This is a genomic window from Neorhizobium sp. T25_27 (genome assembly GCF_002968565.1).
Lineage (GTDB): Bacteria > Pseudomonadota > Alphaproteobacteria > Rhizobiales > Rhizobiaceae > Neorhizobium > Neorhizobium tomejilense.
Genome location: NZ_PVBJ01000006.1, coordinates 224,356 through 282,026, shown reverse-complemented (window position 1 = coordinate 282,026; position 57,671 = coordinate 224,356). Strand labels below are relative to the sequence as shown.

General features: G+C 61.7%; 37 protein-coding genes (2 of these 37 only partly in view). 19 read left to right on the top strand and 18 right to left on the bottom strand.

The window, feature by feature from the left end:
• The 5 genes from C5J24_RS18895 to C5J24_RS18875 form a co-directional block, all read left to right on the top strand.
• Window positions 1-10,817: the 3' portion of a DUF5801 repeats-in-toxin domain-containing protein gene (locus C5J24_RS18895; protein WP_105419992.1), read on the top strand. It extends 2,824 nt beyond the left edge of the window; 10,817 of the gene's 13,641 nt are visible here — the last part of the coding sequence; its start codon lies off the left edge, out of view; its stop codon occupies window positions 10,815-10,817.
• 513 nt (window positions 10,818-11,330) lie between these two features.
• Window positions 11,331-12,689, top strand: a complete 1,359-nt coding sequence (locus tag C5J24_RS18890) for a TolC family outer membrane protein (protein WP_105419990.1) — start codon at window positions 11,331-11,333, stop codon at window positions 12,687-12,689.
• Between the two features lie 18 nt (window positions 12,690-12,707).
• The gene (locus tag C5J24_RS18885; protein WP_105419989.1) at window positions 12,708-14,864 is read left to right on the top strand and encodes a type I secretion system permease/ATPase; all 2,157 of its coding nucleotides are present in this window, start codon (window positions 12,708-12,710) and stop codon (window positions 14,862-14,864) included.
• Between the two features lie 38 nt (window positions 14,865-14,902).
• Entirely contained in the window at window positions 14,903-16,153 is a 1,251-nt protein-coding gene (locus tag C5J24_RS18880; protein WP_105420148.1) for an HlyD family type I secretion periplasmic adaptor subunit, read from the top strand.
• A 30-nt stretch (window positions 16,154-16,183) separates the two neighbouring features.
• Window positions 16,184-16,813 carry a ribbon-helix-helix domain-containing protein gene (locus C5J24_RS18875; protein WP_245446700.1) on the top strand — a complete coding sequence of 210 codons (630 nt, stop codon included), beginning with the start codon at window positions 16,184-16,186 and terminating at the stop codon, window positions 16,811-16,813.
• A gap of 40 nt (window positions 16,814-16,853) precedes the next feature.
• Here the strand turns inward: C5J24_RS18875 and C5J24_RS18870 are convergent, their stop codons facing one another.
• Complete coding sequence (locus C5J24_RS18870) at window positions 16,854-17,831, bottom strand: transglutaminase-like cysteine peptidase (RefSeq protein ID WP_245446698.1); 978 nt, start codon at window positions 17,829-17,831, stop codon at window positions 16,854-16,856.
• Window positions 17,832-18,093: 262 nt separating this feature from the next.
• Here C5J24_RS18870 and C5J24_RS18865 point away from each other — a divergent pair, with 262 nt between their 5' ends.
• The 3 genes from C5J24_RS18865 (at window position 18,094) to C5J24_RS18855 (ending at window position 22,272) form a co-directional block, all read left to right on the top strand.
• A complete protein-coding gene (locus tag C5J24_RS18865; protein ID WP_172724043.1) occupies window positions 18,094-19,248 on the top strand; it encodes an ABC transporter substrate-binding protein in 1,155 nt (384 codons plus the stop codon).
• Between the two features lie 187 nt (window positions 19,249-19,435).
• Entirely contained in the window at window positions 19,436-20,497 is a 1,062-nt protein-coding gene (locus C5J24_RS18860) for an aldo/keto reductase (RefSeq protein WP_105419983.1), read from the top strand.
• Window positions 20,498-20,661: 164 nt separating this feature from the next.
• Window positions 20,662-22,272: a GMC family oxidoreductase gene (locus C5J24_RS18855; protein WP_105420144.1), complete on the top strand. Its 1,611-nt coding sequence runs from the start codon at window positions 20,662-20,664 to the stop codon at window positions 22,270-22,272.
• Here C5J24_RS18855 and C5J24_RS18850 read toward each other — a convergent pair.
• From C5J24_RS18850 to C5J24_RS18840, 3 genes are all read right to left on the bottom strand, one after another.
• The gene (locus tag C5J24_RS18850) at window positions 22,262-23,521 is read right to left on the bottom strand and encodes an O-antigen ligase (RefSeq protein WP_105419981.1); all 1,260 of its coding nucleotides are present in this window, start codon (window positions 23,519-23,521) and stop codon (window positions 22,262-22,264) included. The two genes, C5J24_RS18855 and C5J24_RS18850, sit on opposite strands and share 11 nt — an antisense overlap.
• Before the next feature lie 7 nt (window positions 23,522-23,528).
• Window positions 23,529-24,785, bottom strand: a complete 1,257-nt coding sequence (locus C5J24_RS18845; protein WP_105419979.1) for a polysaccharide biosynthesis/export family protein — start codon at window positions 24,783-24,785, stop codon at window positions 23,529-23,531.
• Window positions 24,786-24,887: 102 nt separating this feature from the next.
• Window positions 24,888-25,568 carry a sugar transferase gene (locus tag C5J24_RS18840; RefSeq protein ID WP_046634162.1) on the bottom strand — a complete coding sequence of 227 codons (681 nt, stop codon included), beginning with the start codon at window positions 25,566-25,568 and terminating at the stop codon, window positions 24,888-24,890.
• Between the two features lie 729 nt (window positions 25,569-26,297).
• Here C5J24_RS18840 and C5J24_RS32630 point away from each other — a divergent pair.
• On the top strand, window positions 26,298-26,594 hold the full coding sequence (locus C5J24_RS32630) for an exopolysaccharide production repressor protein (protein WP_105419977.1): 297 nt from the start codon (window positions 26,298-26,300) through the stop codon (window positions 26,592-26,594).
• 87 nt (window positions 26,595-26,681) lie between these two features.
• Window positions 26,682-27,686, top strand: coding sequence for a glycosyltransferase family 2 protein (locus C5J24_RS18830; RefSeq protein ID WP_105419975.1), 1,005 nt, complete (start codon window positions 26,682-26,684; stop codon window positions 27,684-27,686).
• Here C5J24_RS18830 and C5J24_RS18825 read toward each other — a convergent pair.
• Both C5J24_RS18825 and C5J24_RS18820 read right to left on the bottom strand, forming a co-directional pair.
• Window positions 27,677-28,618 (bottom strand): polysaccharide pyruvyl transferase family protein, encoded by a 942-nt coding sequence (locus C5J24_RS18825; protein WP_105403100.1) that lies wholly within the window; start codon window positions 28,616-28,618, stop codon window positions 27,677-27,679. The two genes, C5J24_RS18830 and C5J24_RS18825, sit on opposite strands and share 10 nt — an antisense overlap.
• Before the next feature lie 44 nt (window positions 28,619-28,662).
• Window positions 28,663-29,631 (bottom strand): glycosyltransferase family 2 protein, encoded by a 969-nt coding sequence (locus C5J24_RS18820; RefSeq protein WP_105419973.1) that lies wholly within the window; start codon window positions 29,629-29,631, stop codon window positions 28,663-28,665.
• An 838-nt stretch (window positions 29,632-30,469) separates the two neighbouring features.
• On the opposite strand from C5J24_RS18820, the gene C5J24_RS18815 reads away from it, so the two are divergent.
• From C5J24_RS18815 to C5J24_RS18785, 8 genes are all read left to right on the top strand, one after another.
• The gene (locus C5J24_RS18815; RefSeq protein ID WP_172724042.1) at window positions 30,470-31,618 is read left to right on the top strand and encodes an acyltransferase; all 1,149 of its coding nucleotides are present in this window, start codon (window positions 30,470-30,472) and stop codon (window positions 31,616-31,618) included.
• Between the two features lie 3 nt (window positions 31,619-31,621).
• Complete coding sequence (locus tag C5J24_RS18810; protein WP_105419971.1) at window positions 31,622-32,419, top strand: glycoside hydrolase family 16 protein; 798 nt, start codon at window positions 31,622-31,624, stop codon at window positions 32,417-32,419.
• A 68-nt stretch (window positions 32,420-32,487) separates the two neighbouring features.
• Window positions 32,488-33,648, top strand: coding sequence for a glycosyltransferase (locus C5J24_RS31955; RefSeq protein ID WP_245446714.1), 1,161 nt, complete (start codon window positions 32,488-32,490; stop codon window positions 33,646-33,648).
• 8 nt (window positions 33,649-33,656) lie between these two features.
• Window positions 33,657-34,667, top strand: a complete 1,011-nt coding sequence (locus C5J24_RS31950; RefSeq protein WP_172724040.1) for a glycosyltransferase family 2 protein — start codon at window positions 33,657-33,659, stop codon at window positions 34,665-34,667.
• Window positions 34,667-35,596, top strand: coding sequence for a glycosyltransferase family 2 protein (locus tag C5J24_RS18800; protein ID WP_105419969.1), 930 nt, complete (start codon window positions 34,667-34,669; stop codon window positions 35,594-35,596). Before C5J24_RS31950 ends, C5J24_RS18800 begins: the two co-directional genes overlap by 1 nt.
• Window positions 35,593-36,618, top strand: coding sequence for a glycosyltransferase family 2 protein (locus tag C5J24_RS18795; RefSeq protein WP_105419967.1), 1,026 nt, complete (start codon window positions 35,593-35,595; stop codon window positions 36,616-36,618). The genes C5J24_RS18800 and C5J24_RS18795 overlap by 4 nt, the downstream gene beginning before the upstream one ends.
• The gene (locus C5J24_RS18790) at window positions 36,609-37,514 is read left to right on the top strand and encodes a UTP--glucose-1-phosphate uridylyltransferase (RefSeq protein ID WP_105403095.1); all 906 of its coding nucleotides are present in this window, start codon (window positions 36,609-36,611) and stop codon (window positions 37,512-37,514) included. Before C5J24_RS18795 ends, C5J24_RS18790 begins: the two co-directional genes overlap by 10 nt.
• A gap of 74 nt (window positions 37,515-37,588) precedes the next feature.
• Window positions 37,589-39,925, top strand: coding sequence for a polysaccharide biosynthesis tyrosine autokinase (locus tag C5J24_RS18785; protein WP_105403094.1), 2,337 nt, complete (start codon window positions 37,589-37,591; stop codon window positions 39,923-39,925).
• A gap of 58 nt (window positions 39,926-39,983) precedes the next feature.
• Here the strand turns inward: C5J24_RS18785 and cysG are convergent, their stop codons facing one another.
• The 10 genes from cysG to C5J24_RS18735 all read right to left on the bottom strand — a co-directional run bounded on the left by cysG (window position 39,984) and on the right by C5J24_RS18735 (window position 53,145).
• Window positions 39,984-41,465 carry a siroheme synthase CysG gene (gene cysG / locus C5J24_RS18780; RefSeq protein ID WP_105419965.1) on the bottom strand — a complete coding sequence of 494 codons (1,482 nt, stop codon included), beginning with the start codon at window positions 41,463-41,465 and terminating at the stop codon, window positions 39,984-39,986.
• Complete coding sequence (locus C5J24_RS18775; RefSeq protein WP_105420140.1) at window positions 41,437-44,109, bottom strand: nitrate reductase; 2,673 nt, start codon at window positions 44,107-44,109, stop codon at window positions 41,437-41,439. The genes cysG and C5J24_RS18775 overlap by 29 nt, the downstream gene beginning before the upstream one ends.
• A 31-nt stretch (window positions 44,110-44,140) precedes the next feature.
• Window positions 44,141-44,992 carry a formate/nitrite transporter family protein gene (locus C5J24_RS18770; RefSeq protein ID WP_105419963.1) on the bottom strand — a complete coding sequence of 284 codons (852 nt, stop codon included), beginning with the start codon at window positions 44,990-44,992 and terminating at the stop codon, window positions 44,141-44,143.
• A 46-nt stretch (window positions 44,993-45,038) separates the two neighbouring features.
• Entirely contained in the window at window positions 45,039-45,374 is a 336-nt protein-coding gene (nirD, locus tag C5J24_RS18765) for a nitrite reductase small subunit NirD (RefSeq protein WP_105403091.1), read from the bottom strand.
• Window positions 45,375-45,378: 4 nt separating this feature from the next.
• Window positions 45,379-47,829, bottom strand: coding sequence for a nitrite reductase large subunit NirB (gene nirB / locus C5J24_RS18760; protein WP_046634188.1), 2,451 nt, complete (start codon window positions 47,827-47,829; stop codon window positions 45,379-45,381).
• Window positions 47,830-47,834: 5 nt separating this feature from the next.
• Entirely contained in the window at window positions 47,835-48,632 is a 798-nt protein-coding gene (locus C5J24_RS18755; protein ID WP_105419961.1) for an ABC transporter ATP-binding protein, read from the bottom strand.
• A gap of 10 nt (window positions 48,633-48,642) precedes the next feature.
• Window positions 48,643-49,536, bottom strand: a complete 894-nt coding sequence (gene ntrB, locus C5J24_RS18750) for a nitrate ABC transporter permease (protein WP_105419959.1) — start codon at window positions 49,534-49,536, stop codon at window positions 48,643-48,645.
• Between the two features lie 62 nt (window positions 49,537-49,598).
• On the bottom strand, window positions 49,599-50,897 hold the full coding sequence (locus C5J24_RS18745; protein ID WP_105419957.1) for a CmpA/NrtA family ABC transporter substrate-binding protein: 1,299 nt from the start codon (window positions 50,895-50,897) through the stop codon (window positions 49,599-49,601).
• A 345-nt stretch (window positions 50,898-51,242) separates the two neighbouring features.
• Entirely contained in the window at window positions 51,243-52,520 is a 1,278-nt protein-coding gene (locus C5J24_RS18740; protein WP_205836958.1) for a CmpA/NrtA family ABC transporter substrate-binding protein, read from the bottom strand.
• Window positions 52,521-52,557: 37 nt separating this feature from the next.
• Entirely contained in the window at window positions 52,558-53,145 is a 588-nt protein-coding gene (locus C5J24_RS18735) for an ANTAR domain-containing response regulator (protein WP_038590280.1), read from the bottom strand.
• Between the two features lie 153 nt (window positions 53,146-53,298).
• Here C5J24_RS18735 and C5J24_RS18730 point away from each other — a divergent pair, with 153 nt between their 5' ends.
• Window positions 53,299-55,740 carry a DNA translocase FtsK gene (locus C5J24_RS18730; RefSeq protein ID WP_105419955.1) on the top strand — a complete coding sequence of 814 codons (2,442 nt, stop codon included), beginning with the start codon at window positions 53,299-53,301 and terminating at the stop codon, window positions 55,738-55,740.
• 558 nt (window positions 55,741-56,298) lie between these two features.
• Here C5J24_RS18730 and C5J24_RS18725 read toward each other — a convergent pair.
• On the bottom strand, window positions 56,299-57,468 hold the full coding sequence (locus tag C5J24_RS18725; RefSeq protein ID WP_105419953.1) for a pyridoxal phosphate-dependent aminotransferase: 1,170 nt from the start codon (window positions 57,466-57,468) through the stop codon (window positions 56,299-56,301).
• 93 nt (window positions 57,469-57,561) lie between these two features.
• Window positions 57,562-57,671: the final stretch of a flavin reductase family protein gene (locus C5J24_RS18720; protein WP_046666537.1), read on the bottom strand. 424 nt of this gene lie beyond the right edge of the window; the window shows 110 of its 534 coding nt (coding positions 425-534); its start codon lies off the right edge, out of view — the gene reads right to left on this strand; it ends in the stop codon at window positions 57,562-57,564.

The window sequence follows — 57,671 nt, the reverse complement described above, 5'->3', positions numbered from 1 at the left end:
CGATCATTGCGACGGGCGCCTCGACGACGATCGACGAGACGGTCAACAATCAATCAAACGATACCGGCAATCAGGCGGTAAGATCGCTGTTTGCGGCGGTTGCCAATGTTGGCCACGACGCCGACATGGGCAATGCGGCGATTTTTGCGCGTAACGGCGACGCTCTGGTCTCGACGTTCTTCTCCGCGCCAGGCGCCGACGAGACGACCACCAAGGTTCTTTCCCTGGAAATTGCCAGCGCCGGGCTTGATTCCGGCCTGGCGACGACCGGTGGCAAAGCGATCTTCCTGTTCCAAGAGGGCGGGTTGATCGTCGGCCGCTTCGACTCCGACGGCAACGGGACTCCGGACACCGCGGCGTTTGCGGTCGCTATCGACCAGTCCGGTCGCGTCAGCGTCGCACAATATGTATCACTGCACCAGGGCAACACGGCGACCTCCAACGAGACTGTCAATCTCGGCGGCAAGATCTCGGCGGTCGTCACCGCCACCGATTACGACGGCGACATCGTGCGGGACACGGTCTCGATCGGCAGCCATATCCGCTTTGCCGACGACGGGCCGCTGGCATCCGGCGCGAAGGTATCGTTCACGGCCGACGAGGACGACATCTCCAACCTGCTGTCGTCCGGCAATCATCCGAACGACGGAACCGCCGACGGTTCCACCTCGGACTTCTCGTGGACCGGTGTGGGCAATGCGGCGACCGTGTCCGGTTCGATCGCCTCGGTCGTCGCCTTCGGCGCGGACGGCGCGGCAGCCGGCGGCGGCTTCGGATTTGTCGCCGATGCAGCGGCCAAGATGCAGGCGCTGGCCCTGACCTCGAAGGGCGGCACGCTCTCCTATGCCATGGTCGGCGATGCCCTGGTGGCCTATGTGAATGTCGCCGGCGGTATCGACCGGCCGGTCTTCTCCCTGACCCTCGATCAGGCCACCGGCGCATTTATCTACCAGCAGTACGACCAGCTCGACCACGTCACGGGCAATGGCGAGAACACAGCCCTCAAGAGCGGATCGGGCTCGATCGCCGCCATCGACTTCGGCGCCGTGATCCAGGCGACCGACGGCGACGGCGACCATGTCGGCCTCGGCGGCAAGTTCTCGATCACCATCACCGACGACGTGCCGGAAATCGCGATCTTCACCGATGAGACGGTGACGATCGACGAAACGTCCGGCTTTCGGGACGATAACATCAACGCGGGCAGCATCGGCAGCCTGTTCGCTGGCGTTGGCAACCGCGGCGTGGACGCCGATCTCGGCGGGCCGATCTATGCCCGCGACGATGTAATCGATATCTCGGTCAAGGATGGTGCGGACGACAATGTCTCCACTGCATTGACCTTACGGATCGACGGTGGAAACGGCATCAATTCCGGCCTGGTGACCACCGACGGCGCTCCTATCTATCTGTACCTGGAGGGAGAAGTCGTGGTCGGCCGCGTTGGCGGTGCTAACGGGATGGCGGCCTTCGCGATCGCCATCGACGGTGACGGCCGCGTCAGCGTGGCGGAATATCTGTCGCTGAAGCATCCGAACAATGCCTCCTCGGACGAGGGCATCAATCTCTCCGGCAAGATCTCAGCCGTTCTGACCGCTACCGACTACGATGGCGACGTTGTCACCAAGTCGGTTTCGATCGGCGACAAGATCGCCTTCGAGGACGACGGTCCGAGTGTTGGCGGAAACGGTGCCGTATGGGTAGACGACGACAATGTCGTCGGTGCCCAGGGAAATAGCGGCGGCACGGGAGACCACGCCCTGGCAAACATCACCGGCGAACTTTCCCACGACTTCGGCGCCGACGGAGGGTCGATCGCCTGGAAGACGACGGGTGCGCCCACCGGTTTCACCTATGTGCGTGACGGCGATGCCCTGCTGGTCAAACAGGGTGCGACCACCGTCATGACGATCACGCTCGACACGGCGACCGGGGCTTATTCGGTTACCCAGAATGCGGCGATCGACCACCCAGCCGGAAACAACGAAAACGACGTGGCGTTCGACCTGACCTACACCGTGACCGACGGCGACGGCGATCGTGTCGATGGCACGTTGACGATCAATGCCGACGACGACACGCCGATCTCCAACGGTGTAATCGGCACCGGTGCAATTACCGAAAGCGCCGCAGGCGGTTCGATTGCGGGCGAGCTTTCCGCCCTGGTATCGCCGGGCGCCGATGGCATCGGTCGCTACTCGGTTGAAACCACCGGTCTGTCCTCCAGTCTGACTTCCCTGACTTCCGGCGGTGTCGCCCTTACCTATTCTGTGGTCGGCAACGCGCTTGTGGCGAAAGCCGGCGCGGTGACGATCTTCACCTTCACCGTTGATCCGGCCACCGGCCATTACGCCTTTGCGCAGACCGGTCCTCTCGACCACACCCAGACGGTGGTCATCGACGGCGCATCGATCCCGGCTGCCGCTCTCGGCGCTGTCGGCAGTCACGCCGCAGTGCCCGATGTCGGCGGCAACGATCTTGCCTTCGTGGGGCGCATGCCGGACGGCGACGCGATCATCCGCGTCAGCAATGACGGGAATAGCGCTGTCACATGGACACTGAATAATAACAACGGCGGCACAGATTATTCACTCGAAATCCCGGCCCACACCACCTGGTATGTGAATGTCGGCAATGTCACCAATCAGACGAAATTCGATCTTATCGGTGACGGCTCATCACAGAATACGACTGTCAACAACGGTCATCAGCCGATCGTCGTCATCGGCGGCGATAGCGCGCTGGCGCTCGACCTTTCCTCCGCGGTCACGGTGACTGACGGTGACGGTGACAGCGTGGCGCTCAACGGCCAGCTGATCGTGACGGTCACCGATAGCGTGCCGACGGCCGGCCCCAATGCCTCCGGAACGGTTGAGGAAGGCGGCACGGAAACCATCACCGCCGCCCTGACGGGCCTTGCCTGGGGTGCGGATGCGGGCAGCGCGCGCACGCTTTCCTTCACAGGAAGTGTCGCGACAACGGATCAAGACGGTGCTCCGGTGGCGGGGCTCAGCTCGAGCGGCCGACCGGTGACGATCGACGTCATCAATGGCGTGCTGACCGGGTTCGTCGGCTCTGCCAACCCGCCGGCGCCAGGCGATATCGTCTTTACGGCATCGCTCAATGTAGCCACTGGCGCCTACAGCTTCTCGCTGCTTCAGCCGCTCGACCATACGGCGCCGAATGCGACGAGCCAGTATCTCGACCTGGCGCTCAGCTTCACCGCAACCGACGCGGACGGCGACGCCGCCACTTCGACGGTCATTGTTCGCGTCGATGCCGCCGGAACGATCGGCTCGATCAACTATTCCAGCCTCTCCACCAGCGTCTTCGTCAACCTTGACGATGCCGCCCACATGATCGGCGGCCAGACGGTGGCTGCCGACACTGCCACCGACGGTGCCACCGTGATCGACAAGGTCGTCGGTATCGACAGCGTCTCGGGCATCGTCGATGCCCTGGGTGGTGCCGGCAACGATGTGTTGATCGGTGGCGACGAAGCCAACAAGCTCACCGGCAATGGTGGCAGTGACCATCTGGATGGCGGTCTCGGAGCCGATATTCTCGATGGCGGCGCCGGCAATGACACCTTCGTCCTCGGCGCGGATGTGACCGGTTCCGGTACCCGCAACATTCAGCGCGCCGACGGCAGCCTCATGGCAGTCAGTATCGCCGGTCTTGCCGGCACGGCAGACAAGGTCGTCGGTGGCGCAGGATACGACACGATCATCCTCGAGCGGAACGGCAAATCGGGCTTTGTGGCCGATTACAGCACGGCTCCGGATTATCTTTCCGGCATCGAAAAGATCGTCGGTACCGATGGCAACGACGTCATTCTACTGGCTGCAGGTTCCACCGCGGACGGCGGACCGATCACCATCGAAGGCGGTGCCGGCAACGACATCATCGGCGGCTCGAATTCTGCCGATGTCATCAATGGCGGTATGGGCAACGACCTGATCTTCGGCCTCGGCGGCAACGACACGATCAACGGCGGGACCGGTGGCGACACCTTCAACTATGCCATCGGCGAAGGCGTAGACACCATTGATGGCGGTGCGGATCCTGACGCTCTCCTCACTTCCGGAAACGCTACCGCGGAATCGGCAATTCTTACTGTCACCTCGACCGGTTTCACCCTGGATGTCGACGGTGATGGCATTGTCGACGTCAACGCCACCAACATCGAATCGGTGGTGCTCTATCAGGCCGAGGGTGCCGACAAGATCACGGTACGTGGCCAGGATGCAGCCGAGACGATCACGATCTCAGGCAACTCCAATCTCCTGCAGGTCTTCGGCAACGGCATACCGTCCATTTCCGGGATCAGCACATCCGAACTGACCATCGAAGGCAAGGGCGGCAATGATGCCATCAATGCCAGCAGCCTCAACACCGTTGCGCTGCCGCCGGTCGCCCTGACCCTGGATGGCGGTGCCGGCAACGACACCATCACCGGCTCGGCCGGCGCAGACACGATTCTCGGCGGCGAAGGTAACGATACGGTCCTCTACAAGGTCGGCGCCGGCGCCGACACCATCAATGGCGGCTCGGAAACCGGAGCAAGCAACCCGGACTACGACGTACTCAAGATCGCCGGTGACGCGGTTCAGCGCAGCTTCAACATCGCCAAGGCCACCAGCGGTACCGATATCGTCGCGGGCGTCAATGCCACCGACATCCTGGTCAGCTATACCGGTGCCAACGGTGCAACTGTCCGCGCCGATGAGATCGAGCGTATCGAAGTCACTCTGGGAAGCGCCGGCGACAGCATCTCTGTCGGCGACTTGAGCGGCACGGCGATCGCGCCGACGACAGTGGCGATCAACGGTGGCATCGGCAACGACACCATCGACCTGACCGGTCTGGTCGGCACCAAGGTTGAGATCAACGACGTCGACGACACCACGGGCGGCGACGTGGATACGGTGAAACTGGCCGGCAAGTGGGCTGATTACATCATCACTCGCGCACCCGACGGCACCTTCAGCTTCAGCCTTGGCGGCAACGTCGTGGCGACGGCGAAGAATATCGAGCAGTTCACCTTCATGGGTGAGAACGGCGGTCTCGGCGGCACCATCCCTGCTTTCGATCTCGTCAACGATGCGCCGATTGCCGCCGCTGACAGCGACACCGTAATCGAGGCCGGCGGCATCGCCAACGGCACGGCCGGCGACGCCTCGGCAACCGGCAATGTGCTGACCAACGACAACGACGCCGATATCTTCGACACCAAAACGGTTACTTCGATCCGGTTCGGTGCGGGCGCGGTGACAGCGGTTCCCGACAATAATGGCGACGTCCTGGTTGCCGGCACCTACGGCATGCTTACCATCCATGCGGACGGCACCTATGCCTATGCGCTGGACAACAATGACGCCGACACCCAGGCCCTTGCCCAGAACGCCAGCGTCAGCGAAGTCTTCACCTACGGCATGAAGGACGCTCACGGCCTGACTTCGACGGCCTCGCTGACGATCGCCATCACCGGCACCGGCGACGCAACGGTTGTCGACCTGAACGGCGCGGCTGCCGGAAACGGTGCGGCGACCAACGCCACGGAACAGACGCCGCAGCAGTTCGCCTGGCAGGCAAGCCTTGCGGACGTCGACTCTTCGACGCTGCAGTCGATGACGGTGACGCTTGCCAACAATCTCGACGGGGCAAGCGAGACGCTCTTCCTCAACGCGACGGCAACCGCCGCTGCCGCGGGCTTGAACGTGGGTTACAATTCAACCACTGGCGTGCTGTCGATCACCGGGTTGGCATCGATCGCCACCTATCAGACGATCCTCAAGAACATCGTCTACCAGGACAACAGCGACAACCCGGATACTTCGGTCGACCGCACCCTGACCGTTGTGGTCAATGATGGGGTTTCCGATAGCGCGCCGCAGGTTGCGACCATTCACATGATCGCCATCAACGACGCGCCGGTATTGGCCGGTACGTTGACGGCGACGGTCGCCGAGGGCAGCAGCCATGTCCTCACGTTCGCCGAGCTCGACTATGCCGATCCGGACGATGTCGATGGCGGCGTGGTCTTCCACGTCTCCGGCGTGACGCATGGAGTGATTTCCAACGATGGAGCCCCAGCGACGTCGTTCACCGCCGCCGAACTCAAGGCCGGCCTGATCACTTATACCCACGACGGTTCGGAGGGGCCGACTGCGTCCTTCTCGGTCAAGGTTGAAGACGGCAACGAGGACAACTCGGCACCCGGCACCGGCACCTTCAACTTCGCCGTGACGCCGGTCAACGATGCGCCGGTGGCAGTCGATGACGTCTACTTCATCGACGAGGACACCACCCTCTCGGGCGTCAACGTGTTGACGAATGACACGGATGCCGATGGCGATACCCTCATCAGGGTTGGCAACATAACGGTTGGGGGGCAACCTACTGCATCCGCATCGCTGGGGTCAGGTGGCGCGTTTACCTATCACGCGGGGGCAAACGAGAGCGGTTATTCGGTCATCGACTACACCGTTTCCGATGGCAATCTCACGAGCCAGGCGACAATCACCGTCAATATCCGTCCGATCGCGGACGCCGCCACCATCTCCGGCTCCGGCTCCGGCAGCGAAGGCGCTGCGGTCGCCATTGGGCTCAACATCGCCCTTGGCGACACCGACGGTTCCGAAAAGGTCACGAAGATCGAACTGTCCGGCTTCCCGGACGGTGCGACCTTCAACCAAGGTTCGCTGGTGAACGGGGTCTTGGTCATCGAGAATGCCGCGGGGGTCAATACCAGCGGCCTGACGATGACTGCGCCGCATGATTTCGCCGGTAACTTCAACCTCAGCGTTTCGGCAACCGTCCTCGACAGCGCCACGCTGTCCGACCTTGCGGTCCACACGGATACCAAGGTGTCGACGGGTTCGATCGGGATCGTCATCACACCGGTCAACGATGGCCAAGCTACGATTTCGGTCACCGATCTCACCCAGACGGCAACAGATCCGACCGTCGGCGATGTTCTGCGAGCCACGCTGGGTTCCGACCCTGACGGCACGGCGACCAACGTCGTCCACACCTGGCTGCGTGACGGCAACGACACTGGCGTAACCACGGCGGATTACACCCTTACGGCCGACGATGTCGGGCACCAGATATCGGTTCAGACCACCTATGTTGACGGTCAGAACTTCAGCGAGACGGTCACCAGCGGTGCAACCGCAGCCGTAATCACCAACAACCATGCGCCGGTTGCCGTAAACGATACGCTGTCGTTCGGTGGCGGCGCGACCCCGGCTCCAAGCGGCACGGGCTGGTCGCTCAACGCCGAGAACGGCCACTACTACAAGGTGGTTGCCGGAAACTATTCTTGGACCCAGGCAGCGACTGCTGCAGCGGCTGATGGCGGCTATCTCGCGACCATCACGTCGCAGAGCGAGCAGAACTTCATCCAGAGCGCAGGCACGCTGGGGACGAATTGGTACGTTGCCCAGAATGCCTGGATCGGCGGTTCCGACAGCGCTACCGAAGGCACCTGGAAATGGGTGACCGGTCCTGAAAGCGAGACAACGTTCTGGACCGGCGCGAGCGGTGGCACACCCGCCGGTTATGAAAACTGGAACACTGGTGAGCCTAACAACTGGGGGGCGGGAGAAGACCACGCTCAGATGATCTTCGTCGCCGGCGGCCTCTGGAATGACGGCACCAACACCACGGCGCCGAACGGCCAGTTTGGAGACTATGTCGGCTACGTCGTGGAAGTCGGCGGCGCCATCACCAATGGCGGCATATCCGAGGACGTTACCAAGACATTCGCGGTTACACTGCTGACCGCCAACGATACCGATGCCGATGGCGACGCACTGACGGTGATTTCGGTGACCAACAGTGCCGCCGGTGCTGTCGTTACTTTGAACGGCGACGGCACGATCAGCTACAACGCTTCCTCGTCTGCCACGCTGCAGGCGTTGGGTGCCGGCGAAACCGTGACAGACACCTTCTCCTACACCATCGACGATGGTCACGGCGGCACGGCAACGGCAACGGCGACGATCACGATCAACGGAGTAAACGACGCACCCGTGATCACATCTAGCGCGACCATCAGCCTTGTGGAAAACAGCAGCGCTGCCTACCAGATCGTCGCCACTGACGTCGATCACGATACGGCGCTGGTCTACTCGCTGACCGGCACCGACGCGGCATTGTTCAACGTCTCCTCGACTGGTGCCGTGACGTTCAAAAACGCGCCGGACTTTGACATTCCGGCAGATAACGGAGCCAACAACAAATACGATATCATCGTCCACGCTACCGATGGCATCGCCGACACGACTAAGGCCGTGCAGGTCTCCGTGACCGATGTCAACGAAGCCCCTGCCGTCGGGAATGAGCCATATGCTGTAGGTCGCGGGTATTCATTCACCGGAGCCGACGCCACTTACGGCAACCAGGTGATCACGCTGCCTGCGGGACTGTTCACGGACCCGGAGAACGCAGCGTTGACCTGGTCGGTAAATCTGCCTTCGGTGAAGTGGGCGTTCGACAGTTCGAGTCACACGCTGACCTTCCAGAACGACGTGCCGACCGGTGTATATGACATTGTCGTCAATGGGTCGGACGGCGTGAATACCGCTTCGCAGACGATCAAGGTTTGGGTGGCGGGGTCTACGGCGGTATCCCCGACAGCCAATGGCAATGCAAACCACCTCATTGGCGGCAACACCACTAACGATAATATCAATGGTGGCGACGGTAGTGATTTCATCCATGGTCGTGGCCGCAGTGATAATTTGTCCGGCGGCAACGGTGTGGACGTCATCTATGGTGGCGTTAACGACACCAACGGTAACGACACCATCTCCGGTGGTTCGGGTGACGACTACCTGAATGGCAACGAGGGCAACGACACCATCTACGGCGACGGTGACAACGATTGGCTCGATGGTGGGGCCGGCAACGATCAACTCATCGGCGGAACCGGAAGCGACACAATCCTCGGCGGCACCGGCAATGATACAATTTACTATGGGAGCGGCGACGGTGCGGACCGTGTGTATGGCGGCTCTGGCGACGATACACTTTACGTCGACGGAACTGGGAACAGCGATATCCTCAATGTTGTCGTTTCGAACGGTGTTATCACTCAGTTCGCCGGTGGAACGGTTCAGGATGTCGAGAACATCGCACTCTATATGTGGGACGAAGGCAGTGCTGGAGATACGCTAAGCTACAGCGGCACAGCCTCGACCGAGAATATCACCGTTGATCTTGCGGCCGGTACGGCGACAGGTTTCAACGACATCGTCGATGTGGAGAATGTTACAGGTGGCAACGGGAATGATACGCTAACGGGTACTTCGGGGACCAACACGCTGATCGGTGGCGCCGGCAATGACACGCTCATGGGCGGCGCAGGTGCAGACACGCTGACGGGCAACACAGGGGCGGATACTTTCAAGTTCGCAAGCGGCGCGTCCGCAGTTAGTATTGGCGGTAGCGGCAACGGCGGCTCCATATCGGGTTACGATGTGGTTACTGATTTCAACGTGGCCGATCATGACAAGCTTGAGTTTACAATAGCGCCCTTTGCTGTCGGCAATACTTCGGGGGTCGACGGGAACAATTCTTCCCTTACGATTAACGGTGCGACCGTGAAGTCGCATGCCATTTTAAATGGCATTATTACTTTCGATGATAGCGGCACCTACAGTTCGAGTTCGCCTCTGACGCTAGCCTCCATGTCTAACGTTGCTGCCGTGGTGCAGTATTTGCGAGCCAATGATCTGGGCAGCGCCGGTGCCACTGTAGCCTTCACAGCAACGATCAGTGGGGTTGCCCATACCTTTGTCTATCAGCAGGTTGGAAACAGCCAGAACGTTAACAACGACATCCTGATTGATCTCGTTGACGTTAATCTGGCTAGCTTGTCGGCGCTTATCTCGGCTGCTGCCGTCGATCCCATCATCCTCGATCTCGACCGCAACGGCTTCGCCTTCACATCCCTCGAAGACGGCGTGAAGTTCGACATCGATGCCGATGGCCATAAGGATCAGGTGGCCTGGACCAAGACCGACGGCATCCTTGCCTTTGACGTCGACGGCAATGGCAAGATCGACAACGGTTCGGAAATCTTCACCCCGAACTTTGCCGGTGGCGCGCATGCCGGCGGTGTGGCGGCGCTTTCGACGCTTGACGTCAATCATGACGGCAAGATCGATGCGTCCGACACCGGCTTCGACAAGCTGCTGGTCTGGCAGGATGCCAACGGCAATGGTGTCAGCGACGAGGGCGAGTTGAAGGGCCTGAACAACTACGGCATCACCGGCATTTCGCTCGATGCCGAGAGCGCGGAAGGTTATATCGACGGTCAGTCACTGTTTGCTGAGGGCTCGTTCACCTACGCAGACGGTTCGACCGGCTCCTTCGTCGAGGTCGGGTTCGACACTCTGTTCAGCGATGCGCCCGACCACGTGCTGGTCGGGACGGATGGCGACGACATCCTCGCCGCCATGCCGGGCCTGACGCAGATGACCGGCGGTGCCGGCGCGGATACGTTCGTGCTCGATCCTTCGGCCCTGCACGAACTCGACATGGCCGACATCATCACCGACTACAAGTCGAACGAAGGTGATGCGGTCGATGTTTCGAAGCTTCTCGACACCCTGCTTGGTCATCAGGCAACGGGTGAAGAGGCCGCCGCGAATGTTCGCACCACTATTGCCGGCAACGACACGACCGTCAGCGTCCAGGTCGCGACCGACAGCTGGAAGGATGTCGCCGTGCTTCAGAATCACACAGAAGCCGTCAAGATCCTCTTCGACGACGACAAGCACTCGGCCAACATCTCGCACGTATAAAGTGAAGAGTGTTGCAAGCCGGAAACCAGAGAAAAGGCGCGCAAGCGCCTTTTCTTGTTTAAGTAATGTCTTGCGAAACAATTTGAACAGCAAGCGACTGTTCTAGATTTATACAATTAGCAGACGTGGAGCGCGTGTATCGCCACACCGGAAAGAGCAGATCTCCATGTGTCCCGGCGGCTACACAGGAGGTAAATGTATACGCCTGTGGAAACGGACGGAATTATCTACTTCTGCGTCCAATCGGTTGGTTCTATGAATTTTTTGTTAAAAAACAGATGGATGGATGGTTTCCGTTTGGTAATTAACCCTAGAACGATGAATATCGGGAGCAGGCTTGGGTCGCTGAATTAGAAATGATAATACTTCCCAACGAAATCGCCGCAGTATATGAATGCCGAGATGGGATTTTAATCGGCGAGGGGCTTCCGATTGTTTAAGAGCACAAGAATTTTAGCGAGGCTGTTGGCGACCGTAGCCTTGGGGGTTGTGTTTAGCGCACCTGCCAACGCGATGACGCTCGATGAGGCAGTAGCAAAGACTCTCAAAACCAACCCGCAAATCATGCAGGCGGTAGAAAACCGTGAAGCTGTCGAGTTCGAGTTGCGGCAGGCGCGGGGTCTTTATCTTCCTTCGATAGATTTGCAGGCAGGTGTAAGCCGACGTAGACTGTCAAACAGCAGTACCGGCACGCTGACGCGCGACTACGAAAACTTCAAAGGCTCGGATACGAGCCTGACGATTACTCAAACGTTGTTTGACGGCGGCAGCCGCCGCTCCCAGGTGGAGCAGCAGGCATCGCGCGTTGATGGCGCTTCGTTCCGCGTTGTTGAGCGGTCCGAGTCGCTGGCTCTTCAGGTCACTCAAGATTATCTTGAGTATATCCTGCAGTCCAAGATCGTCGGCATCGCCCAGCAGAACGTCGCTGCCCACAACCAGATTCTCGGCGATATCGGCGCCAGCATCCAGGGCGGTGCCTTGACAGACGCCGATCGTCTGCAGGGCCGTGAGCGCCTCGAGGCGGCACGAGCCCGGCTGCGCGAAGCCCAGGAAGAGCTGGAACTGACGAAGATCCGTTTCCTGAAAACGGTCGGAGAGCCGATCGGTCCGGTCAAGGTGCCGGTGTCGCTCGCGAAGTTCATCCCGAAGACGCTCAACGACACAATCTTCATCGCCAAGAAGAACAGCCCGCAGATTCACGCGGCCGATGCCGATGTCGATGCGGCTGATGCCGGTGTGCGTGGTTCGCGCGCCAATTATCTTCCGAAGGTCGATCTTCAGGGTAGCGCACGTGTCGGCAACGACATCGATGGCAACCAGGGCAATACCAACGACGTCCAGGTCGGCGTCACCGCCCGCTGGAACCTCTATCGCGGCGGTATCGACCAGGCGCGCGAGCAGGAGCAGATCCGTCGCGCCAGCGAACAGCGTTACGGTCTGGCGCAGGCCCATCGCGAAGTTGAGGAATCCATCCGCTCCGCATGGAACGAGCGCAGCGGTCGCGGCGAACTGTCGACGATCCTGGCGCGCCAGTCCTCGACGAACGGCAGCCTCGTTTCCTCGTATCGCGAGCAGTTCAAGGTCAATCAGCGTTCGCTTCTCGACGTGCTGGATGCCCAGAACACCCGTTTCAACACCAGCATTCTTGCGGAAACCGCACGATTTGCTTCGCTTTTCGCCGAATACAAGATCCTGGCCGCATCGGGCAGCCTGCTTCAGTCTATGAAGCTCAAGCCCGTCGGTCAGGCTGAGGCGTATGCCCGGAATGAGTTTGCTGTCCCGGGTGGCGTCACGAATCCTGGCTATGTCGAAGTTGACTCCCGTCAAAAGGCTGGCATGCCCATGGATCTCCTGGCGCCGATCCGACAGTAACGGATTGGCAAGGACCAAATGCTCAACGTAAAGCTCGACCACGCAGACACGACGCCGTTTCGGACATTTAAAACTGCATTCAGGTCTGTTGCGAGCTTTTACGGGCGCCCGACGTCAGACATCGTCCTGTTTTCCGGATTGCCGGATGAGATTTCCGAATCTCTTGAACTGGACGATGTCGAGCATCTGGCGCAGCGCATCGGGCTGGAAGTCATCCGCCACGGCGAACGCGAATGTCGCGAGGGCAATTTCGATTGCCCCGCCATCATCGTCTTCGAGAACGGCGGCGTCCTGCCGCTGCTGGAGACCGATGCCGATGGAAACTACGTTACGGATCTGGTTCCGGCCTCGGGAAATCCCGTCAAGTTGACGCATCAGGAGCTGGTGGCGCTAAAGCCGAGCTTCGGTTTTGCCTTCACGCTCTATTATCAGAACGCGTCCGACACTGCATCGGTCGGCATGGCCGGAGAAATCGAACGCCGGCACTGGTTGTTGCGGGCGCTGGTTCCCTATTGGCGCACCTATATGCGCGTCATCATGGCCGCGCTGTTCATCAACCTGATTGCGCTCGGCTCGCCGCTGTTTACGATGAACGTCTATGACCGCGTGCTTCCCAACAAGGCGTTTCCGACGCTCTGGGTGCTCGCCATCGGCATCACGCTTGCCTACACGTTCGATTTCCTCTTGAAGACCGCCCGCGCAGCACTCATCGATCATGCCGGACGAAACGCGGATCTGCGTCTTTCCCAGATGATCTTCGACAAGGTGCTGAACTCGACGCTCGCGTCGCGTCCGCTGTCGACGGGCGAATATGCCAACCGCGTCACGCAGTACGAATTCGTCCGTGAGTTCTTCACGTCCAACACGGTCGGCCTGCTGATCGACACGGCGTTCGTGTTCATCTTCCTGATCGTGATCTACATGCTTTCAGGCTGGCTTGTGGTGATCCCGGCCGTGGCTCTGGTGCTGTCCGTGCTGATCGGCCTGCATGCCCAGGCCAAGATCGGCCACCGCATGGCGGCCGCCACCAACGAAGCATCGCGCCGTCAGGCGCTGCTCGTCGAGACGATTTCGACCATCGAGACGGTGAAGAGCCTTCGCGCCGAAGCGGGCATGCTGCGTCGCTGGCAGGAGCTGATGAAGCTCTCGAGCCGCACCAGCGAGGAAATCAAGCATGTCTCTTCGAATGCCGTAAACCTCACCAATCTTGTCCAGCAGATGGTCAGCGTTCTGATCGTGATTGCCGGCACCTACGAGTTTTCCGAAGGTCATCTGGCAATGGGCGCGATCATCGCGACCGTCATGCTGGCAGGCCGCGCGGGGGCGCCGCTTGGCCAGATCGCGATGGCGCTTGCCCGTTTCCGGCAGGCGATGACGTCGCTCAAGATCCTCGACAAGATCATGGAACAGCCGGAGGACCGTCCGTCCACGGTGGGTTTCGTAAACCGCGAGATCAAGCGGGGCGGCTTCAGCTTCCAGAACGTCTCCTTTCAGTATCCGGGATCTGACTACAAGGTCATCAATCAGCTTTCGCTGACGGTCGCTCCTGGCGAGCGGGTCGGGATCATCGGCCGCATCGGCTCGGGCAAGACGACGCTCGGCCGCCTGCTCGACGGCCTCTTCCTGCCGTCCGACGGTCGCCTGCTGATCGACGGCGTCGATATCCGCCAGTATCACATGTCGGAAGTCCGCTCGGCGGTCGCGGTTGCCGGACAATCTTCCGATCTGTTCTCGGGGACGGTGAAGGAAAACCTGCTGATCGGCCGCGCCGATGCGACGGACGAGGAATTGCTGCATGTGTCGCGCATGACCGGCGTCGACGAGTTCGTTTCTAACCACCCGCGCGGTTTTGACATGCCGGTCGGCGAACGCGGCAGCAACCTCTCCAGCGGCCAGAAACAGGCTCTGGCGATTGCCCGCCTGCTTCTGACCAAGCCCAAGATCGTTTTCCTGGACGAGCCGTCGGGCGCCATGGATCTTGCAAGCGAGCGCCATCTCCTCGCCAAGCTCTCGACCGCATTCAGCCGCGAAACAACGCTGCTGATCGCCACGCACCGCTTCAGCATGCTGGAACTGTGCGACCGGCTGGTGGTGATCGACAAGGGCCGCATCGTCGCCGACGGGCCGAAGGCGGCCGTGCTCGAGGCGATGCAGCGCAAGGGAGCAAAGCCGTGAGCAGAGGCGTTCACGACAATCCCCCGTTCTTCGCCCGCATGCTGGTCGGCCTGGTGGCGGCCTGCATGGCGACGTTCCTCGCCTGGGCAGCGCTTGCGGAGATCGACGAGATCGCCCGCGGCGAAGGCAAGGTCATTCCCGTTTCCAAGACGCAGATCATCCAGTCGTCCGAAGCCGGCGTGGTCCAGGACATAGCTGTTCAGGTCGGCCAGGTTGTCCGCAAGGGGGATTTGATCGTTCAGCTGAACAATACGACAACTGAGTCTACGCTCGGTGAATCCGTTGCCAAGGCGAGGGCGCTCGGCGCCAAGATCGCGCGCCTGCAGATGGAAGAAAAAGGCGAATACGACCAGCCCTTCGTATGTCCGGCCGACGTCCTGGCGGTCGCCAAGAACGTCTGCGACAACGAAAATCGGCTGTTCCAGGCCAACAAGGCCAGTTACAAGAACAAGTTCGATGTGCTTCAGGAGCGCATGAAGCAGCGGCAGAACGAACTCAGCGAAGCCAATGCCAACATCGACCGGCTTGAACAGAATATCGCCGCCTCGACGCGGCAGCGCGACCTTTACGGACCGCTGGCCAAAAAGGGATTGGTGGCGCAGACACAGCTTCTGACGATCGAAAGCCAGCTTACGGACCAGCAAGGTCAGCTCAAGGTCTATCAGGAAAGTCTGATACGCCTTCGTGGTGCCATCGAAGAAGCAAAGCTCCAGGTTGGGGAAATTTCGCTGGCTATCCGCCAGCAGGCCCTGACCGACAAGGCGCAGGCGCTTGCGGAGCTCTCCGTCATCGATGAAACGATCCGCGGTGCTTCGGACCGCGTCAAGCGCACCGATATTCGCTCGCCGGTCGATGGCATCGTCAATACCCTGGAAGTCAATACGATCGGCGCCTATGTGGATCCGGGCCGTGTGGTTGCCGGCATCGTTCCGACGGCCGACACGCTGCTGATCGAAGCCCGCATATCACCGCGCGATGTCGCCTTCGTCCGCCGCGGGCAGCCGGCCATCGTCAAGATCACAGCCTATGATTTCGCGATCTTCGGCGGGCTCGACGGCGAAGTGACCAATGTTTCAGCCGACAGTATCGTTGAGAAAGAAAAGGGCGAGACCTACTACCTCGTCCAGGTCAAGACCAACAAGTCCGATCTGGAGCGCAACGGCAAGCTCTATCCGATCATTCCTGGCATGATTGCGTCCGCCGAAATCATGACGGGTCGCAAGACAGTCCTCAGCTATCTCATGAAGCCTATCAATCGGGCGCGTTCCGATGCGCTTACCGAACGGTAGAGCCCTCCAATGAAATCAGGTGCGCTTTCAATGTCCGGCATCGAACCTGCGGGCGATCCGCTGCCGATCATCGACAAGGAAGAAGTCGAGCCGCGTTTTCGCGCGGTCGTGGCGCGCAATGGCGAGCGCCGCGGTATCAGGCTCGAGAAGATCTATTGGGAAGGCCTCAGCCGCATGTCGGCGGCAGGCAAGATAACCACCGGCGATCTGGTTCAGTACACCGCGGCCCAGATGCCGGAGGGGGGCAATCTTACCTCGCTGCTGCGTGTCCTCAGCCTCAAATGGGCGCTTGGGCGGCTGGCGACGGTCGAGGAAGTCTCGTCGCTCGAAAATCTCAGTGCGCTGGTCCAGGCGTCGCCGTCCCCGACGGTCGTGCTGACCCGTGAAAAGCGGCTGCAGTTCTTCAACGAACCGTTTCTTGTCATGCTTCGGCAGCGGTTGGTGGGGGAGGATACGTCGCAGCTGATGAAGACCCTGAAGTTCTCGATCGACACGCAGATCGAGGACGCGATGGATACGCTGCAGATGAACCGCGGGAAAACCTTGAATACCGGCTTCACGATTTCCTGCGCCAGGCAGGTCATCAAGGGTCAGATCAATCTGGCCCTTGCCCCGGCACACGAAAAGCCGATGCTGATCGGCTATATTTCCCGTTATTGACGTCGAGGGCCGGAGCGCATCGCATCCCGGCCCAGAAAGCCTAGAAGTTTACACCTTCGCCTGGCGCAATTTTTTCCAGCGGCGTTGCCATCGCGACGTTCTGGTCCTTGCGGCGGGAGCCGTGCAGGAAGCCCTTGCCGCCCTTGATCGAATAGAGCGGCATGTAGTCGGGAAGCTGCGTATCCAGGAGAACCTGGTTGCGCATGTTGTCGAGGATGAAGAACTTGCCGCCGGCTTCGACCGAAAGAACGGCGTGGTAGAAGTGCCGCTTCTGGTCGAACAGGACGACGATCGACATCTGGTCGGGGTCGATGCCTTCCGCGCGAAGTGCCGCCATCTTGAGAATCGCGAAATCTTCGCAGTCGCCCTGCTGCTGGCTCAACGTTTCCCGGGGCGTGCTCCAACGGTCGGTAACCTTGTAGGCGTCCTGGTCGGTGCGGTAGCGGATGGACTGGTTCACCGCGGCATTGACGGCGTTGAGTTTGTCGCGGATCGACGATTGCGACGTGTTCAGGCCGACGAGCTGGATGGCGGCGAAGGCCGGGCTGCAGCCCTTGCCGTTGCATTTCACCGCGGTGCCGTTTTCCATTTCTTCGAGGGCGGGCGCGAGCTTCTTTAAGGCGGCAAGGCGCTTGAAGGGGATGGCGACCGTATCGAACACGGCGCCGCTGGGCGCTGTCGGCTCCACGCGCTTGGATGGAGACAGGTCGGCCGGCTTGATCGCGACCTCGATTACGTTCGCAGGTCTTGCCGCGGGCAGGGCGATCGTCGAGCCGAGCTGGCTGAATGTCTGAAATGCTGCGGCAACCTGTACGTTCCGGAACGCAAGCGAAGCCATGATGGAGAGCGGCGTCGGAAGATATTCGAGGACGTGAGTTCCGATAACCGCTATGCCGGCTCCAGTATTGGTCGGAAACTGTTGGTTTGCGATCGGAGCAGAGATTGCCGTGGAAGCAATGAATGGTAACGTGAGAGCCGTAGCGATTGCGATTTTCAGAGTATTCTTCTTGTTCGCCATTTTTTATCTCCCTTGATAGAGAGATGCTAACAAACGCTGTTGAATTTCTGGTTTTTGAAGATAGATAATCTATAAATAAGTTATTTGAGATAAAACGTATAAAATTTTATATTTATACCAGGGTGCTTGTTAATGATTTTTGTCTGGGATAGCATGGCGTTGCCACAACCAAGAAGGCCGCAGAGTGGTCCAGGAAATGCCCCAAGGACGTTCGTTTTTTAACCCTTCAGATCTCGCCGACATTATTCATAAGGCCTTCCGGATGACGACGCGCCTGCGTCCGATACGTATGTCGCTGCTGGGTCTGTTGGCCGTCGCCGTCCTATCGGGATGCGAGTCCTCTTCGGTTGCCGACAAGGTTCTCGACGACAAGGCGCTGAAGCCGCCGCCATCCGTGGTCGAGGAAACATTCGGGCGCGGCTCGACGGAAGTCACCGTGCTTCTCACCAAGGCGCCGAACGGCACCTATGAGGGTGCTGCGCGCGACATACGTGACGGTGCGGCACTTGCCATCGGCGAACTTGACGATGCCGGCGTCATGAAGATCAAGGTGATCGACGTGGCGCAGGGGCCGGCTGCCGTGGCCCCGGCGCTCGCCGCTGCCAGGGCGCGCAATTCCGGTCTGCTGATCAGTTACGCGCCGCAGGCAACGACGGCGGCGATTGCCGCCATTCCGGCCGACCAGCGACCGCCGCTGATCAATCTTTCAAGCCCCGTGGCCGGCGCGAACGTCTTCAATTTCGGGTTCGACGAGGTGGCGAGTGTTGCCCGGGGCGTGCGCCCGGTCATCACCTCCGGCCATAAGAGAATTGTCGTCCTGGCGCCCAACGGCATAGCCGGTGTCGACGAGGAGCGCCTGAGATCCGCCGTTGGCCAGGCCGGCGGCGCGCTGATCGGCGTAGTCCGTTATGATCCCGCCGCGCCGCTTGGCGACCTGCTTACCCGCAATAAGGCCCTGTTCGATGATGCGGGTGCCCTGGTGCTGATGGGAGACTCTGCGGCTGTCGGAACCATCCTCAAGGGTGTCAGGGCCTCTTTCGGCAAGCTGGCCGTGGTTGGAACCAGCCACTGGCCAACAGAGCTTTATGCCGATCCGGCTGCCGCGAATGTCATTATCGCTGCGGCCGATCCGGACGCCTCACTGTTGATTGGCGAACGATATCGCCGCTTCAACAAGCGGTCGCTTTCGGTCTATGCCGCGGAGGGTTACGACAGTATCGCGGTCGCTGCCGGCATCGTCAGAGGCAAGGGTGCGACGGCGCTGACGCCGGAAGCGCTGACGACGAAGACGGGGTTTCGAGGCGTTACGGGCCTGTTCCGTTTCACGCCGAGCGGAATGGCGGAGCGCAAGATCGGCCTTTACAAGATCGACGGCGGCCGGCTGGTGGCCATCGAGCCGAAGGCGGTCAGCTTCTGACCGGTTTGATGCACCGGTATCGGCACTGGATCTCGCCATCCGGGAGCAAATCCTCAATCTGCCGGTCGAGACGAAAAAGGAGTTCGGCTTCTCCTGTCTTTTGGCGAGCGGCGACCTTTCGGGCGCGGGCTATTTCCCGGACACTGCAGGCCGAATATTATCCAACGGAAAGACCGGGAGATTTTGCATGGTTGAGTATCGCTATCTGGGCCGCAGCGCCCTCAAGGTTTCGCCGCTGACACTGGGTGCCATGATGTTCGGCAACCAGACGCCGGACGACGTGGCCTTGCGCATCATCGACAAGGCGCGCGACCAGGGGATCAATTTTATCGATACCGCCGACGTCTACCACGACGGTAAGTCGGAGGAGGTCGTCGGGCGTGGCATCAAGGCTCATCGCGACGATTGGGTTGTGGCGACGAAGTTCGTCAATTTCCACAATAACAAACCCAACCAGGGCGGCCATTCGCGCAAATGGGTCTTCCAGACGGTCGAGAACTCGTTGCGCAATCTCGGCACCGATTATATCGACATCCTCTATTTCCACCGTTCCATTTTCGATGCGCCCCTGGATGAGCCGATGCGGGCCATCGCCGATCTGATCAGGGCCGGCAAGTTGCGTTACTTCGGCGTTTCGAATTTCCGCGGCTGGCGTATCGCCGAGGTATCCCACCTCGCCGACCAGCTGGGAATCGACAGGCCGATCGCCAGTCAGCCGCTCTACAACATCGTCAACCGCACCGCGGAAGCCGAGCAGTTGCCGGCCGCTGCCGCTTATGGTCTCGGCGTAGTTTCCTACAGCCCGCTCGCGCGCGGCATCCTCACAGGCAAGTATAATCTTGGGGAGGCGCCGGCCGCCGACACGCGCGCCGGGCGGGGGGACAAGCGCATGCACGACGTGGAGTTCCGCGAAGAATCGATCACGATCGCCAAGCAGATCGCCGCGCATGCGCAAGCGAAGGGGATTGCGGCTGCGGATTTTGCGCTCGCCTGGGTGCTCAACAACCAGCTCGTCACATCGGCGATTACCGGTCCGCGCACCGAGGAGCATTGGGACGGTTATGTCCGCGCGCTCGAGGTCAAGCTGGACGTAGAGGACGAGGCGCTGGTCGATCGTCTGGTCGCAACCGGCCATCCGTCGACGCCCGGCTTCACCGATCCGGCTCACCCGGTCGAGGGCCGCGTTGCCCGTTCGGCAAGTGGGTCGGCGCCGGTCGCTCCGCTCACGCGCTCGCAAAGCGTCGCCTAGCCGATACGGGCGATCAGGAACCTGGGTTTGGCGCTCCATAGCTCAAGCATCAGCGCTCGATGTCGGAAGCCGAGAATTCCCCGAGCCTCATCCGAATGGGCGGTTCCATTTCTGCAGGCCTGCTCTATCTGCTGGTGATCCGGGGTTCTCTCTCAAAGGCATACATGACTTCAGCAGATTCTGAGACGGAAACGACGGATGTCTGCATCGTCGGCGCAGGCCCCGTCGGGTTGGCACTCGCTCTGAAGCTGGAGAAACTCGGGCTCACCGTAACCCTGCTTGAAATGGGCGCGGGCGGCGCGGCGGAAGACGCCGGTGCCGGCGAGATCGAATTCACCAACGGCCATCATGCGCCTTCGATGGCGATGTCCCGTCCGGGCATCGGCGGTGCGTCGGCGCTCTGGGGCGGCCGGTGTGTCGCTTTCGACGAACTGGATTTCGCGGTGCGGGATCATGTGCCGTTTTCCGGTTGGCCAATTTCCCACGAGGAGCTTCGCCGCCACTATGCGGAGGCGCTGACATTCCTCAACTGCAATGCCGACGAGCCTCCCTTCGAGCCGGTCGGCGTCTCGGACAATAGGATCGATACGAACGCGCTGGAGCGCTGGAGCCGGTCTCCGGATCTCGGGCCGATTTACGGGGAGAGGCTCAAGGCGTCCAGGCGTATTCGTCTCGTGAACGCCACCGTCGCCGGCATCACGCTGGATGCGTCCGGCGCACGTGTCGAAAGCCTCACGGCCTACAGCGCCGGGCAGGAAAGCCAGATCACGGCAAGAACTTTCGTCCTCGCCGGAGGAGGGCTCGAAAATGCCCGCCTGCTGCTTGCCCTGCGGGAGAGGCGGCCGGAGGCACTGGGCGGCCCCGACGGTCCGCTTGGGCGCTTCTACCAGGGGCACCTCACCGGCTACATTGCCGTGCTGCAATTCGACAAGCTCAGGCTCGCGAGCCACTTCGCCTTCAATATGGATGACGAAAACTATATCTTCCGTCGCAGGCTGCAGATCACGCCGGCGATCCAGGCGGAGGAAAAGCTTCTCAACTGCGTCTTCTGGATCGACGCGATTTCGGTTGCCGATCCCGCGCATGGCTCGGGTGCGCTATCGCTCATCTATCTGTTCCTGAAGATGTTCGGTCTCTACCGCCGCCTCTCGAACGGCCTGGCGCCGACGGCCAGGGGACCTGAGAATATCGACCGCCAACAGCATTGGCGGAATATCCGCACCGATCGCCGGACGGCATTCGATCTGTTCGGATCGGTTCTCAACATGCTGGAGCGACGCATCGAACCGTGGCGCACGCTCATCAATCCGAAAGGCCGCTATCTGCTTCGCTACCATGCCGAACAGGTGCCCAATCCGGAAAGCCGGGTCTACCTGCAGCCTCAGGGCGGAGCGGGCACCCAGGCTGGTCTTGTCGTCGACTATCAAGTGACCGAACAGGACTTGAGTTCAGTCCTGAAATCGCACGAGATTCTCGATACATGGCTACGTGGAACCGGTCTCGGAAGGTTGGAATATCTGCATGACACTTCCCAGCGACGGCAGGCTGTGCTGAGCCAGGCATTTGACGGCTATCACCAGATTGGCCTCAGCCGCATGTCCGGCAACCCTGAAGACGGCGTGACCGATGCCGATTGCCGTGTCCATGGCATCGGCAATCTTTATCTTGCCGGCAGCGGCCTGTTCCCGACGGGAGGTCATGCCAACCCGACTTTGCCGGCCGTGGCGCTGGCGCTCCGGCTCGCCGAACACCTTTCCGAAACGCTCAGGCGATGATGGTCCGCCGGGGCCTGGAGGGGTAGGTCAATGCGGTGGACTTCTGGCGAAGCGTAAGCCTGCCGGCGGCGTAGAACATCAGGAACGAGCCGATCTGGTAGGGGAAAAGCACGTCGACCTCCACGAAGGCCCGGATTAGCAACAGAACGCTCAACGCACATAACAGCGTCGATCCGGAATCGCGGTTGCGGCTCAGCATCGCGCTCAGATGGCCGAAGACGTTTGTCAGCATGATCATGCAGAGCAGGGCGAGTCCCACGAGGCCGGTCTCGACGGCGACCTCGATGAACGTGTTGTGGAAATGGAACCCGCTGCGGGCGGTGATGAAGAAGTCGTCCCACAGTCTCTCGGCATCGGCGAAGCCAGGAACCCAGTAACCCTGATAACCGGTGCCCAGAATCGGGTTTTCGCGTATTGCCTCGATCCCCTGCTGCCAGAGATAGGTCCGTCCGGTCAGTGTCGAATCCTTGCCGAATATGCCGAGGACCGCGTCGATGGCACCGATCTGGAGCGCCCCGACTATCGCGACCACTCCAATCACCACCAGTGCGGCGACCAGCAGCTTGCGGTGATTGGGGGAAAGATGGGCGACCGGCATATAACCGACGCAAAGCGCCAGAACGCCGGCGGTGGTGATGGCAGAGGTCGCCGATTGAGAGGCGAGAAGGCAATAGGCGCTCAGCAGGCCGACGCCGCCCGAGGCGATCAACCAGAGACCCTTCTGCCGCCAGATGAGCAGATAGGATGCCGCGAAGAAAAGGCCGAGCGAGGCATAGAAGCCGAGCTGGTTCTTCGAGGAGAAGGCGCCGACGAAACTGTAGCTGCCGTCGATCGCGTCGTAGAGGTAGGTTCCGAACAGCATGGAAAACAGGAGCACGATCGCCGTGCCCACGATCGCGCCGCGGGTCAATGTCAGCACGCTGATCGTGCGCATGGCGATCAGCGCGCAGACCACATGCGTCAGGTATTGTATCGCGGTGCGCAGCGAGATGCCGAAAGCCGGCGACCAGAAGGCGGAAATGAAGCAGAACAGCGCAAACCCCAATATCCAGAGATATTTGAGGTAGTTGCCGAGAGCCCGCCGATAATCGGCGAGCAGCAGCAGGAACCAGACGCCGTAATAAGCGAGGATCGAAATCTGCCCGAACCGGCTCGAATAGGCGAACACGAAGAAGGACAGCGCGACCGCAGCCACGCCGTAGACTTCATTGCGAGCCGGATCGATCAGCGCAGATTTGGCAATCCTCATGCGATCCTCATTGCATCAGGAGCTCGGCGGTGACCTTGACGACGTCGCCAGGCATAAGCTTGTCGTTTTCGCCGACGACCACCTCTTTCGGCCCCTGACCTTCGTCCCGCACCACGGTGTATTTGATGGTGGCGGACTTGCCCGAAGGGTCGAATTTCAGCGCCTCGGCCGACTGAGCCACGGCTTCCGACATCAGTTCGCGGCTGGTGCCGAGCTGCAGACCGAGCTTTTCGAGTTCGGCATCGGTGTTCTGCAGTTCCTGGGCGCGCTGGGCCTCCCAGTCGTTGCGCAGGTTGATCTCGTCCTGGTTCGCCTTGTTGATATCCTGCTTGGCGCGAAGGGTGGAGGTGTCGATATCGAGGAGGTTGCCTTCGATAGTCGCTGCTCTTTCCTCGGCGGTGATGCGGCGGCTGGATGTCGCCAGCCCCTGTTCGGTCAGCTTCGCCATCTTTTCGCGATCCTCGCTGACGAGCTGCAGCTGCCGCTTCTGGGTCTCGGTCTTCTGGCTGAGCGACTGGACCTCGTTTTCGAGCAGCGTGCGCAGGTCGCCGAGCGCCTTCAGCTGAAGTTCGTAACGGTCGCGACGCGATTTCATCAGCGACGCTTCGCTGGCGATCAGTTTTTCGGCATTGCTGACGTCCTTGAGTTCTGGGGGGACTTTCAGGTCGGTAGCGCCGGCGACTTCCGCCAGGAGCCGGGCCCGGCGGGCGAGAAGCCGGGCGCGCTCGGAATCGTAGACGGAGGCGTCGCCGCGGGCATTGATGAAATCGCGGGCGAAGCGCTGGCCCGAATCGGACCGGAGAAGGCCGCCGGCGAGGCTGATGGCCTTCAGCACGGTGAGGTTGGGTGTATAGGGATATTCGCCCGGCGTATGCACGTCGCCGGCCAGGAAAACCGGCCGGAACTGGGCGATTTCCACGGAGGCCGACGGCAGGTTGCGCAACGCGAATTTGCCGCGCAACTCCTCGCCGATGGTTTTCGCCACCTCGCCCGCCGTCTTGCCGGCCGCCGGGAGGTCGCCGATGAAGGGAAGCGAGAGCGAGCCGGTCGGCCCGATGGTGTAGTCGCCGCTCACCGCATCCCAGTTGCGGATTGTGCCGTCGGCCGGCTGCCACTCGGCGACGCGGACGCGCAGCTTGTCCATCACGCCGAGGCGATAGCCGGCCTCGTCCGCAGTCGCGCTACCGGCCAGAGCGACTGTGATCGCACCGGCCAGAAAACATAAAGCACGCAGGCTCCTCGCGGAGGCGGTTTGTGTCTGCATGGATTTTTCCTTCAAAAGGCGCGGAATCAGGTCCGCGCTCGAAGCCCGCCAAAATCGCCGATCCCGTCAAGGGGCCGACGCCTCAGCAGAGGGAATGGATGATCAGTAACTGCCGCGCGCCATGCAGACGGCGGGGATCGTTTTCACGATGATGGCGACATCACCGATGAGCGACCAGTTCTGGACGTATTGGGTGTCGAACGCGATACGGGTGTCATAGGAAACGTCATTGCGGCCGCTGATCTGCCAAAGCCCGGTGAGGCCCGGGCGCGTGCTCAGGTAGTAGGCTGCAAAGCTGTCGTAAAGGTTCAGTTCCTCGTCGACCACGGGGCGAGGGCCGACAACGCTCATTTCACCCCGCAGAATGTTGAGAAGCTGCGGAAGCTCGTCGAGGCTGAGCTTGCGCAACACGGTGCCGACAACCGTCACGCGGGGGTCGACCTTGAGTTTGCGCGTCGCTCGCCATTCCTCCGCGGCTTGCGGATTGGCTTTCAGGTGGTTTCGCAGGACTTCATCGCCATTTACGGCCATCGTGCGGAACTTGAGGCATTTGAAGATGCGGCCGTTATGGCCGATCCGAGGATGGCCATAAAGAATAGGGCCATGGTCGGTAAACTTCACCAACGCCGCGATCATCAGGAAGATGGGACTGAACAGGATGAGGGCTAGGGCGGCGGCGGTGATATCGAAACTTCGTTTTGCCAAGCCCCCGGTTGGGAGAGTCATGCGGGCTTGGTCTGACGTTGAGAACGGCGAACCTGCCGAACGTGTCGCTGACTTCATAGAGTGAACTCCACTTAGGTTTTGCGATAGTCGGTGCCATTACGGCGCGTCATTGAGCGTTAATGTGATAATAAGTCTGTGTTCGCAATTTGATGAAGATCAAACTTTTCCGTCAACCGCCTCGGGCAGGGGGTGGGGGGTGATCCCCAACCCGCGATTGGGCGGGAACAACTTGGGAGATATACGCCAAAAGTACAGTCAATACTGTAGAAGGCGTGTAAAATTGGCCATGTAGCCAATATTAGCAGCTTGGGCCAAACTTATCCCCGCGTTCTCTCCTGTCGGTCGTCTAGTCATAAAACGCGCAGCTTCTTGGCGATGGGGACCAAAGTAGCTTTCGTCTGGGACCAAAGGCCCACTCCTGTTGCGTCGCAATACAATGCTGCAACGCAACAATGGTTGGCGGGTTCGCGTGAGCTTTGTAACAAAAGTTGATCGGGTTTGACGGGAGTTGAGAGAACTGGCCGCGGATTTCGTTCCAACCGGGTCGAATGCGGGCGAAAATGTGGCAAAACCGAGGCCTGAGCGCTTGTGGTACTGAGATAAAGATCGATCCATTGCCTGCAGTATTTATCGGGAACCTCGAGGACCTTACGAAAGTTTCACCAATAGCTGGCACTATCGGGATCGGAAAACTTGAATCCTCTCCGCCAGACTCATATGGTTGTTTTATCGGGAGAGGAGCCTGAAAAGCCTAGAGCGGAACATTTATGTTCGGGAGGAAGGATCATGTACGCGCCGCGCGTCTTTATCAGCATGACAGGGACTCTGATCGTGTTCGCGGTGGCTGCGTACTTTATCACCGGGTCGGTCTATACGGCATTTGTACAGACCCTGATCTGTGCCGTCCTGATCCAGGCGGGATATTTCGTCGCCATCCTCTATCTGGTCCGCCGTGAAAAGCAGTTGCGGGATGCAGGAGTAACTTCGGACGCCGCTGCGGCGGCCAAGAGCTCAAAGGACGGCAGCCGGCGTGACGGGCTGCGTGCCGATCCCGCTCCGCACCTTCCGGCCGGCGATACCTGAACGAAATCGCGCTTTTTTCTGCCAGTTTCACACGAGGGCCATTTTCCTGGGCCCATAGTTGCGTTGCGATGCAACATGGAGTGGGCTATGGCGGAAAACGCTTCTCAGACGATCTGCGTCATCATCGCGGTCAAGAATGCCGCGGAAACGATTGGAATAGCAATCCAATCCGCCTTGAACGAGGCTCGTGTCAGCGAGGTGGTGGTGGTCGATGACGGCTCGACCGACGGCACCGCCGATGTCGCGCGCAAGGCCGACGACAAGTCCGGGCGGTTGACCGTTGTTTCGTTCGAAAAGAATCGCGGCCCCTCTGTCGCCCGCAATCATGCGATTGCCATATCGAGCGCGCCGCTGATCGGCATCCTCGATGCCGACGACTTCTTCTTCCCCGGCCGGTTCGCGCCGATGCTGGAAGAGGAGGGCTGGGACCTCATCGCCGACAATATCGCCTTCATCTACGAACCGAGCGGCCCCGTCCGTCCGGAACGGTTCGAGACCCGGGCGCGGACCATGTCGCTCGTCGAATTCGTGGAAGGAAACATCTCCAAGCGCGGTGTCAAACGCGGCGAGACCGGGTTCCTGAAGCCGGTGATGAGCCGGGCTTTCCTCGATGCCCACGGTCTCCGCTACGACGAGAACATGCGTTTCGGCGAGGATTACGACTTCTACGCCCGGGCGCTCGCCAAGGGCGCGCGCTACAAGGTGATAGAGCATTGCGGCTACGGCGCCATCGTGCGCCAGGATTCGCTGAGCAGCCGGCATCGCACCGACGACCTGCGCAAATTCTACGAGGCGGACGACGCGCTCCTTGCAGATCCGGCGCTTGGCGAAGAGGAAAGGGCAGTAATCGTGCGGCATCGCGACCATACGCGCGACCGTTACGAGCTGCGTGCCTTCCTCGACATCAAGTCGCAGGCGGGGAACGGCGCGGCCATCCGGCACCTGCTCTCCCGCCCGCAGGTCCTGCCGGCGGTCGCGACAGGCATCTTCCTCGACAAGCTTGATCTCCTGCGCGCCAGGTCGTCCAAGCCGCAGGCACAGCCGGCCGGCATGCGCTATCTTCTGCCTGGCATACCCGCCGTTCAGAAATAATCGCGGCGTATCCCTTCCAGCATCGTCCGGAACCTCTCCTTGCGCTCGTCCAGAACCTCGACGGGGCTGAGCCGCGGTTCCGCGCGGCTTGCCTGCCAGAGCGCCAGCACCGACGGAGCGGCAAGCAACTGCTTCGCCATGCCGCGAAGGCCGGTCCGCGAGGGCGTCCGGGTAATGACCTCGCCGCTGTGCGGCTCCGGCGCCGCCTCATGTGCGGGTCGCTGACCTTCGAAGCTGAAGCCCCAGAAGCGCGAGCGCTTGGCCACCGCTTCTGCGCGGGTGGAGACCGGCACGTAGCGAGGTTCGTAAACCGTCCCCACCGATGCGGCCCAGTCGTTCCACTTGAAATTGTTGATGGAACGGGAGCTGCTGACGGCCACCCACGGCACCCGGAAGGCATCGGCCAGGATCGCGCCGTGCATGGATTCGGCGATGATCAGCTCCGACTGGGCGATGTGGCGGATGACCGATTTGGCCTCGCCGCGCGGATCGAGATAGGTGAGGCCGACGGGCTCGCAGACGGCGTTCCACATGCCGAATTCCGCCGATTCCCAATGGGGAATGAAGGTCTTCTTGTGGATTTTCGGCAGATTCTGGAATTCCGGCATCTCGGCGATCATCGCCGCCGGGTCGGTGATCGCCTTGTCGGGCGAAATGCCGAGCTTGGCGGCCGTCATCGGGCCGCGGACCGCCCGCACGTCCCATTCCGCCGCGTCGGCGACATCAGGCGGCGTGCCATAACCGTAGCCGCTGCCGATGACCAGCTTCTTCTGGCCTGCAGGCAGCAGGACCGGATTGAGGACAGTGCCGACGCCGACCAGCAGGACCTCGGGGTGAACGTCCCGAAAACCGGGAAGCAGCGCATCCCAGAGCCAGAGATTGAGGTCGTCGCCGAAATTGCCGTGATGCGATTCCCAGTAGTACGCTTTCATGCGGGCCTCCGTGGGATAATGAAATTAAAAGGAAACACAGGCATTTAGCGTGCGTTGCGGCCGAGCTTCCCGGCCCCAAGTTCGAATGCTGCCCGGATCAGCGCGGGATCACGCATCACCCAGCGGGCGAGCAGGCCGAGGTCCGGCGCCTGGCGGCGTTTCACCCGTCCGGCCTGGCTCCAGAGGGCCTGCCGCCGGGCAGTGTTCTTGTAGGATGCGATCGAGGCGACGTCGCTCGGGCGGGAGCGGAAGCGCTCCTCCAGCGTATCGAGCGCCACCCAGGTGTTGAACTGCTGTCGCAGGAACTGCGGCGAGCGATTGTCGATGCTGTGGAAGATGTTGAGACCCATGCCGCGGGCCGCACCCTCTTCGTCGCAGAGCAGGGTGCGCTTCGATTTCAGGATGCAGTCGACGAAGAACAGCACGTCTTCGGCCGCCAGCCGTAGCGAGGGTTCGAAACGGACCGTCTCGAAGACCGGCCGGGCGATGACCATGCAGGAGAGATGCAGGAAGCTCCAGTTCTTCAGCATGACGCTCGCGAGATCCGGCATTTCGATCAGGAGCGGGCTTTCAGAAAGCCGCGTACCGCCTTCCGTCTGTTCGAGTTCGGCCATGCCGAAGTGGTAGTAGAACTCGTCGCTCGCCTGCATCGAGGCCCAGTAGCACTCGGCATCGAAGCGGGTCATGCTCTCGAACGCATTCTTCAGGTGATCCGGCAGCCAGACGTCGTCCGAATCGAGAAGTGCCGCGTAACGGGTGGCAGCGGGTATGTTGTCGAGGCCGGTATTGCGTGCCGCACCCGGCCCGCCGTTCAGCTGGCGGATTACGCGGATGCGGGATCTCCAAGCATCTTCAATGCCTTGAAGCTCCATATCTGCGGAAAGGGGCGACTCGTCGTCGACGATGACGATATCGAAGTCCTGATAGCTCTGATCGAAAATCGATTTCAGTGCGCGGCGGAGAATGCCGGCTTCCTTTTGGAAAAATGGGATAACAACCGTGAACGTCGCCATGTTTTTGCCCCTGCCTTTTCAAAGAATTACAAGCCTCCGACGTTTGTCGGGCTCCGGGTTGACGGCAGTGCGCTGCCGTATCGAATGACCTCCCGTAACAGGATTTGACCATATGGCTCCCGCCAAGACGATCACACCGGCCTCGGCCGAGCGCGCTATCTAAGACCGTTACATTCGGGCTGAAATTTGTCACGGGCTCCAATCTGGCAAGACCGCGGGCCTTGGAAGATCTCGGATCGGTCTCCCGAGGCACCACCCGGTGCTGTTTTCGGCGATGATCTGCCGGTCGTCCTGCGCATCCTCGCAGCGCAGTTAACGAAGTCTTATCTGGAGGCGGCAAGCGGCGGTGCAGCCGGGGGAGACCCCATCAATTGGCACCCTTTTGGTGGCTGCGGCCTGGTTTTGCAGAAAATTCAGGACGTCGTCCGCTGCCGCGGATCCCGGCGGCGCAGCCGGGGTCGGCTTTGCCCGATTGTGTCCCAGATTTGCCCAGATTACGCCACATTCCGCGCCCGTTTCAGGGCGAGGAGGTACATGGATACGAAAGTGCTAGCCGTTTCGGCCTATTGCAAAAAGATTTTTTTGTGCTGTTGCGGTGCAGCATTCCGAGCCCCGAAGTAGGCCCTGAACCCTTGAAAATCATAAGTCCCCGAAGCCGTATCGGACGCCGGGACGGGAGCCTCTTCGAGCCTCAGTATATCCGCGCGGGTTGCTTTTTTGCTGCGCCGCCACATTTTGCGCCAAACTCGGCCCGATCCTTTTTGCGTGACTGCGGGCTCAAGTCTGCTCTGATTGAAACGGTGGTGACGGGAGGCACTGCCCAAAAAGGGTGACTCGTTTGACTGTCGATCCAAACATATCCTCCCGTATCAATCTGATGCGTATCCTGCTGATCTCCGGCATACTCTTCGTCCATGTGCCGCACGATCCCGGGACCAGCCCCTTCCTGGGGCTGAATGGTTTGTTCGATTGGCTCAGGGTTTTCCTCGGGGATAGCCTGTTCCGTATCGGCGTGCCGTGCCTCAGCGCGATTTCCGGCTACCTGCTGTTCCAGCGTGGCTGGGAGACGTTTGACTATGCCAAGACGCTTCGCTCCAAGGCGAGGACTGTCCTGGTGCCTTTCCTGTTGTGGAACCTCGGTCTGCTTGGGGCCGTGCTCGTCGTCCAGCCCATGGACATCGGTGTTGGGTATTTCCCTGATCTCTGGAACCTCTCAACACGGGAATTCCTGAACAACGCATTGGCCACGGAAGGGCTGCCGATCAATGTTCCTCTCTACTTTCTGCGCGACCTGATCGTCTGCATCATCTTGTCGCCGATCCTTGCCATGTCGGTGCGGCGCTTTCCGGCAGCGACGCTTGGCGTGCTGTTCCTGCTGGCGATCACTCCCGCATTGATGCTCGGCATCGTCCTGAAGAAATCGATCCTGTTCAGCTTCACCCTCGGCATCTTCCTGGCGCTCCATCGGGTGGATCTCAAGGTTGCGGACCGGTATGCGGGGTTGGGTACGGCAGCAATGCTCGGCGCCGCTCTGCTGCTGTCCATCGGCCTCTATTGGACCGGCCCGGATTTCCCCTGGCCTCTCGACATGGCGCGCAGTGCGCTTTCGATTGTCGGCGCCGGTGGCTTCTGGCTGATGTCGGCGATCGTCATCCGTTCCTGGGCCGGCCAGCGGCTTGCCGCCACCGGAAGCCTGAGCTTCTGGATGTTCTGCGCCCATTACCCGCTGCTCGTCCTGATGTGGATGGTGTGGAACCGGGTGGCAGGCGATGCCCTTTATCCCGTCTTCTACGCGGCCGCTGCCGTCGGAAGCTTCCTCATTCTTTTTGTCAGCAACCGTCTCTTCTCGCGCAGATTGCGCGGTCTGTATGAGGTGTTGACGGGCAGCCGCGGTCGCAAGGCCAAGCTTTCGGCCGCCGCCAGCTCCCACTCACCCGCCGGGGCCAACCATCCCGGCGAACCCGTAATGACGCAACAGCATAGGTGAAACATGACGGCCAAGGCCAGACAGATTCAACTAACCTGCCAGGTTATCATCGCTGCCGCGGTGTCTGGACTTCTCTCCCCCGCAGCACACGCCCAACAGGGTGCTGCGGGTCAGTCCTTCGTGGAGAACTTCGACAGCCTCGATCGTTCCGTCTGGTACGTCTCGGACGGCTGGAACAACGGCAAGCACCAGAACTGCACCTGGTCGAAGAAGCAGGTGAAGGTCGAAGGCGGCGCCCTGCAGCTCGGCTTCACCGGAGACAAGACCGGCGACCGCGACTTCGCCTGCGGCGAGATCCAGACCAAGGCGCGCTTCGGCTATGGCACCTATGAGGTGCGCATGAAATCCGCGACGGGCTCGGGACTCAATTCGGCGTTCTTCACCTATATCGGCCCGACCGACAAGAAGCCGCATGACGAGATCGATTTCGAAGTACTCGGCAAGAATACCGGCCAGGTCCAGCTCAATCAGTATGTTTCCGCCAAGGGCAACAACGAGAAGCTCGTGCCGGTCGCCGGCGGTGCGGACAAGGGTTTCAACGACTATGCCTTCATCTGGGAGGAGAACCGCCTCCGTTACTTCGTGAACGGCAAGCTCGTCCACGAAGTAACGGACAAGACGAAGATTCCGCAAAACCCCCAGAAGATCTTTGTCAGCCTCTGGGGAACCGACACGCTCAAACAGTGGATGGGCGCATTCTCCTACACCCAGCCGACCTCGATGACCGTCGACCGGATCTCCTTTACCGCGATCGGCGAGAAATGCCGCTTTCCTGAATCCGTGCTCTGCACGCTCGGCTGAGCCGCCTTGGCGGCTCGACAATGGAGTTGGACGATTTGACTTTGAACGTTCTCTATCTCGCGCATGACATGGCCGACGCGGCCATCCGGCGGCGCGTGCTGACCTTGAAGGCCGGCGGTGCGACTGTCACCGTCGCGGGCTTCGAGCGCGGCTCGAACGTGCTTGCCGACGAGCGGGATGTGACGACCGTTTCACTCGGGCAGACGGCGGACGGGCGTTTCGCACAGCGCATCGGAGCGGTTCTTGCCGCCCGCATGAGGCTGAAGCGGACGCTGGCTGATATCGCCGTGCCCGACGTCATCATCGCCCGCAATCTGGAGACGCTGGCGCTTGCCGGACGTGCCGCGTCCATCTTCAGCCGCCAGGTTCCGGTCGTCTACGAGTGCCTCGATATTCACCGCCTGCTTCTCGACGAGGGAATGAAGGGCCGTCTGATGCGCCAGGCGCAGCTGTTTTTCGGCCGCCGCGCCAGCCTGCTGATCACCAGCTCCCCGGCTTTCGTGGAAAATTTCTTCAAGCCGCGTTCCGGCCTCGACCTGCCGGTTCTGCTTCTGGAAAACAAGGTGCTTGCCCTCGAGCCGGAACCGGTTTCCGGGCCGCTCCACCCCCGTCCACCGGAGCCGGGCAAGCCTTGGCGGATCGGCTGGTTCGGGGCGATCCGCTGTCGCAAGTCGCTCGATATGCTGATCGATTTCGCGGCCCGCATGGACGGGAAGGTCGAGATCGTGTTGCGCGGCCGCCCGGCTTACAGCGAGTTCGACGATTTTGATGCGAAGGTTGCCGCCGCCCCGCATGTCGAGTTCCACGGCGCCTACCGCAATCCCGAGGACCTTTCTGCGATCTACGGCGATGTACAGTTCACCTGGGCGATCGATTTCTTCGAGGAAGGGCTGAACTCCAGCTGGCTGCTGCCGAACCGGCTCTATGAAGGCGGGCTGTACGGCGCGGTTCCGATCGCGCTTGCAGGCACCGAGACCGGCCGCTTCATCGGCAAGCGAGGCATCGGCCTGGTGCGCAATCAGGTGACGGCGGAGGCCCTCGAAGCGCTGTTCAACGAGATGACGGAAGCGCGCTACATCGACCTCTTTTCTCGGCTTGCCGCCGTCGAGCGCTGCCAGTGGGTGACCGGACCGGCGGAATGTCGCGCCCTTGTCTCTCGGCTCGCCGCCCTACATCCCAACGTCCCGTCGCCGGCCGAAATGCCGGCTGTTTCAACCCTGCAATCGTGAGGTGGAGTATGGTTTTGCGTTCTCACTCCAATGCCCAGATGTCCGAGATCCGGACGCTTCTGGTGATCCCGTGCCTCAACGAAGCGGCGACGATCGCGCCGCTGTTGCACAAGCTGAATGGCCAGCGCGGCGACATGGACATGCTGATCGTCGTCGCCGACGGCGGCAGCCAGGACGGCACGACGGACATCGTCCAGGGACTTATCCCGGAAATCCGTGACCTGGTGCTTATCGGTAACCGCAAGCGCATCCAGAGCGCTGCCATCAATCTCGCCGTCGACCGTTTCGGCGAGGATCGCGACTTTCTCATCCGCATTGACGCGCATGGAGACTATCCGGACGATTACTGTCAGACCCTGCTGCAGGAGGCAGTCGAGATGGATGCCGATTCTGTCGTGGTCGGCATGGAGACGATCGGTTTCGGGACTTTCCAGAAGGCGACCGCGGTGGCGCAGAATTCCAAGCTCGGAAACGGCGGTTCGAAACATCGCGCCGGCGGCGGCGGCGAATGGGTCGATCATGGCCACCACGCGCTGATGCGGATTTCGGCGTTCCGGGCCGTCGGCGGCTATGACGAGAGTTTCAGCCACAATGAGGATGCCGAACTGGACTTCCGGCTGCGCGCAGACGCTTTCCGGATCTGGATGACCGGCAAGACCTACATGACCTATTATCCGCGCTCTACCGCTTCGGCGCTGTTCCGGCAATATCTGGCCTACGGCCGAGGGCGGGCGAAAAACCTCGTCAAGCATCGGTCCATTCCGAAGCTCCGTCAGGCCATCCCGCTGGCAGTCGCGCCGGTCGTCCTCGGCGCGCTGCTTGCACTTCTCTATTGGTGGGCGGCCGTGCCGGTGGTGATCTGGGCCGCGGCCTGCATCGGTTACGGCTTCTGGCTCGCGGTCGGGCAGAAGAACCCATATGGACCGCTCGCCTCGCTCTCCGCGATGATCATGCATTTCGCCTGGTCGGCCGGCTTCTGGCTGGAACTGATCGGCATCCGCCCACGGAGGATCGCTTGATGGCGGCAGAGGAAAGGCCGTTCCGTATCGATATCGGTATCTGCACCTACCGGCGTCCCGAACTCGCCGAAACGCTGATCTCGCTCTTCGAGATTGCCGTCCCGGCCGGCGCGGAACTGCGCCTGATCGTTGCCGATAACGATGCGGGCCCGAGCGCAAGCGGGCTGGTGGATGGTCTGCGGGCGCGTTCGCCGTTCCCGATCCGTTATGTGCATTGCCCGAAGTCGAATATCTCGATCGCCCGCAATGCCTGCCTCGCCGAAAGCGATGCGGACTACCTTGCCTTTATCGACGACGACGAGACGGCGGAGCCGGAATGGCTGGCCGGACTGATGGCGATGGCGAGGAGCACGGGTGCGGACGCCGTTCTTGGGCCGGTCCGGGCTGTCTACGGAACGCAAAGCGCCGACTGGATGCGCAAGGGCGACTTCCATTCGACGATGCCGGTCTGGGTCGATGGACAGATCAGGACCGGTTATACTTCGAATGTTCTGCTTCATATGCGCTCGCCGGTCGTCGCGGGCCGCAGGTTCGCGCTTTCGCTCGGCCAGAGCGGCGGCGAGGATACGCATTTCTTCACCGCACTGACCGATGCCGGCGGCCGGATCGCGTTTGCGCCGGATGCGGTGGTCGAGGAACTGGTTCCCGAAAAGCGGGCCAGCTTCTCCTGGCTCGCCAAGCGCAGGTTCCGTTCCGGGCAGACGCATGGGCGCATCCTTGCGACAAAGAATTCCGGCCTCGGCCGGATCAAGCAGACTGCGCTTGCTGCGCTGAAACTCGGTTATTGCCTGGGGGCGACGGCGGCAACCATTGCCTCGCCGGTCATTCGTACTCGCTACGCTCTTCGTGCGGCACTCCATGCCGGCGTGGTCACGGGCACGCTCGGCATCCGCGAGATCCGCCAATACGGAGCCGCCGAAGCCACATGACGATGCATGATATGCAGGCCCCGGATTTCCAGCCCGACGTGAGCTTTGTGATTGCGGCTTACAATGCCGAGGAGACGCTCGCACGCGCGATCGACAGTGCGCTCGCCCAGATCGGCGTGACGCTCGAAGTGATCGTCGTCGACGATTGCTCGACGGACGGGACGCGGGCAATCGCGGAAGGTTATTCCGATCAGCGGGTCAGGCTGATTGCCCAGGCGGTGAACGGCGGGCCGGCTGCGGCTCGAAACGCCGGACTCGCGGCGGCCAAGGGCCGTTGGGTCGCCATTCTCGATTCCGACGACACGGTCTATCCCGTCAGGCTTTTGACTATGCTGGAGCGGGCAGAGGATGCGAAGGCGCAGATCGTCGTCGACAATCTCGACGTCATCCCGTTCGACCATGGCGAGCCCCATGCGATGTTTTCCAAGGAGGCGCTGAGGCGGCGGTCGATGCTGACGCTTGCCGATTTCATCGGCTCGAACGTGATTTTCCAGTCGACCTTCAACTTCGGCTACATGAAACCGATCTTCGAACGCGCATTTCTCGTCGAGCACGGGCTGCGTTTCGACGAGGCGCTGCGGATCGGCGAGGACTACCTGCTGCTTGCTTCTGCCCTGGCGAGCGGTGCGCGATGCGCGATCGCGCCGGAGATCGGATATGTCTACCACCTGCGCCAGGACTCGATCTCGCGCGTCCTGGAGCAGAGTCATCTGGATGCGATGCTGGCCTCCGATCGCGCTTTTCTCGCCCGCTACAAGCTGGATGCGGAGGCCTCGGCTGCCCAGCGCAGGCGCACCCGCAGCATCGTCGAAGCGGGTTCATTTCTCACGCTCGTCGACGAAATCAAGAAGGGTTCCGTCGGCGGCTTCCTGAAAACGGCAATCGAAAACCCACGTGCGCTCCGACTTCTGCGCATGCCGATTGCCGTTCGCATGCGTCGGCTGGTGAAACGGCCGACGTCAACTGAAAATCCGATCAATAGGGCGGGGGCGCCCTCAGAAAGGACGAAGGAATGGACATGAAAAGACCAGTTCGAAAGGCGGTGATACCCGTCGCAGGCAACGGCACTCGGTTCCTGCCGGCCACCAAGGCCATGCCGAAGGAAATGTTGACGATCGTCGATCGGCCCGTCGTTCAATATGCGGTCGACGAAGCCATGCAGGCGGGAATCGAGCACATCATTTTCGTGACCAGCCGCAACAAAACCGCGATCGAAGACTATTTCGACAGCGCGCCGGAGCTCGTCGCGACGCTGACCCGCGCGGGCAAGACGGTCCAGGTTACCCAGCTCGAAAAGATGCTGCCGGTCGCCGGCACAGTCAGCTATACGCGCCAGCAGGTGCCGCTCGGGCTTGGTCATGCGGTCTGGTGCGCCCGCGAACTGGTCGGCAACGAACCTTTCGCGCTGCTCCTGCCCGACATGGTTTCCTACGGTCCGCAGGGCTGCATGGCCGGGCTGATGGATCTCTATGAAGAAGTCGGCGGCAATGTCTTTGCAGTCGAGGAATGCGCACCGGAAGAGACGTCGAGCTATGGTATCGTGGGTGTCGGCCATAGCGTATCGCATGGTTTCGAGGTGACGGAGATGGTCGAAAAACCAAAGCCTGCCGAAGCACCGTCCAATTATTACCTGAATGGGCGTTATATCCTGCAGCCGGAAATCTTCGAGTTGCTTGCCCGGCAGGAACGCGGCGCCGGTAACGAAATTCAGCTGACGGACAGCATGCACAAGCTTGCGCAGGTGCAGCCGTTCCATGCGCATCCTTACCAGGGACGCACATTCGACTGCGGCAGCAAGCGCGGCTTTATCGAGGCGAATGTCGCCTTCGCCATGCTTCGCCAGGATATGGGGGCCGAGATTTACGCCTCCATCAAGGAACTGATGATGTCGCACGAAACGCGGGTCAAAGCCGCCTGACGCGCATTCAAATCATACGAGACGGATGGCGGCAATCCGCCATCCGTCCCCCAAAGCTCCAGAAAGCGGGCCCTATGGATCAGGTAAACTTCCGACCGAGAACGATATTCCCGAGCGAAACGCGGGATAACGATACGTTCATCGATCTCGATAAGCTCTGGGCGGCTGCGATCCGTCGTTCGGGGATCGTCGTCGTCTGCCTCATCGCCACCGTTGCCCTTGCCGGGCTCTACCTGGTGATGGCGCAGCCGATCTACACCGCCCTGACGCAGATCCTCATCGACGAGAACCTTTCCCGTTATGCTGACGACCCGCAGGACAGCCAGACGGCCCAACAGATCGACAACCGCATGTCGAGCGCAGTCGAGATCCTCAAATCCAAGGCATTGGCGGTGAGGGTGGTAGACAAGGCCAAGCTCGATCAGAACGAGACGGTGGTCAATCCGCCGCAGTCGCCGGTCGATCTTGCCAAGGGCGCCATCCGCAGCGTCGTCGCGCTTCTGACACCCGGCAGTCCGCCGGCTTCCGAAGAGGATATCCGGATGGGCCGGCGCGAAAAGGCGGCGGCCGTCCTGCAGCAATCGCTGACCGTGGAGCGTGTCGGCCGCAGCTCGGTGATCGCGCTGTCCGTTCGTTCGCCGGATCCGCAGCTTGCCGCGATGATCACGCGGACCTACGCGGAGTCCTACCTCACCGAACAGCTCAACGCCAATTTCGATGCAACGGAGCGGGCTTCGCTCTGGCTGCAGGAGCGCCTGAACGATCTCAACAGCCGGTCGCAGCAGGCCTCGCTTGCCGTCGAGCAATTCAAGACCCAGCACGGTCTGGTTTCGCCGCGCGGCGAACTCCTGTCGACACAGCAGCTTTCGGATCTCAACAGCCAGCTGATCGTGGCGCAGGCCGATGCAGCGACCGCTTCGGCACGCTATAACCAATATCAGGCGATCATCGACAAGGGGCCTGACGCGGCCGTTCAGAATGCCGTCATTTCGGCTCGCGATACCGACAACACGGTCATTCAGGACCTCCGGAAGCGTTACATCAACATTTCCGACCGCGAGCAGGGCATCATCCAGCAATTCGGCGCCAACCATCCGCAGGCGGTCGCGCTCAAGACGGAAAAGAGCGAGCTCGCGCAGCAGATCTATCGCGAGCTGCAGCAATTGACCGGCAGCTTCCGCAACGTATTCGAAGTGGCGAGTTCTCGCGAAAAATCGCTGCGTGAGAGTATCGACCGGGTCGCGGGCCGCAATTCGGAAGCGAATGTCTCGATGGTCCAGCTCCGTGAACTGGAGCAGAGGGCGGCGGCGCTGAAGACGCTCTATGAATCCTATCTCGGACGCTTCGAAGAAGCGACGCAACGGCAATCCTTCCCGATCGCCAAGGCGCGCGTGATCTCCGATGCCGGTCTGCCGACGGCCCCGTCCAGCCCGCGCAAGACGCTGACCATGGCGCTCTCCATCGTGCTTGGCCTGCTGATCGGCGGAGCGGCGGCAACGCTCCTGGAATTCCGCGAGCGGTTCTTCCGGACAGGCGACGATGTGCAGGAGAAACTGGGTCTTCGCTTCCTCGGCTACCTGCCGAAAGTGAGCGGCGCCAGTGCGGAGGAAACGCCGCCGCCGGCACCGACCGACGCCGAAGCGGCGGGAGCACCTCCCGGCAACCCGATCTCGTTCCGTCGCTTGATGCGGGTCGCGGTCGAGGCGCCGCGGTCTCAGTTCGCCGAGACGCTGCGCAATGCCAAGCTTGCATGCGATATCATGCTGCAGGAGCGGAAGTGCCGGGTGATCGGCGTGGTCTCCTGCCTGCCGGGCGAAGGGAAATCCATGGTCGCCGCCAATTTCGCCGGGCTGATTGCCTCGACGGGCGTTCGCACCCTGGTGATCGACGCCGACCTGCGCAATCCGGGTCTCAGCCGCATGCTGGCCTCGGAGCCGGAAGTCGGACTGGTCGAAGTGGTGCTCCAGCAGACGCCATGGACCAATGCGGCACGTGTCGACCGCCGGTCGCGCCTGACGATCCTGCCGATGACGACGCGCAGCAAGCAGCTCGCCCATACGAGCGAACTTCTCGCTTCTTCCGGCATGAGCCATTTCCTCGAAAGCATCAAGGATACGTTCGACGTCATCGTCGTCGATCTGGCTCCGCTCCTGCCGGTGATCGATGCCAAGGCCTTCGAGCCCTATGTCGACGGTTTCGTCTTCGTCACCGAATGGGGCGTCACCCCTGCGAAGGCGGTGCAGTCCATCATCCGGTCCGAACCGCAGATCGCCTCGAAAACGGTGGGCGTGATCCTCAACAAGACGGAGATGTCGGAATTGCACCGCTATGCCGATCCGGGCTCGCCGGAGCGGCTGCACAGCAGCTACGTCTCATATTACAAGGAAGGTTCGGCCTCGGCGCCACGCTGACCTGTGATCCAGCTGACCTGTGATTAAAGGGGCGGTTTTTTACACCGCCCCTTTTTCGTCAGGCGCTTGCCGCGGCCTGGTCGTTCCAATGCGTGCAATCGGCGAAATCGACCTTGCGAAATACGTGGCCGATGCCGATCAGCACGGGTTCGTCGATGCCGATCTCTGCCATGGCCGCAGCCATGTCGCTCAGCCGTCCGGCCCAGCGCCGCTCGTTCGGCCGGGTCACGGCGCTGACGATCACGACCGGCATGTCGTGCGTCATGCCGGCGTCCGTCAGCTTGCTTACGATCTCGCCCGCCGTGCGTCCCGCCATGTAATAGATGGTCGTGGTTCGCGGGTCGGCGAGGCTTTTCCAGTCCAGATTGTCCGGCAGCATGCCCTTGCGCGAATGGCCGGTGACGAAACGAACGCCCTGCGCATGGTCGCGGTGGGTGAGCGACACGCCGAGCCGCGAGGCCATGGCGCTCGCCGAAGTGATGCCCGGCACGACGTCGACGGGGATGCCTTCGCGTTCCAGGCAGGCGATTTCCTCTCCGGCGCGGCCAAAGACCATCGGATCGCCGGATTTCAAGCGGACGACACGTTTGCCCGCCTTGGCGAACTTCACCAGCATGTCGTTGATGTCTTCCTGGCGGCAGCTTACCCGGCCACCGCGTTTTCCCACCAGCATCCGTTTCGCCTCGCGGCGCGCGAGTTCCAGCACCTCGTCGGAGACGAGATCGTCGAACAGGATGACGTCGGCCGCCTGCAGGGCACGCACCGCCTTCAGCGTCAGAAGTTCGGCATCGCCGGGGCCTGCGCCGACAAGGGTGACACGGCCCTTCTGGGCCGAGGATGCGACGCGGCCGGCATCGGCGAGGATTGCGGCTTCGCTGCCCGATCCCGGTTCGCTGCCGAAGGCGCGGTCCACGAAACGTTCCCAGAAGGCTCTTCGCTGCGGGCCGGGCGCCAGGCGGTCGTTGATCTTTTCCCTGAGCGACTGGGCGAGTTCCGCCCAAGTTTTCAACGAGGCCGGCAGCAGGGTCTCGATACGACGGCGGATCGCCTGCGCCAGGATCGGCGCCGCGCCATCGGTTGAAATGGACACCACGACCGGCGAGCGGTTGACGATCGAACCGAACTGGAACTGGCAGAAGGAGGGTTTGTCGATGACATTGACCGGCACGCCGGCCGCGCGGGCAGCGTCGAAAAATGCCTGCGCCTCGTCCTCATCGTCGCAATCCGCAATCGCGATCGCTGCGCCCGCGAAAATCGAAGCGTCCCACACGTTTAGATGATGGATAAAGCGGCCCTGCGGATGTTCCGCCCCGCGTTCGATCAGCTTTTCGAATGTCTCGGAAAGCCTGTCCGCATAGACATGCACATTGGCGCCGCAGGCAGCGAGCAGCTCGGCTTTCCAGGCGGCTGCATCCGACCCGCCGGCAACGATGACGGGCCGGCCTTCGAGCGCCCAGAAGACCGGGAGCTTCGCAAGCGGCGCCATGCGGGCGCCGCGATCGGGAGATGCTTCATTCCGCAGCTGCTGCAAGACATCCATCGATGATCCCCCTGATTTCAGCGCGGCAGGAGCCGCAATTGGTGCCTGCATTGGTTGCTTTCCCGACCGCCTCGACGCTGTGACAGCCGCCTCGCACGGCGCCGATGATCCGGTTTACGCCGACCGAAAAGCAGGAGCAGACGGTGGCGCCGGGATCCGGCTGGTCGGCTCCGGGTCGTCCGGCAACGATCGCAAAGCGCTTGCGCAGGTCGGTATGTTCGGCGGCAAGCTGGCCGATCGCCCAATTGCGCGCGACGGCGACCGGCTCGTTTGCGAGAAAAAGAGCGGCGAGCAGCTTTCCGCCGTCGAAAAAGGCGAGGCGCAGGTCGCCGGACTGGTGGTCGGCATAACCGAGAGGCTCGATCTCGGCCGGAATGCCGAATGCTCCCCGGCACCAGGTCACCCAGTCCTCGACCGGGTCCGCGAACGCGAGCTCGATCCGCCAGCCGCCATCGGCCTTGGCGAGCGCCCAGTAGTCCGCCTGGGGGTTCAGGGGTTTCGAGGCGGAAACGGCAAAGCCGTAGAGGCAAGCGGCGAAAGGCCGGGCGGCGATCCCCATGTTCTTCGACGCCGGTTGACCTGAAAACGGGTCGGTGACGGGTGCGACCAGCGCATCGATGCGTGCTTTTGCGGCGAACTGGTCGTTCCAGTGCATCGGCACGAAGACGTTTCCACGGGCCTGGCGTTCGGTGACCAGCGCCCGGACGATTGCCTTGCCGTGGGGGCTTTCGAGTTCGACCAGGCCGGCGCCGCGAATGCCGAGTTCCATCGCATCGCGCGGATGGAGCTCCGCAAAGGGCTCGGCGATATGGCCGGAAAGCCTGGCACTTTTCGCCGTTCGCGTCATCGTATGCCAGTGATCGCGGATGCGGCCGGTGTTCAGCGTCAGCGGGTATTCTTCATTGGTGCGGTCGGTCGCTGGAGCCAGGACGGCGATGAAACGTGCCTTGCGATCCGGATGGTAGAAGCCGCCATCGGCGAAAAAGCGCTTGTCGCTATCCCCGAGGGAAGGATTTTCCAGCGGAGCAGGCCACTGAAAGGGCGCCAGTGCATCGTATCCCTCTTTGCCGATTTCGACACACGCTGCGATATCGAAATCCCGGCTGCCCTCATTCTCGAAGGCCGAAAGTGCGGCATGTTCGGCGAAGATCTCAGCCGCAGATCGATAATCGAAGCCGTCAAAGCCCATGCGCCGGCCGACCTCCGCCATCTGCCACCAATCGGCCTTGGCTTCGCCGGGTGCGGACAGAAACCAGCGCTGGCGGGAGATGCGGCGTTCCGAATTGGTGACGGTGCCGTCCTTTTCGCCCCAGCCGACCGAGGGCAGCAGGACATGCGCGTGGCGGGCCGTATCGGTGTCCCGGAGAATGTCGGAGACCACCACGAAAGGACAGGCCTTGATGGCAGCCTCGACCGCATCGGCATCCGGCATCGAAACGACGGGATTGGTGGCCATGATCCACAGCGCCTTGATCCGCCCGTCGGCGACGGCGCGGAACATGTCCACGGCCTTCAGGCCCGGCTTTTCGGCAATCCGCGGCGAGGCCCAGAAACGCTGCACGCGGTCCCGATCGTCCGCGCTCTCGATCGCCATATGGGCGGCGAGCATGTTGGCGAGACCGCCGACTTCGCGGCCACCCATGGCATTCGGCTGGCCGGTCAGCGAAAAGGGGCCGGTGCCCGGCCGGCCGATGCGGCCGGTCGCCAGATGGCAATTGATGATGGCGTTGACCTTGTCCGTACCCGACGACGATTGGTTGACGCCCTGGCTGTAGCAGGTGACGACCTTTTCCGTCGTCTCGAACAGGTGAAAGAACTCGCGAAGCTGCATCGCCGGCAGGCCTGTCCGCTCCATCAGTTCGGTGAAGGAAAGCGCGGAAGCGGCGGCAAAGGCTTCGCCGAACCCTTGCGTGTGCGCGGCGATATAGTTCTGGTCGATTGCCGGGCTTTGCGCGAGGTGGGCGAGCAGGCCCATGAACAGCGCCACGTCGCCATCCGGCCGGATGCCCAGATGCAGGTCGGCGATATCGCAGGTCATCGTCCGGCGCGGATCGATGACGACGATCTTCATGTCCGGCCGCGCGGTCTTGGCCGCTGCGAGCCGCTGATAGATCACCGGATGACACCAGGCGAGATTGGAGCCGGTGAGGATGACCAGATCGGCGAGTTCGATGTCCTCGTAGGTGCCGGGAACGGTATCGGATCCGAAAGCGCGGCGGTGGCCGGCGACGGACGAAGACATGCAAAGCCTGGAATTGGTATCGATATTTGCCGAGCCGATAAAGCCCTTCATCAGCTTGTTGGCGACGTAGTAGTCTTCGGTCAGCAACTGGCCGGAAACGTAGAAGGCAACGGAATCCGGTCCGTGTTCGGCGATGGTTTTCGAGAATTCTTCGGCGACGAGATCGAGCGCCTCGTTCCAGTCCGTCTGCCGGCCGAGGATCTCGGGGACGAGTACCCGGCCGTCGAGATCCACGGTTTCTGCCAGTGCCGATCCCTTGGAACAGAGCCGGCCGAAATTGGCCGGATGCTCGGGATCGCCTTTGACCGTTACGGCGCCGGAGTCCGCCACTGTGGCGATGACGCCGCAGCCGACGCCGCAATAGGGGCAGGTCGTCCTGGTGGTGTTTCCACCCGCCTGCATTTCCGTTTCCAGAAGACCCGCCCCCATCGGTTCACTCCGCCGGAACGCCGGCTGGATTGCCGATATGGCTGGGCGGGACGCTCTGTTTGCTCTTCTTGCGGCCATGGGTCGAATAGAGGGTGAGGCCGACGAAGGTGAGGCCGCCGACAAGATTGCCGATGACGGTCGGGATTTCGTTCCAGATCAGGTAATCCATGATCGAGAACTTGCCGCCCAGCAGCAGGCCGGAAGGGAACAGGAACATGTTCACGATGGAATGTTCGAAGCCCATGTAGAAGAACAGCATGATCGGCATCCACATGCCGATGACCTTGCCGGACACGGAGGTCGACATCATCGCGGCGACGACGCCGGTCGAAACCATCCAGTTGCAGAGAACGCCGCGGACGAAGAGCGTCAGCATGCCTGCCGCGCCGTGCGCCGCATAACCGAGGGTGCGGCCTTCGCCAATATGACCGATCCTCTGGCCGACTTCGTTTGGTGCCTCGCTGAAGCCGAAGGTGAAGATGATCGCCATCATCACCGCAACAAGGAAGGCGCCGGCGAAATTGCCGACGAAGACGAGCGTCCAGTTGCGCATCACGCCGCCGGCGGTCACACCCGGCCGCTTGTCGATCAGGGCGAGCGGTGTAAGCGTGAAGACGCCCGTCAGGAGATCGAAGCCCATGAGGTAGAGAAGGCAGAAGCCGACCGGAAAGAGGATGCCACCGGCGAGAGCGTTGCCGGTCTGCACCGTGATGGTGACGGCGAAGGCGGCGGAAAGCGCAAGAATGGCGCCCGCCATGAAAGCCCGGATCAGGGTGTCGCGCGTGGACATCAAGACCTTTGCCTCGCCGGCATCGATCATCTTCGTCACGAATTCAGTGGGATGCACATAGGACATTTTTTCTTGTCTCCCTAGAGTAGATCGTCGGTAAGGGCCGCGCCGATTATTCGGCTGCGGCCAACTGTTCTTCGAGTGCCATGAAGATGTCTTCGCCGCGCAGTTCGAGCCGGATGGTCCGGACCGAGCCTTCGTCGGCGCCGAGCGCCTTGCCGGTTTCGAGCGAAATCACCCAGTTGTGCAGCGGACACGTCACCGAAGTGCCGTGCACGATGCCCTGGCTGAGCGGCCCACCTTTGTGGGGGCAGTGATCCTCGATGGCGAAGACCTGGTTTTCGGCGGTGCGGAACACGCCGATCTTGCCTTGGGGCGTTTTCACGCAGCGCGCGCCGCGGAGCGGAATGTCGGTCAGCTTGCCGATCGCGATCCAGTTCATGCTCATCTCCTCACTCGGCTGCATGCGGGTAGCCGACCGTCGCCATCGGCCGGAACTCGTGTTTGTCCTTGCCGGAGACACGCTCCGACCACGGGTCGACCTGGGCGAACTTCTGGGAGAAGACGAAACGCTCGTAATAGGCCTCGCGCTTCTCCGTATCAGTCATGATCTGCCGGCGGATTTCGTCGAGGCCGATGCGCTTCGCCCATTTGTAGATGCGCTCGAGATAACGACCCTGTTCGCGGTACATCTGCGTCAGCGCGACGATGTATTCGAGCGCCTCGTCCTCGGTCTTCACCAGTCCGAGCACTTCGGTGCCCTTGATGTCGAGGCCCGCGGCGCCGGCGAAATGGATCTCGAAGCCCGAGTCCACGCAGATGACGCCGATATCCTTGCAGGTCGCTTCCGCACAGTTGCGCGGACACCCCGAGACGGCCAGCTTCAGCTTGGCCGGTGTCCAGGAGCCCCACATGAATTTCTCGATGCGGATGCCGAGGCCGGTCGAATCCTGCGTGCCGAAGCGGCACCAATCGGAGCCGACGCAGGTTTTTACCGTGCGCAGGCCCTTGGCATAGGCCTGGCCGGAGACGAAGCCGGCCTTGCCGAGATCGGCCCAGACGGCGGGCAGGTCTTCCTTCTCGATGCCGAGAAGGTCGATGCGCTGGCCGCCGGTGACCTTCACCATCGGGATCTCGAACTTGTCGACGACGTCGGCGATCGCCCTCAATTCCTGCGAATTGGTGACGCCGCCCCACATCCGCGGCACGACGGAATAGGTGCCGTCCTTCTGGATGTTGGCATGGACGCGTTCGTTGATGTAGCGCGACTGGTAGTCGTCGGCATATTCATCCGGCCAGTCGCAGACGAGATAGTAGTTGAGCGCCGGGCGGCATTTGGCGCAGCCGCAGGAGGTCTTCCATTCCAGCTCCTGCATGACCGCCGGGATGGTCTTCAGGCCCTTCGCCTTGATCAGGCGGCGCACGTCGTCATGGCCGAGTTCGGTGCAGGTGCACATCGGCTGCACGGCCTTCGGATTGTAGGCATCGCCAAGTGTGATCGCCATCAGCTGTTCGACGAGGCCGGTGCAGGTGCCGCAGGAGGCGGAGGCCTTGGTGTGGGCACGCACGTCGTCGAGCGATGTCAGGCCCTTGGCGGTGATCGTCGAGGTGATCTTGCCCTTGCAGACGCCGTTGCAGCCGCAGATTTCCGCATCATCCGGCAAGGCTGCAACGGCCGCCATAGGGTCCAGCGGGGACCCTCCCTGGTAGGCCTGGCCGAAGATCAGCGTGTCGCGCATCTCCGAGATATCGGTCGCCTTCTTCTTCAGGTCGTTGAACCAGGCGCCATCGGAGGTCTCGCCGTAAAGGACCGTGCCGATGATGCGGTTGTCCTTCAGAACGAGGCGCTTGTAGATGCCGGCGGTGGCATCGCGCAGCACGATTTCCTGCCGGTCGTCGCCATCGGCGAAGTCGCCGAGCGAATAGAGGTCGATGCCGGTGACCTTGAGCTTTGTCGGCGTGTCGGAGTGCACGAAGGCCGGCTTCGTGTCGCCCGCCAGATGCGACGCCGCGATGCGGGCCATCTCGTAGAGCGGTGCGACGAGGCCGTAGACCATGCCGCCCACTTCGGCGCATTCGCCGATGGAATAGATGTCGCCGTCAGACGTCTGCATTCCCGCATCGACGACGATGCCGCGATTGACCGCGAGGCCTGCTTCCTTGGCGAGGCCGGCGCTCGGGCGGATGCCGACGGCCATGACCACCAGCGTCGCCGGGATGATCGTGCCGTTGTCGAGTTCGACGCCCTCGACCTTGCCATTGCCGATGATCTGTTTGGTATTGGCCTTGCAGATCACCTTGATGCCGCGTTCTTCGACGGCCTTCTGCAGCAGGTAACCGGCGGCCGGATCGAGTTGGCGCTCCATCAGCGTCGGCATCACGTGCAGCACGGTCACGTCCATCCCGCGCTGGGCGAGGCCGGCGGCTGCTTCGAGGCCGAGCAGGCCGCCGCCGATGACGATCGCCTTTTCGCGCGACTGGGCGGCGAGAAGCATGGCCTGGACGTCGTCGAGGTCGCGATAGGTGATGACGCCCGGCAGGTCCTTGCCCGGTACGGGGATGATGAACGGCACCGAGCCGGTGGCGATCACCAGCTTGTCGTAGCTTTCGGTGACGCCGTGATCGGAGGTAACGGTCTTCGCCGCCCGGTCGATCGCGACGATCTTGTGGCCCTTGTAGAGCGTGATGCCGTGGTCGATATACCAGCCGTCGCCATGGATGACGATCTGCTCGAAGCTCTTTTCGCCGGAAAGCACCGGCGAAAGCATGATGCGGTCGTAATTGACGCGCGGTTCGGCGTTGAAGATCGTGACTTCGTAGCGGCCGGGCGCCTGTTCGAAGAGATGCTCCAGCATGCGTCCCGGCGCCATGCCATTGCCGATGATGATGAGTTTTTCTGTCATTGTTCTTACTCCGCGGCTTCGACGAAGCGGTGGCGTTCGTAGAGGAATTTCAGGACTGCCTCGCGGCACTTGAGATAGGTGCGGTCGGAAGCCAGCTCGATGCGGTTGCGCGGGCGTGCGATCGGCACGTCGAGCACTTCGCCGATATGGGCGGCGGGACCGTTCGTCATCATCACGATGCGGTCGGAAAGCAGTACCGCTTCGTCGACATCGTGGGTGATCATCACCATGGTGTTGCCGAGACGGCTGTGGATCTCCATGACCGCGTCCTGCAGATGGGCGCGCGTCAGGGCGTCGAGGGCGCCGAAGGGCTCGTCGAGCAGCAGGATCTTCGGTTCCATGGACAGAGCCCGGGCAATGCCGACGCGCTGCTTCATGCCGCCGGATATTTCCGCCGGGCGCTTGTCCTTGGCGTGAGCCATCTGCACGAGGTCCAGGTTTTCCATGACCCAGTCATGCCGCTGCGCCTTGCTCTTGGTGCGGCCGAAGACTTTTGAGACGGCGAGGTTGACGTTTTCGTAGACCGTCAGCCAGGGCAGCAGCGAATGGTTCTGGAAAACGACGGCGCGTTCCGGGCCCGGTGCGTTGACCTCACGGTTTTCGAGCAGCACGGCGCCCGCCGAGACCGGTGTCAGCCCGGCAATGAGGTTGAGCAGCGTGGACTTGCCGCAGCCGGAATGGCCAATGATCGAGACGAACTCCCCTTTGGAGATCGTCAGGTTGATGTCCTTCAGAACCTCGGCGCGATTGCCGCCGCGGTCGAAATGTTTGTCGATATGATCGAGCTTCAGGTAGGCGTTCATGGTCCGCTCCTCAGTTTGCCGAAGCGCCGCGGGTGATGATCTTGCCGAGCGCGGAAACCAGCTTGTCGAGGGCGAAGCCGACAATGCCGATATAGGCGAGCGCGACGATGATGTCGGGCAGGCGCGAGGAGTTCCACGCATCCCAGATGAAGAAGCCGATGCCGACGCCGCCGGTCAGCATTTCGGCCGCGACGATGGCTAGCCAGGAGAGGCCGACGCCGATCCTGAGGCCCGTGAAGATGTATGGGGCGGCCGATGGCAGCATGATCTTGAAGAAGAATTCGATCTGGTTCAGCCGCAGCACCTGGGCGACGTTGCGATAGTCCTGCGGGATGTTGCGCACCCCGACGGCGGTGTTGATGATGACGGGCCAGATCGAGGTGATGAAGATCACGAAGATCGCAGAGGGGCTCGAATCCTGGAAGGCTGCGAGCGACAGCGGCAGCCAGGCGAGCGGCGGCACGGTGCGCAGAACCTGGAAGATCGGGTCGAGACCGCGCATCGCCCAGATCGATTGTCCGATGATCGCACCGACGATGACGCCGGTCACGGCGGCGAGGCCGAACCCGTAGGCGACGCGCTGCAGCGAGACCAGTACCCGCCAGCCGAGCCCGATATCCTGCGAACCGTAGACGAAGAACGGATAGGCGATCAGGTCATAGGCTTCCGTCCAGACCACATGCGGCGAGGGGAGCGAAGCATTCGGCGCCGAACAGAGGACCTGCCAGACGAGCAGTATCAGCGCCAGCACGATAACCGGCGGCACGACGTTGCGCAGCGTCGTCATGCCGATCTGCTTGAAATCGATCCTCGATACGGGCTTGCCGGAAAAGGGGACGATAGTTGCTGCCGGCTTTGCGGTAGCGACTGCGGAAACATTTTCTTTTTTTGCCAGGGCGGACATCTGCGCGCTCCTTAGAAAGGGAAAAGGCCGGCGCGTGCGTCCACGCGCCGGAGGTGGGGAAATCAGGACGCCGCCTTGATCGAAAGGCTGTCGAGATAGGCCGAGGGGTTTTCCGGATCGAAGACCTTGCCGTCGAAGAAGGTCTCCTTGCCGCGTGAAGAGGAGGCCGGGATGTCGGCTGCCGCGACCCCGAGATCCTTGGCGGCGGCGCGCCAGATGTCCTCGCGGTTCACCTGGTTGACCAGCGCCTTGATGTCGGTGTTGGCGGGAAGGTTACCCCAGCGGATGTTCTCGGCCATGAACCAGCTGTCGTGGCTCTTGAACGGGTAGGACGCGCCGTCCTTCCAGAATTTCATGTAGAGGTCGGTGCCGTTGGCGACCCGGCCGTTGCCGTAGTTGATGTCGCCCTTCAGGCGGCCGAGGACGTCCTTCGGCGGCACGTTGAACCACTGACGGCGCCCGAGGATTTCGGCCATCTCCGCCTTGTTGTCCATGCTTTCGCACCATTGCTGGGCTTCCATGACAGCCATCAGCAGGGCCTTGGCGGCGTTCGGGTTCTTCTCGATCCAGTCGGCGCGCACGCCGAGCGCCTTTTCCGGATGGCCCTTCCAGAGTTCGCCGGTGGTGGCCGCCGTGAAGCCGATGCCCTGGTTGACGAGCTGTTCGTTCCAGGGTTCGCCGACACAGAAGACGTCCATGTTGCCGACCTTCATGTTCGCCACCATCTGCGGCGGCGGCACGACGATGGTCGAGACGTCCTTGTTAGGGTCGATGCCGCCGGCGGCGAGCCAGTAGCGGATCCAGAGGTCGTGGGTGCCGCCCGGGAAGGTCATGGCGGCCTTGATTTCCTTGCCTTCGGCCTTCTTCTTGTCGAACGCCGCCTTCAGCTTGGAGGCGTCGAGCTGTACGCCGGTCTCGGCATATTCCTTGGCGACCGAAATACCCTGGCTGTCGAGATTGAGGCGGGCGAGGACTGCCATCGGTACAGGCTTGTTGTTCTGGGTCACCTTGCCGGTGTGCATCAGGTAGGGGAGCGGAGAAAGGATATGGGCGCCGTCGATGCCGTTCGCGGCACCGCCGAGCACGAGGTTGTCGCGGGTCGCACCCCAGGACGCCTGCTTGGCGACATCGACTTCGGGAAGGCCGTGCTTGTCGAAGAAACCCTTCTCCTTGGCGATGACCAGCGGGGCGGCGTCGGTGAGCGCGATGTAGCCGAGCTTGATGCCCTTCACCTCGGGGCCGGCCCCGGCTGCGAAGGCGCCGGACGGGAATGCGGTCTTGACGGCGCCGATGAGGGCGGCGGTAGCTGTCGTCTTGATCAGGCTGCGACGGGTGATGCCGCTCATCAAAATCTTGGTCATGCGCAGGTTCCCTCTGCTGGTTCTTAGGAATTAGGCACAAAAAAACGCCGCTTGGAGATCGCGCCTGGGAACTGGGAGGAGTTCCGGGCAGCAAAAACCTTGCGACGTCGATGTCTTTGAAAGCGCTTATCACGCGCCTAACTGCTCCAGTCGCCATTGACCGGAGCAATTTCTAATAAGCAAAGGTCGTGCCAGTTTTCGAGCGGCCTGCTAAGTCGCTGAAAAACAACAAAATTTCGGTTGTGAAAGTTTTGGCTTAAATTGTCGGCAGCTTATCGCGCTGCAATATTTTTGTGCGATTGCCAAACTGAGGGCGCCAAATGCTGTGCAGCGCCTGCCGGAATTTCAGACGTCCTGACGGTCCGAATGGGCAGGGAGAGAGCTTCGGACGGCGAAATCCCGGACGTAATCCATCATGTTCGAGGGGTCGAACACATGGCCGTCCATGAAGCGGTCACCGCTTCGGTCTCCTTCGATGCCGACGTCCGGTTCAGTCGGGCCGATGCCAAGGGCTGTCCGGTAGAGATCGGGGCGATAGGCCGCCGCCGCGGCCCGCAGGCCTTGTTCGCTGAATTCGATCTGACCCCAGCGGATCATCTGGCTGTAGAGCCACAGTGCATGGCTCGGCCGCGGATAGTTGGCAAATCCGCGGTGGAAGGTGAAATAGTCGGCGATGACGCGGCGGTTGCCCTTGGCATCCAGGTTGAACGCACCCGAGAGCACGTGGCGGATGATATCGACCGGCGCGGCGATGAAACGGGGGGCCGCCAGCACTTCGGCGAGCGCGTCGTGGTTTTCGGCCCTGTCGCACCAGCGGGCCGCGGCATCGAGCGCGACGATGAGACGGGAGACGGTTTCGGGATGGCTTTCGGCCCATTCCGGCCGCATGGCGATCACCTTTTCCGGTGCCGAGGGCCAGATATCCTGCTTGGCGGCGACAATCCGGCCGACCCCGCGTTCGGACGCGACCATGTTCCATGGCGCGCCGACACAGAAGCCGTCGATGGCGCCGGCTGCCAGTGCATCGGAGGTCATCGGCGGGGGCACGACGACGAGTTTCACATCCCTGTCCGGGTCTATTCCGCCGGCGGCAAGCCAATAGCGGAATTCGTAATTATGGGAGGAGAAGGGATAGGTGACGCCGAACATCGGCAGTGCTTCGCCGCGTTCCCTCATCGTTTCGAGCACGCTGGCGAGCGCCTTTGCGTTCTCCAGCGCGCCTGCGGTTTCCGATATCCCGCCGACCTCGCGCATGCGCTCGAAAAGCCGCGTCGAAAGCGTGATCGCATTGCCGCCGCGTCCGAGCGAAAACGGCGTGATGGTGGGCGAGGGGTTGGAACCGAGCCCCAGCATGGAAGCGACCGGCATCGGCGACAGCATGTGGGCGATGTCGAACTGACGGAAGGCGAGGCGGTCGCGGACATTGGCCCACGACACGTCCTTGACGAGGTCGAGGGTCAGCCCCTCTTTGGCGGCAAAGCCGAATTCGGCGGCGGCGATCAGCACGGAAGCATCGACCAGCGGTATGAACCCGGCGCGCAGGACCTTCGGCCCCTCGCCGTTCGAACGGGTAGGGGCGGAGAGGTTGCTTCCGGATCGGTCGGTATTCATCATCATGTTCACTCCGGCTTTCTTCCGGACATTTCGGTGCTCGGAACCATCACATCAACAGGCCCGCTGCCGTGACCACGCTTTGCGCGATGTCCGACATCTTCTTCTTTTCGTTCATTGCCGTCTGGCGCAGCAGCGCAAACGCGTCTTCTTCCGAGAGGCCGCGCATCTTCATCAGAATGCCCTTGGCCCGCTCGATCACCTTGCGCTCCTCGAGCGCCGATTTCGCCTCGGCGAGTTCCCGCTGGAGCCGGCTGAAGGCGTTGAAGCGGCTGACCGCCATGTCGAGGATCGCCTTGACGCGCTCCTTCTTCAGCCCGTCGACCACATAGGCCGAGACGCCCGCATCCATCGCCGCTTCGATCAGGGCCGTATCGGAACGGTCGACGAACATGGCGATCGGCCGGCTGACGGTGCGGGTCAGCTGGAACAGATGCTCCATCATGTCGCGGTTGGGGTTCTCGATATCGATGACGATAACGTCCGGCTTCAACGTTTCGATGATGCGCGCTACGCCCTGAACCTCGTGGATGACGGTGACTTTGCTATGCCCAGCCTCCCGCAGCCCTTCCTCGATGATGGAAGCGCGGATGGCATTTTCATCGATAACCAGAATGGTGAGATCGGGTGCCGGCATCCTTATAGTGATGACGCAGTGCAACAATCTTGGCAAGGGTTACCGGCACTCCGACCGATTTCATGACATCATTCGCCGCTTGGAAAGGACCAGTTAACCTTTATTTTCTACTTCCTATGAGAATGTGCCCTTCCCGTATCTCGTCTGGTTGTCATGCAGTTCTCACGCAATAATCATCCTCAGAGTTCTGACCTTTCCAACGCCGAAGACGACGCTGTCGACCCGGCGCAGCCGGGTCTTCGCCGCCAGAATCTGGCTGATCTCAACCAGTCGGCGATCGAGCAGGCGCCATGGCAGGCAGCGTTCCGGCTGGCCCCGAACGTGCGGTTCACCCGCACGCCCGAAAGCGCTCTGGCCCGCAAGGCGAATGCCGGGCAGGCTCCTGCGGAGCAGGGCGAGGCGCCGGTTGCCGAGCAGATCGAAATCATCCCGTCCGAAGCGTTCCTGACCCCGGCCGCGGATGATTCGCAGGTCGCCGGCGAGGCGCTCCCCGCCCCGATCGAACAGATCGCGGGCCTGCAGCAGCTCGCGGCGACGATGCGTTACCATGTGCCGGAAGCGCCTGCCGTCGCACAGCCCGAGCGGCTTGAGGAGGCAGCGCCAATCGCGGTGCCGCGCCAGGATATCGCGATCTCCGATTTCGCCTTCTGGGACGCCATGCCCTTCGAACTCGAGGGGCCGGTGGTTGTGGAAACCGGCGTTCAGCCGATCGAACCGCCAATCGCGGCTGCCGTGGTGCAGCCGGGCGAACCGGTGACGGCGCTTTATCGTGAAGTACCGCGCAGAAGCGTGGCCAGAACCGTGGTCGTTGCGCCGTCGCCGAGACCGGAGCCGGTGAAGGCGCCGGAGCCCGTCGCACCTGTCCGGGTCGCTCCGCAGCGCGTGGTGAAAGCCAGGGCACCGGTGGTCGAACCGGCGCCTGCCCCTATCGCACAGGTGCCGGCACCGGCACCCGCCCCCGCACCCGCCTTGGTCACGGCGGCCCCGATCTTCGCTCAACCCGAAATCCTTCGTCCGCGGACCGTCCGGCCGGCGGAAGCGGAATACGAATTCCCGCCGATCTCACTGCTCCAGGAGCCGCAGGGCGAACGTGGCCAGGCGATGCAGCCGGATGCGCTTCAGCAGAGCGCCGGCCTGCTCGAAAGCATTCTCGAGGATTTCGGCATTCGCGGCGAGATCATCGATGTGCGGCCGGGTCCGGTCGTGACGCTTTATGAATTCGAGCCGGCGCCGGGCGTCAAATCCTCACGGGTCATCGGCCTTGCGGACGATATCGCCCGGTCGATGTCGGCGCTGTCGGCCCGCGTTGCCGTGGTGCCTGGTCGCAACGTCATCGGCATCGAACTGCCGAACGCGACGCGCGAGACCGTGTATTTCCGCGAACTGATCGAATGCGAGGACTATTGGGAGACCAAGCACCGGCTGGCTCTCTGCCTCGGCAAGACGATCGGCGGCGAACCGGTCATTGCCGAGCTCGCAAAAATGCCGCATCTGCTCGTCGCCGGCACCACCGGCTCGGGCAAATCCGTCGCTATCAACACGATGATCCTGTCGCTTCTCTACCGGCTGCGTCCGGAGGAATGCCGGCTGATCATGATCGATCCGAAGATGCTGGAGCTTTCCGTCTATGATGGCATCCCGCACCTGCTGACCCCCGTCGTGACCGATCCCAAGAAGGCCGTTCTGGCGCTGAAATGGGCGGTCCGCGAGATGGAGGATCGCTACAAGAAGATGTCACGCCTCGGCGTGCGCAATATCGACGGCTACAATCAGCGCGCCGCGGGTGCCCGCGAAAAGGGCGAGGTCATTACCGTCAGCGTCCAGGCGGGCTTTGACCGGCAGACGGGCGAAATCCTCTACGAAGAGCAGGAGATGGATCTCTCGCCGATGCCTTATATCGTCGTCATCATCGACGAAATGGCCGACCTGATGATGGTCGCCGGCAAGGATATTGAAGGCGCCGTCCAGCGCCTGGCGCAGATGGCGCGTGCCGCCGGCATCCATGTCATCATGGCGACCCAGCGCCCGTCCGTCGACGTCATCACCGGCACGATCAAGGCGAATTTCCCGACCCGCATCTCTTTCCAGGTGACGTCGAAGATCGACAGCCGCACCATTCTCGGCGAACAGGGCGCGGAGCACCTGCTCGGCCAGGGCGACATGCTGCATATGGCCGGCGGCGGGCGGATTTCCCGCGTCCACGGCCCGTTCGTTTCGGATGCCGAAGTCGAACTGGTGGTCCGCCACCTGAAGACCCAAGGCCGGCCGGATTATCTGGGCACGGTTACCGAGGATGAAGACGACGAGGAAGACGAGGACGTGTCGGGCCAGGAATCCATGTTCGACAAGAGCGCGATGGGCGGAGACGACAGCGACGAACTTTACGACAAGGCCGTCAAAGTGGTCATGAAGGACCGCAAGTGCTCGACCTCCTATATCCAGCGCCGCCTCTCGGTCGGTTACAACCGCGCGGCATCTCTGGTCGAGCGTATGGAGCAGGAAGGCCTGGTCGGCCCCGCCAACCATGTCGGCAAACGCGAGATCATTGCCGGCGGACGTCCGGCGGCAGTCGCGCCGGATGGGTTTGCGGACTGAGGCTGGATTTCTGAATTTCAGATGGGCGAGGAATCGGGCGGGCGTCAAAACGGCACGCCCGCAAAAAAATCCCGCGGCGACTTTCCCCGCCCTTAGAACCCATGCCTACAATCCCCCCGCTTCCGTCGCCGGAGTGTTTCGCGAGACGTTCGCGGGCAGGCGGGAGCCGGCGCTTTCATCAAAACCGTAACGTGCGGGAATGGTGGAAGAGGTGAAAGCCATGGAATGTTCGTCGCAAGGCAAGCCTTCCTATCAAGCCTCCCCCGGACAGCCATGTCCGGTTCGGTTGAGCCGTGCAAGTGGCAAGCCTGTCCCGAAAGGACGGGCGCAAATAAAGCCACGCAGCGAGGCGAGATGATCACCTGTAGGGGCCGGAAGCCCCGAAAGAACGCCGAAGGCCACGCGAATGCGGAGCCACCATTAAAAAATCAATCGAGGTTCCGCATTCGTGTGGGCTCTCCGATCTTTGAAAACCACGGCAGGCGACTGCGCGGGGGGATCGTGCGCGGCCGAAGGTCAGTTCATGGCGAACTGGCCTGATCGGGCTTGCAGCCGGTATCAGCGGCTGCGGATATAGTCGCCGAGCCGGTTCGCGGCATCCTCGACCTGCAGCGGATCGCGCAGGAAACAGGCGCGCATGAAGCCTTGTCCGCCTGGGCCGAAGGCGGTTCCCGGAGCGAGGCCGACACCGGTCTTGTCGACGATCCTGAAGGCTTCCTCGCGGCTGTCGGTGACGCCGTCGATCTTCAGGAAGGCATAAAGTGCGCCGGCGGGTTTTAGCGTTTCCACACGATTGGTAGCGATCAGCGCGTCGCAGAGGATGTCGCGGGATTTTCGCGCCCGTTCGATATTGGTGCGGACGAAATCGTCCCCCTGTTCGAGGGCGGCAATCGCGCCCTTCTGCATGAACTGAGCGACGCCCGAGGTCGAATACTGGATGAGGTTGGTCAGCGTCTGGCCGATTTCCGCCGGTGCGACCATCCAGCCGACGCGCCAGCCGGTCATGCACCAGTTCTTCGAGAAGGAATTGGCGAAGATGATCCGGTCTTCCGGCTCCATGACGTCCATGAAAGACGGCGCGCGGGCGCCTTCGAAATAGTAGAGGCCGTAGATTTCGTCGGCGACGATCCACAGGCCATGCTTGCGGGCGAGTTCGAGGACGGCCTTGAGGTCGTCATGGGTCGCGGTCCAGCCGGTTGGGTTGGAGGGCGAGTTGATGAAGAGGGCGCTGGTCTTCGGGGTGATCGCCGCCTTCAGCCGCTCGATATCGAGCGCCCAGCGACCGTCGGTAAAGCCGAGTTCGACGGTGACCGGCTTGGCTTCCGAAACGCCGATAGCGTTGACGACGTTCGGCCAGGCGGGAGAGAGATAAACGATCTCGTCACCGGCGGAGGCGACGGTCTGGATGGCGAGCACGATCGACTGCATGCCGGAGCCGGTAACATAGATGTTGTCGACCGACAGGTCCCGCCCATAGTGCCGCTGGTAATAGCGCAGGATCGACTCGCGGAGCGCCGGAATGCCCTGCGTCCAGGTGTAGAAGGTCTCGCCGGCGAGCAGGGCTTCGCTGGCGGCGCGGGTGATGAAATCGGGCGTCGGCAGGTCGCCTTCGCCGATCCAGAGCGGCATCAGGTTTTCGCGGCCTCGGGCATAGGTGACGATCTCGCCAATGCCGCTGCGGGGCGCTGCCGCGGCGCGGGCGCTGATCTCCGGTCTGATGATTGTCATGGATTGCCCTGTCGGTTCTGGCTGGTTTGTCGCAAAACTGACTTGGCCCAACCGCGCCCGCGGGTCAATATTTCCCTTGCCGGATTTTGGTGTTTACTGGCTGGTGGTGCTCGCGAAACGGCCGAAGGTGCCGCGGGAGAAACACAGCGGATCGCCTTCGCGGTGGGCTGCGCGCAGCACGCGGCCGAGGATCAGGGTATGAT

Bases quoted from the DNA above. Each gene is read 5' to 3' on its own strand.
- C5J24_RS18890 (WP_105419990.1), top strand. From the start codon at position 11,331: ATGACGCTCGATGAGGCAGTAGCAAAGACTCTCAAAACCAACCCGCAA.
- C5J24_RS18885 (WP_105419989.1), top strand. From the start codon at position 12,708: ATGCTCAACGTAAAGCTCGACCACGCAGACACGACGCCGTTTCGGACA.
- C5J24_RS18880 (WP_105420148.1), top strand. From the start codon at position 14,903: ATGCTGGTCGGCCTGGTGGCGGCCTGCATGGCGACGTTCCTCGCCTGG.
- C5J24_RS18875 (WP_245446700.1), top strand. From the start codon at position 16,184: ATGTCCGGCATCGAACCTGCGGGCGATCCGCTGCCGATCATCGACAAG.
- C5J24_RS18870 (WP_245446698.1), bottom strand. From the start codon at position 17,831: ATGGCGAACAAGAAGAATACTCTGAAAATCGCAATCGCTACGGCTCTC.
- C5J24_RS18865 (WP_172724043.1), top strand. From the start codon at position 18,094: ATGACGACGCGCCTGCGTCCGATACGTATGTCGCTGCTGGGTCTGTTG.
- C5J24_RS18860 (WP_105419983.1), top strand. From the start codon at position 19,436: ATGGTTGAGTATCGCTATCTGGGCCGCAGCGCCCTCAAGGTTTCGCCG.
- C5J24_RS18855 (WP_105420144.1), top strand. From the start codon at position 20,662: ATGACTTCAGCAGATTCTGAGACGGAAACGACGGATGTCTGCATCGTC.
- C5J24_RS18850 (WP_105419981.1), bottom strand. From the start codon at position 23,521: ATGAGGATTGCCAAATCTGCGCTGATCGATCCGGCTCGCAATGAAGTC.
- C5J24_RS18845 (WP_105419979.1), bottom strand. From the start codon at position 24,785: ATGCAGACACAAACCGCCTCCGCGAGGAGCCTGCGTGCTTTATGTTTT.
- C5J24_RS18840 (WP_046634162.1), bottom strand. From the start codon at position 25,568: ATGAAGTCAGCGACACGTTCGGCAGGTTCGCCGTTCTCAACGTCAGAC.
- C5J24_RS32630 (WP_105419977.1), top strand. From the start codon at position 26,298: ATGTACGCGCCGCGCGTCTTTATCAGCATGACAGGGACTCTGATCGTG.
- C5J24_RS18830 (WP_105419975.1), top strand. From the start codon at position 26,682: ATGGCGGAAAACGCTTCTCAGACGATCTGCGTCATCATCGCGGTCAAG.
- C5J24_RS18825 (WP_105403100.1), bottom strand. From the start codon at position 28,618: ATGAAAGCGTACTACTGGGAATCGCATCACGGCAATTTCGGCGACGAC.
- C5J24_RS18820 (WP_105419973.1), bottom strand. From the start codon at position 29,631: ATGGCGACGTTCACGGTTGTTATCCCATTTTTCCAAAAGGAAGCCGGC.
- C5J24_RS18810 (WP_105419971.1), top strand. From the start codon at position 31,622: ATGACGGCCAAGGCCAGACAGATTCAACTAACCTGCCAGGTTATCATC.
- C5J24_RS31955 (WP_245446714.1), top strand. From the start codon at position 32,488: ATGGCCGACGCGGCCATCCGGCGGCGCGTGCTGACCTTGAAGGCCGGC.
- C5J24_RS31950 (WP_172724040.1), top strand. From the start codon at position 33,657: ATGGTTTTGCGTTCTCACTCCAATGCCCAGATGTCCGAGATCCGGACG.
- C5J24_RS18800 (WP_105419969.1), top strand. From the start codon at position 34,667: ATGGCGGCAGAGGAAAGGCCGTTCCGTATCGATATCGGTATCTGCACC.
- C5J24_RS18795 (WP_105419967.1), top strand. From the start codon at position 35,593: ATGACGATGCATGATATGCAGGCCCCGGATTTCCAGCCCGACGTGAGC.
- C5J24_RS18790 (WP_105403095.1), top strand. From the start codon at position 36,609: ATGGACATGAAAAGACCAGTTCGAAAGGCGGTGATACCCGTCGCAGGC.
- C5J24_RS18785 (WP_105403094.1), top strand. From the start codon at position 37,589: ATGGATCAGGTAAACTTCCGACCGAGAACGATATTCCCGAGCGAAACG.
- cysG (WP_105419965.1), bottom strand. From the start codon at position 41,465: ATGGATGTCTTGCAGCAGCTGCGGAATGAAGCATCTCCCGATCGCGGC.
- C5J24_RS18775 (WP_105420140.1), bottom strand. From the start codon at position 44,109: ATGCAGGCGGGTGGAAACACCACCAGGACGACCTGCCCCTATTGCGGC.
- C5J24_RS18770 (WP_105419963.1), bottom strand. From the start codon at position 44,992: ATGTCCTATGTGCATCCCACTGAATTCGTGACGAAGATGATCGATGCC.
- nirD (WP_105403091.1), bottom strand. From the start codon at position 45,374: ATGAGCATGAACTGGATCGCGATCGGCAAGCTGACCGACATTCCGCTC.
- nirB (WP_046634188.1), bottom strand. From the start codon at position 47,829: ATGACAGAAAAACTCATCATCATCGGCAATGGCATGGCGCCGGGACGC.
- C5J24_RS18755 (WP_105419961.1), bottom strand. From the start codon at position 48,632: ATGAACGCCTACCTGAAGCTCGATCATATCGACAAACATTTCGACCGC.
- ntrB (WP_105419959.1), bottom strand. From the start codon at position 49,536: ATGTCCGCCCTGGCAAAAAAAGAAAATGTTTCCGCAGTCGCTACCGCA.
- C5J24_RS18745 (WP_105419957.1), bottom strand. From the start codon at position 50,897: ATGACCAAGATTTTGATGAGCGGCATCACCCGTCGCAGCCTGATCAAG.
- C5J24_RS18735 (WP_038590280.1), bottom strand. From the start codon at position 53,145: ATGCCGGCACCCGATCTCACCATTCTGGTTATCGATGAAAATGCCATC.
- C5J24_RS18730 (WP_105419955.1), top strand. From the start codon at position 53,299: ATGCAGTTCTCACGCAATAATCATCCTCAGAGTTCTGACCTTTCCAAC.
- C5J24_RS18725 (WP_105419953.1), bottom strand. From the start codon at position 57,468: ATGACAATCATCAGACCGGAGATCAGCGCCCGCGCCGCGGCAGCGCCC.